General features: G+C 64.6%; 50 protein-coding genes and 1 tRNA gene (2 of these 51 only partly in view). 32 read left to right on the top strand and 19 right to left on the bottom strand.

The features are described from left to right. On the bottom strand, positions 1-844 hold the 5' portion of the coding sequence (gene tkt, locus BJL86_RS08410; RefSeq protein ID WP_067471085.1) for a transketolase. It extends 1274 nt beyond the left edge of the window; the window shows 844 of its 2118 coding nt (coding positions 1-844); the start codon lies at positions 842-844; the stop codon falls past the left edge of the window. Positions 845-1166: 322 nt separating this feature from the next. Here tkt and BJL86_RS08405 point away from each other — a divergent pair, with 322 nt between their 5' ends. After that, positions 1167-2207: a heme o synthase gene (locus tag BJL86_RS08405; RefSeq protein ID WP_082908279.1), complete on the top strand. Its 1041-nt coding sequence runs from the start codon at positions 1167-1169 to the stop codon at positions 2205-2207. A 76-nt stretch (positions 2208-2283) separates the two neighbouring features. On the opposite strand, the gene BJL86_RS08400 is transcribed toward BJL86_RS08405, so the two are convergent. Beyond that, positions 2284-3252: a quinone oxidoreductase family protein gene (locus BJL86_RS08400; RefSeq protein ID WP_067471089.1), complete on the bottom strand. Its 969-nt coding sequence runs from the start codon at positions 3250-3252 to the stop codon at positions 2284-2286. 60 nt (positions 3253-3312) lie between these two features. Between BJL86_RS08400 and BJL86_RS17585 the strand changes: the two genes are divergently transcribed. Further along, complete coding sequence (locus BJL86_RS17585) at positions 3313-4941, top strand: hypothetical protein (RefSeq protein ID WP_067471091.1); 1629 nt, start codon at positions 3313-3315, stop codon at positions 4939-4941. Between the two features lie 95 nt (positions 4942-5036). Here BJL86_RS17585 and BJL86_RS08390 read toward each other — a convergent pair whose 3' ends face one another. The 4 genes from BJL86_RS08390 to mptB all read right to left on the bottom strand — a co-directional run bounded on the left by BJL86_RS08390 (position 5037) and on the right by mptB (position 9556). Beyond that, entirely contained in the window at positions 5037-6044 is a 1008-nt protein-coding gene (locus BJL86_RS08390; protein ID WP_331710363.1) for a COX15/CtaA family protein, read from the bottom strand. A 106-nt stretch (positions 6045-6150) separates the two neighbouring features. Then, positions 6151-6924, bottom strand: a complete 774-nt coding sequence (locus BJL86_RS08385) for an ABC transporter permease (RefSeq protein WP_067471095.1) — start codon at positions 6922-6924, stop codon at positions 6151-6153. After that, positions 6921-7877: an ABC transporter ATP-binding protein gene (locus tag BJL86_RS08380; protein WP_414836050.1), complete on the bottom strand. Its 957-nt coding sequence runs from the start codon at positions 7875-7877 to the stop codon at positions 6921-6923. The genes BJL86_RS08385 and BJL86_RS08380 overlap by 4 nt, the downstream gene beginning before the upstream one ends. Continuing rightward, positions 7865-9556, bottom strand: a complete 1692-nt coding sequence (mptB, locus tag BJL86_RS08375) for a polyprenol phosphomannose-dependent alpha 1,6 mannosyltransferase MptB (RefSeq protein ID WP_067471100.1) — start codon at positions 9554-9556, stop codon at positions 7865-7867. Before mptB ends, BJL86_RS08380 begins: the two co-directional genes overlap by 13 nt. A gap of 311 nt (positions 9557-9867) precedes the next feature. Between mptB and BJL86_RS08370 the strand changes: the two genes are divergently transcribed. The 7 genes from BJL86_RS08370 (at position 9868) to BJL86_RS08340 (ending at position 16403) form a co-directional block, all read left to right on the top strand. After that, positions 9868-10575 (top strand): helix-turn-helix transcriptional regulator, encoded by a 708-nt coding sequence (locus tag BJL86_RS08370; RefSeq protein ID WP_067471102.1) that lies wholly within the window; start codon positions 9868-9870, stop codon positions 10573-10575. Between the two features lie 114 nt (positions 10576-10689). Continuing rightward, complete coding sequence (gene sufB / locus BJL86_RS08365; RefSeq protein ID WP_067471104.1) at positions 10690-12147, top strand: Fe-S cluster assembly protein SufB; 1458 nt, start codon at positions 10690-10692, stop codon at positions 12145-12147. Between the two features lie 3 nt (positions 12148-12150). Then, positions 12151-13380, top strand: a complete 1230-nt coding sequence (gene sufD, locus BJL86_RS08360; protein ID WP_082908280.1) for a Fe-S cluster assembly protein SufD — start codon at positions 12151-12153, stop codon at positions 13378-13380. 82 nt (positions 13381-13462) lie between these two features. Beyond that, a complete protein-coding gene (gene sufC / locus BJL86_RS08355; protein WP_067471106.1) occupies positions 13463-14233 on the top strand; it encodes a Fe-S cluster assembly ATPase SufC in 771 nt (256 codons plus the stop codon). 8 nt (positions 14234-14241) lie between these two features. After that, positions 14242-15489, top strand: coding sequence for a cysteine desulfurase (locus tag BJL86_RS08350; RefSeq protein ID WP_067471108.1), 1248 nt, complete (start codon positions 14242-14244; stop codon positions 15487-15489). A gap of 5 nt (positions 15490-15494) precedes the next feature. Next, positions 15495-15935: a Fe-S cluster assembly sulfur transfer protein SufU gene (gene sufU, locus BJL86_RS08345; RefSeq protein ID WP_067471110.1), complete on the top strand. Its 441-nt coding sequence runs from the start codon at positions 15495-15497 to the stop codon at positions 15933-15935. Between the two features lie 93 nt (positions 15936-16028). Continuing rightward, positions 16029-16403, top strand: a complete 375-nt coding sequence (locus BJL86_RS08340) for a metal-sulfur cluster assembly factor (protein ID WP_231887091.1) — start codon at positions 16029-16031, stop codon at positions 16401-16403. Positions 16404-16451: 48 nt separating this feature from the next. Here BJL86_RS08340 and BJL86_RS08335 read toward each other — a convergent pair whose 3' ends face one another. Next, a complete protein-coding gene (locus BJL86_RS08335) occupies positions 16452-17648 on the bottom strand; it encodes a lycopene cyclase family protein (RefSeq protein ID WP_156515173.1) in 1197 nt (398 codons plus the stop codon). A gap of 119 nt (positions 17649-17767) precedes the next feature. Between BJL86_RS08335 and BJL86_RS08330 the strand changes: the two genes are divergently transcribed. After that, entirely contained in the window at positions 17768-19399 is a 1632-nt protein-coding gene (locus BJL86_RS08330; protein WP_067471116.1) for an ABC-F family ATP-binding cassette domain-containing protein, read from the top strand. A gap of 57 nt (positions 19400-19456) precedes the next feature. On the opposite strand, the gene BJL86_RS08325 is transcribed toward BJL86_RS08330, so the two are convergent. Both BJL86_RS08325 and acnA read right to left on the bottom strand, forming a co-directional pair. Beyond that, positions 19457-20023, bottom strand: coding sequence for a TetR/AcrR family transcriptional regulator (locus BJL86_RS08325; RefSeq protein ID WP_067471118.1), 567 nt, complete (start codon positions 20021-20023; stop codon positions 19457-19459). Positions 20024-20208: 185 nt separating this feature from the next. Beyond that, positions 20209-23016 carry an aconitate hydratase AcnA gene (gene acnA / locus BJL86_RS08320; RefSeq protein ID WP_067471120.1) on the bottom strand — a complete coding sequence of 936 codons (2808 nt, stop codon included), beginning with the start codon at positions 23014-23016 and terminating at the stop codon, positions 20209-20211. A gap of 277 nt (positions 23017-23293) precedes the next feature. Here acnA and BJL86_RS08315 point away from each other — a divergent pair, with 277 nt between their 5' ends. The 7 genes from BJL86_RS08315 to BJL86_RS08285 all read left to right on the top strand — a co-directional run bounded on the left by BJL86_RS08315 (position 23294) and on the right by BJL86_RS08285 (position 30000). After that, positions 23294-23818, top strand: a complete 525-nt coding sequence (locus BJL86_RS08315) for an Rv1476 family membrane protein (protein ID WP_156515174.1) — start codon at positions 23294-23296, stop codon at positions 23816-23818. Between the two features lie 52 nt (positions 23819-23870). Further along, the gene (locus tag BJL86_RS08310) at positions 23871-25079 is read left to right on the top strand and encodes an AAA family ATPase (protein ID WP_075844916.1); all 1209 of its coding nucleotides are present in this window, start codon (positions 23871-23873) and stop codon (positions 25077-25079) included. A gap of 6 nt (positions 25080-25085) precedes the next feature. Next, positions 25086-26255: a DUF58 domain-containing protein gene (locus BJL86_RS17580; protein ID WP_083657630.1), complete on the top strand. Its 1170-nt coding sequence runs from the start codon at positions 25086-25088 to the stop codon at positions 26253-26255. A gap of 2 nt (positions 26256-26257) precedes the next feature. Beyond that, positions 26258-27238: a VWA domain-containing protein gene (locus BJL86_RS08300; protein WP_067471355.1), complete on the top strand. Its 981-nt coding sequence runs from the start codon at positions 26258-26260 to the stop codon at positions 27236-27238. 65 nt (positions 27239-27303) lie between these two features. Continuing rightward, on the top strand, positions 27304-28050 hold the full coding sequence (gene fabG / locus BJL86_RS08295) for a 3-oxoacyl-ACP reductase FabG (RefSeq protein WP_067471126.1): 747 nt from the start codon (positions 27304-27306) through the stop codon (positions 28048-28050). A 53-nt stretch (positions 28051-28103) separates the two neighbouring features. After that, positions 28104-28898 (top strand): NADH-dependent enoyl-ACP reductase InhA, encoded by a 795-nt coding sequence (inhA, locus tag BJL86_RS08290; protein ID WP_067471128.1) that lies wholly within the window; start codon positions 28104-28106, stop codon positions 28896-28898. Then, positions 28885-30000 carry a ferrochelatase gene (locus tag BJL86_RS08285; RefSeq protein WP_075844915.1) on the top strand — a complete coding sequence of 372 codons (1116 nt, stop codon included), beginning with the start codon at positions 28885-28887 and terminating at the stop codon, positions 29998-30000. Before inhA ends, BJL86_RS08285 begins: the two co-directional genes overlap by 14 nt. On the opposite strand, the gene BJL86_RS08280 is transcribed toward BJL86_RS08285, so the two are convergent. Continuing rightward, the gene (locus tag BJL86_RS08280; protein WP_067471130.1) at positions 29997-30911 is read right to left on the bottom strand and encodes a hypothetical protein; all 915 of its coding nucleotides are present in this window, start codon (positions 30909-30911) and stop codon (positions 29997-29999) included. The two genes, BJL86_RS08285 and BJL86_RS08280, sit on opposite strands and share 4 nt — an antisense overlap. 71 nt (positions 30912-30982) lie before the next feature. Between BJL86_RS08280 and BJL86_RS08275 the strand changes: the two genes are divergently transcribed. After that, positions 30983-31792, top strand: a complete 810-nt coding sequence (locus BJL86_RS08275) for a DUF3097 domain-containing protein (RefSeq protein WP_067471132.1) — start codon at positions 30983-30985, stop codon at positions 31790-31792. 9 nt (positions 31793-31801) lie between these two features. On the opposite strand, the gene BJL86_RS08270 is transcribed toward BJL86_RS08275, so the two are convergent. Further along, positions 31802-32521 carry a TVP38/TMEM64 family protein gene (locus BJL86_RS08270; RefSeq protein ID WP_197487504.1) on the bottom strand — a complete coding sequence of 240 codons (720 nt, stop codon included), beginning with the start codon at positions 32519-32521 and terminating at the stop codon, positions 31802-31804. Between the two features lie 162 nt (positions 32522-32683). On the opposite strand from BJL86_RS08270, the gene BJL86_RS08265 reads away from it, so the two are divergent. The 5 genes from BJL86_RS08265 (at position 32684) to meaB (ending at position 39073) form a co-directional block, all read left to right on the top strand. Beyond that, complete coding sequence (locus BJL86_RS08265; protein WP_067471134.1) at positions 32684-33376, top strand: biliverdin-producing heme oxygenase; 693 nt, start codon at positions 32684-32686, stop codon at positions 33374-33376. Between the two features lie 45 nt (positions 33377-33421). Then, positions 33422-33805: a DedA family protein gene (locus tag BJL86_RS08260; protein WP_067471136.1), complete on the top strand. Its 384-nt coding sequence runs from the start codon at positions 33422-33424 to the stop codon at positions 33803-33805. 94 nt (positions 33806-33899) lie between these two features. Continuing rightward, a complete protein-coding gene (locus BJL86_RS08255; RefSeq protein WP_067471138.1) occupies positions 33900-35798 on the top strand; it encodes a methylmalonyl-CoA mutase family protein in 1899 nt (632 codons plus the stop codon). 2 nt (positions 35799-35800) lie between these two features. Beyond that, positions 35801-38041 (top strand): methylmalonyl-CoA mutase, encoded by a 2241-nt coding sequence (scpA, locus tag BJL86_RS08250; RefSeq protein ID WP_067471140.1) that lies wholly within the window; start codon positions 35801-35803, stop codon positions 38039-38041. 6 nt (positions 38042-38047) lie between these two features. Then, the gene (gene meaB, locus BJL86_RS08245; protein ID WP_067471142.1) at positions 38048-39073 is read left to right on the top strand and encodes a methylmalonyl Co-A mutase-associated GTPase MeaB; all 1026 of its coding nucleotides are present in this window, start codon (positions 38048-38050) and stop codon (positions 39071-39073) included. Here the strand turns inward: meaB and BJL86_RS08240 are convergent. From BJL86_RS08240 to BJL86_RS08230, 3 genes are all read right to left on the bottom strand, one after another. After that, entirely contained in the window at positions 39028-40677 is a 1650-nt protein-coding gene (locus BJL86_RS08240; RefSeq protein WP_067471144.1) for an MFS transporter, read from the bottom strand. The genes meaB and BJL86_RS08240 overlap by 46 nt on opposite strands. A 159-nt stretch (positions 40678-40836) precedes the next feature. Further along, positions 40837-41898 (bottom strand): nucleoside hydrolase, encoded by a 1062-nt coding sequence (locus BJL86_RS08235; protein ID WP_231887083.1) that lies wholly within the window; start codon positions 41896-41898, stop codon positions 40837-40839. Between the two features lie 4 nt (positions 41899-41902). Beyond that, complete coding sequence (locus tag BJL86_RS08230; RefSeq protein ID WP_067471146.1) at positions 41903-43369, bottom strand: SDR family NAD(P)-dependent oxidoreductase; 1467 nt, start codon at positions 43367-43369, stop codon at positions 41903-41905. Positions 43370-43622: 253 nt separating this feature from the next. Here BJL86_RS08230 and BJL86_RS08225 point away from each other — a divergent pair, with 253 nt between their 5' ends. Together BJL86_RS08225 and BJL86_RS08220 are read left to right on the top strand one after the other, a co-directional pair. Further along, a complete protein-coding gene (locus BJL86_RS08225; RefSeq protein WP_067471148.1) occupies positions 43623-44651 on the top strand; it encodes an FtsX-like permease family protein in 1029 nt (342 codons plus the stop codon). Positions 44652-44697: 46 nt separating this feature from the next. Continuing rightward, positions 44698-45453 (top strand): ABC transporter ATP-binding protein, encoded by a 756-nt coding sequence (locus BJL86_RS08220; protein ID WP_067471150.1) that lies wholly within the window; start codon positions 44698-44700, stop codon positions 45451-45453. A 76-nt stretch (positions 45454-45529) separates the two neighbouring features. Here BJL86_RS08220 and BJL86_RS08215 read toward each other — a convergent pair whose 3' ends face one another. Further along, positions 45530-46018 carry a DUF1648 domain-containing protein gene (locus BJL86_RS08215; protein ID WP_067471152.1) on the bottom strand — a complete coding sequence of 163 codons (489 nt, stop codon included), beginning with the start codon at positions 46016-46018 and terminating at the stop codon, positions 45530-45532. A gap of 72 nt (positions 46019-46090) precedes the next feature. Then, positions 46091-46176: transfer RNA gene (locus BJL86_RS08210), tRNA-Leu, on the bottom strand. Between the two features lie 142 nt (positions 46177-46318). Between BJL86_RS08210 and BJL86_RS08205 the strand changes: the two genes are divergently transcribed. Further along, positions 46319-46861, top strand: a complete 543-nt coding sequence (locus tag BJL86_RS08205) for a YbhB/YbcL family Raf kinase inhibitor-like protein (RefSeq protein WP_067471154.1) — start codon at positions 46319-46321, stop codon at positions 46859-46861. A gap of 142 nt (positions 46862-47003) precedes the next feature. Here BJL86_RS08205 and BJL86_RS08200 read toward each other — a convergent pair whose 3' ends face one another. Together BJL86_RS08200 and BJL86_RS08195 are read right to left on the bottom strand one after the other, a co-directional pair. Then, positions 47004-48077, bottom strand: coding sequence for a quinone-dependent dihydroorotate dehydrogenase (locus tag BJL86_RS08200; RefSeq protein WP_067471156.1), 1074 nt, complete (start codon positions 48075-48077; stop codon positions 47004-47006). 60 nt (positions 48078-48137) lie between these two features. Next, on the bottom strand, positions 48138-49175 hold the full coding sequence (locus BJL86_RS08195; RefSeq protein WP_067471158.1) for a YncE family protein: 1038 nt from the start codon (positions 49173-49175) through the stop codon (positions 48138-48140). A 244-nt stretch (positions 49176-49419) separates the two neighbouring features. On the opposite strand from BJL86_RS08195, the gene BJL86_RS08190 reads away from it, so the two are divergent. From BJL86_RS08190 to mshC, 5 genes are all read left to right on the top strand, one after another. After that, positions 49420-50292 (top strand): undecaprenyl-diphosphate phosphatase, encoded by an 873-nt coding sequence (locus BJL86_RS08190; protein ID WP_231887084.1) that lies wholly within the window; start codon positions 49420-49422, stop codon positions 50290-50292. 58 nt (positions 50293-50350) lie between these two features. After that, the gene (locus tag BJL86_RS08185) at positions 50351-51055 is read left to right on the top strand and encodes a histidine phosphatase family protein (RefSeq protein WP_067471160.1); all 705 of its coding nucleotides are present in this window, start codon (positions 50351-50353) and stop codon (positions 51053-51055) included. A gap of 87 nt (positions 51056-51142) precedes the next feature. Next, positions 51143-51733 carry a DUF3090 family protein gene (locus BJL86_RS08180; RefSeq protein WP_067471162.1) on the top strand — a complete coding sequence of 197 codons (591 nt, stop codon included), beginning with the start codon at positions 51143-51145 and terminating at the stop codon, positions 51731-51733. A 172-nt stretch (positions 51734-51905) separates the two neighbouring features. After that, the gene (locus tag BJL86_RS08175; protein WP_231887085.1) at positions 51906-52586 is read left to right on the top strand and encodes an SCO1664 family protein; all 681 of its coding nucleotides are present in this window, start codon (positions 51906-51908) and stop codon (positions 52584-52586) included. Positions 52587-52679: 93 nt separating this feature from the next. After that, positions 52680-53948, top strand: coding sequence for a cysteine--1-D-myo-inosityl 2-amino-2-deoxy-alpha-D-glucopyranoside ligase (mshC, locus tag BJL86_RS08170; RefSeq protein WP_067471167.1), 1269 nt, complete (start codon positions 52680-52682; stop codon positions 53946-53948). Here the strand turns inward: mshC and BJL86_RS08165 are convergent. Next, positions 53945-54925: a PAC2 family protein gene (locus tag BJL86_RS08165; RefSeq protein WP_082908284.1), complete on the bottom strand. Its 981-nt coding sequence runs from the start codon at positions 54923-54925 to the stop codon at positions 53945-53947. The genes mshC and BJL86_RS08165 overlap by 4 nt on opposite strands. Positions 54926-55139: 214 nt before the next feature. On the opposite strand from BJL86_RS08165, the gene metH reads away from it, so the two are divergent. Then, a protein-coding gene (gene metH / locus BJL86_RS08160) for a methionine synthase (RefSeq protein WP_067471170.1) crosses the window boundary here: on the top strand, positions 55140-57671 show its 5' portion. The gene runs 1050 nt beyond the window's last position; the window shows 2532 of its 3582 coding nt (coding positions 1-2532); it begins with the start codon at positions 55140-55142; its stop codon lies off the right edge, out of view.

Genomic DNA, 57671 nt, shown 5'->3' with positions numbered 1-57671 from the left:
AGGAGCCGGTGTTCATCTTCTTCGGGGCCGGGAAGCCGATCACCGAACGAAGGACGATGAGGGAGGGCTTGTCGGTGACCTGACGCGAGGTCTTCAGCGCGTCCTCGATCGCTTCGAGATTGTTCGCCCCGTCGACGTGCAGGACGTGCCAGCCGTAGGCCTCGTAGCGCGCCGCGACGTCCTCGGTGAAGGCGATGTCGGTGTCGTCCTCGATAGAAATGTTGTTCGCGTCGTACACGACGACGAGGTTGCCTAGCTGCTGCGTGCCCGCAAGTGAGGAAGCCTCGGAGGTCACGCCCTCCTGTACGTCGCCGTCGGAGGCGATGACGTAGATGAAGTGGTCGAAGGGGCTCTTGCCCTCGGGAGCCTCCGGATCGAACAGCCCACGCTCGAAGCGGCCCGCCATGGCCATGCCGACGGCCGTTGCCAGTCCCTGTCCGAGAGGCCCGGTGGTCGTTTCCACGCCCTTGGTGTGGTGGACCTCCGGGTGTCCCGGGGTCAGCGATCCCCACGTGCGCAGCTGCTTGAGGTCCTCGATCTCGAGGCCGTAGCCGGCGAGGTAGAGCTGGACGTACTGCAAGAGGCTGGCGTGTCCGGCGGAGAGCACGAAACGGTCCCGGCCGGTCCAGTCGGCATCCGCCGGATCGATCCGCATCACGCGCTGGTAGAGCGAGTAGGCGAGCGGAGCGAGGCTCATCGCGGTGCCGGGGTGTCCGCTACCGCAGTTCTCGACCGCATCGGCCGCGAGCATCCGTGCAGTCGCCACGGCCTTAGAATCCAGTTCGGTCCAGTTGGACGGATTGCTGTCTTTGGTGAGTTCGGCAACTTCCGAAGGACTGAACACTGTAGAGGCACTCCCATTTTGTCTATTAATTGCAAGGTCAATGGTTCACTTTGCCCGAAGGGTAAACGGCTGCGAGCGAGAACCGCCGACACGCGTACCCCTTCAGCCTAGTGACGACAACCCGAATGTGTCTGCTCGCCCACCATCCACCGACCATGATTGCGTCTTGCTTCGAGGCGCCACGTAGACTCATACAGCAGTTGGCACTCGGCACACCGGAGCTTCGGTGCGCGCCAGTTTGCCATAAAGCGATCGTCCATCCGCGCGGCGCCGTTAATCCAGTTCTTCGGAAAGCGGCGCACGGCGCGATCAGAGGAGAGCAGTGCACGAGTCCAGGCAAGGTCGGGGTGACGTTTCGGCGTCGGCAGATTCTCGGCAACCGGATGGGACCGGCGATACCGCCCCCGGTCCCGCTGCCCCCTCCTCTCCCTCGTTCGGTCGGCGCGTGCTCGACGTTCTCGGGGCCTACCTCGCGCTCACCAAGCCGCGTGTCATTGAGCTCCTCCTCGTCGCCGCCATCCCGGCGCTTCTCCAGGCGGACCGCGGCAACGTCCACCTCTCGCTCACGCTCCTCACGTTGGTCGGCGGTTGGATGGGCGCGGCCGGCGCCAACACGTACAACATGGTGGTCGACTACGACATCGACCAGGTGATGAAGCGCACGGAGAAGCGCCCACTGGCCCGCCACGCGGTGACACGCCGTGCGGCGTTCATCTTCGCGACAACCCTGACCGTCGGTTCGATGCTGTGGCTCGGGCTCCTCGCCAAGAGCTGGCTGGCGGCGGGATTCATCCTGGCCACGGTGCTGTTCTACGTCCTCGTCTACACGATGGTCCTCAAGCGACGCACCTGGCAGAACGTCGTGTGGGGAGGCGCGGCTGGATGCATGCCGGTGCTCGTGTCGTGGGCCGTGATCGCCGACAACCTTCCCGACGGCCAGGACGCCAACTGGTGGCAGGCGATCGTCCTGTTCCTCATCATCTTCTTCTGGACTCCGCCGCACACGTGGGCGCTGTCCATGCGGTACAAGGAGGACTACAAGGCTGCCGGTGTGCCGATGCTGCCCGTGGTCAAGACGCCGATCGAGGTCACCCGGCAGATCCTCATCTACACGTGGGTCACGGTGCTCGTCACGTTCCTGCTCATTCCCGCCGCCGGGTGGATCTATGCGGCAGGCGCGGTCGGCTTCGGCGCCTGGTTCATCATCATGGCCCACCGCCTCCATGCGGGCGTCAAACGCGGCGTCGAGGTAAAGCCGCTCGCACTGTTCATCCTCTCGAACAATTACCTCGCCGCCGTTTTCGTCGCGCTGTCCGTCGATGCGGTCCTCGGCCTCCAGACGGTCTCCGGGTACCTATCCTGACGTCGGATGTCCCGGCACCCATGGGTTCCGGGAGCTTCTGGTGCCGGAACCGGCTTGCCCGCCTCCCGTATTCGGGTCACGCCAGTGGGTCGAGGACGATCGACCCGGTCGTAGCGCGCGATTGCAGTGCCCGGTGCGCGCGGGCCGCTTCGGACAGCGGGAACGTCGCCCCCACGTCCAGCGTCAGTTCACCGCGAGCGAGAGCCCCAAGCACGTCGCCGGCACGGTCGAGGAATTCCTCGCGAGTCGAGATGAAGTGTGCCAGCGTCGGCCTCGTGAGCTGCAACGAACCTCCGGAATTGAGCCGCTGGATGTCGAATGGAGGCACCGGCCCCGAGGCCGCGCCGTAGAGAACCATCGTGCCCCGGGCGCGCAGGCTCGCGAGCGAGTTGTTGAACGTGCTGGCTCCGACGCCGTCGAAAACCGTCGCCACTCCGCCGTCAGACATCCGTTTGATGGTTTCCGGGCTCGCGTCCTCGTACCGCAGCACCGCTTGTGCGCCCCGAGCTCGCGCGATGTCGGCTTTGTCCTCGGTGGAGGTCGTAGCAATGACCTTGAATCCGTTGTGCACGCACATCTGGATCAATAGCTGCCCGACGCCACCTGCTCCGGCGTGGACGAGCACGTAGTCCCCGGGGACCGCGCGGTGGGTGTCGTTCACAAGATAGTGCGCCGTCATTCCCTGCAAGAGCGCGGAGGCGGCGACCTCGTCGGACAGTTCGTCGGGAACCCTGACGGCGTGAGCCGCCGGGACCCGCACGTATTGCGCATAGCTCGACTCCGCGCGGCACCAGGCGACACGGTCGCCGGGCGCGAACTCGGACACGCCGGTACCCACGGTCACCACGACGCCGGCACCCTCATCGCCGGGGATGTACGGGGTCTCGCGCGGGTAGAGGCCTTCGCGAAAATACGTGTCGATGTAATTGACTCCGATGCGTACGGGGCGCACGAGAAGCTCGCCGATTCCCGGCTCGGGATCCTTGACTTCCGCGTACTCGAGAACATCGGGTCCACCGTGGGAGAAAACGACTATTGCATGCATAGTTCAAGTATTGCCCGTGGCGAATCGGGTTTGCCACTACCGGCCGGTAAGATAGCCGCCATGACTTCCTCGCAGGGCAGCGGCAAACTGCAACTTCACTCGCGATATGGGCAGGGCCCGAAGGCAAGGGCCGAGGGCAACATTTCCTTGTCCGGTGGCACTTCCGGAGGTACGGACCCCGTCGAACAGGCGGCCGGCTCCGCCGACGATACGACGTTGTCGGTGGATGACGCCGGAGGCAGCACCTCCCACGACGACGCGGAAGGCGCCGCGCAGGACGAGCAGCCGGCCACCGACACGGGCACCACCGAGACAGCGGAGAGTTCCGCCGACACCACGGATTCGGGTAGCGAAGGCGGCGGGCTCAAGGTCGGTGCCCCGGCGTCTGAGTCTGCCGAGAGCGCGGGCGGCAAGCTGCAACTAGGCTCCTCGCGCGCCAAGGCGCCCGGCGGTGGGGCCAACACGCTCGCTCCCGCCGGCGGCGCGGGCGCCGCAAATAGGTCGGCCGCAGATGACGCGACCGCGACTTCTGCGGACGACGCGCCTGCAGCGGAGGCGCCGAATGAGCCGACGCCCGAGGAGCCGCAGGCCGGCGCGAAGGACGCACCCCGGGAGGAGAAGACTTCCGGCGCCCCGGCATCGGGCGGCGGTCTTTCACTTGGCGGCAGTTCCAAGGCAAAGGCGCCGGGCGGCGGCGCCAATAAGCTCGCGCTCGGAGGCGCTGCGGCCGCTGCTGGCGCAGGTGCCGCGGGAGCTGCGGCTGCCGCCTCCAGCTCGGCGAGCGACGGTTCCGAAGCTGATTCCGATGCGAAGGCCGCAGAGGCCGAATCGTCCGCCGCCGATTCTGCTGGCACTGGAGGACAGGCTGACACGACCGAGGAGAAGAAGACTTCGGGCGCCCCGGCCGCGGGAGGCGGGCTCAAGCTCGGTGGCGGCTCAAAGGCGAAAGCGCCCGGCGGCGGCTCGGGTGGCCTCAAGCTAGGCGGCGGTACTGCCGAAAAGTCTTCGCCCACCGAGGACGACGCGGCGAAAGAGGCGTCTGCGGATACCGAGAAGCCCGCTGCGGAAGAGCAGCAGAAGGTCGCACCGAAGAGCAGCGGCGGCTCGGGCGGCCTAAAGCTAGGCGGCGGTTCGAAGGCCGCTGCACCGGGCGGTGGCTCGGGCGGCTTGAGCCTCGGTGGCGGCACGTCCGAGGCGAGCGCGCCAGAGGACGAGGGCGACAAGCCCACCACGGACGCTACCGCGGAGGAGAAGGACGACAGCTCGGCGAAGACTGCAGCCGCTGCGACCGCGACCGGAGGCGCCGCCGCAGCCGCGGGCGCTGCCACAGCTTCCTCGTCTTCGGACAAGGAAAATACCGCGGAAAAGGAGCCTGAGGCGCCGGCCGAGCCCGAGGGACCGAAGGCGCCGGAGAAGACCGTGAAGAACGTCAAGAAGTTCATCCGTGCTCATGGGGATTCGGCCTTCGTCGTCATCCAGCCTGTCGGTCGACGAGGAGTACGCCTGTCCCTCGTCGGAGATGATGGCGTGCTCGGCGATCAGTTCGTCGACACCCTTGAGCAGGCCCACGCGGTCCTCGAAGCCGTACCGGCGCTCGAGGAGGACGATTGGTCGAAGAAGACGACGCTCAAGGTCGATGTTCCCGCGGGCCACTGGAAGAAGATGGCGGGTTCGTCCAAGCTCGTCTAGACGAACTGGACTCGCCCCAGCACAGGAAAATGGCCCGGCGCGCACGCCGGGCCTTTTCTGCTCTCAGTGGTGGAGTTCGGTCCTCCCCAGCGCGCTTATTCGACGGCCGAGAGCGCTGCGCTGCGCGAGCGACCCGAAGCCCACAACATGCCCGTCAACGCGGTGACAATACCTGCTCCGGCCACGTGCGCGACGACGAGCACCTCCGGCACGCCCATCCAGTACTGGACGATTCCGATGAGCCCCTGGCCGAGTACGCCGATGGCCAGATAGATGGCGCGGCGCTTGACGAGTCGCTCCGTGCCGACGGCGTAGAGCGCGAATATCAGCCCGATAACCAGCGCGAGGTACGCGAGCATGAGCTCGCCGTGGATATGGGCGAGCAGGTCGATGTCGATCTGGAGGCGTTCGTGCGCGCCGACCCGCACATCGCCGGCGTGAGGCCCCGCCCCGGTGACCAGCGTGCCTGTGACCAGTACGGCGGCGAGGGCGACGCCGGAGAGTAGCGTGAGGAGGCGCAGCGGCGTCCCCACGGTGCGCCGGACCGTTTCATCGTCGTCTTCGCGGATCCGGGCGAACAGAATCGACGCGAACCAGACCAACGCCAGCGACGGGATGAGGTGCAGGGCGACGGTCCACCACAGTAGACCGGCTAGCACGGTGATACCGCCGACGATGCCCTGGGCGAGAATGCCGAACGGCATGATCCAAGCGAGCAATCGCAGATGCTTGCGCCGTCCCGCGCGCAAGACGGCGAGTAGGAGAGCGATGGACACCGCCGTAAGCACGAAAGTAAGTGTCCGGTTGCCGAATTCGATGAGCTGGTGAATCCACGGCGCCGCGCCGGGCACCGGAACGAAGCTGTCTCCGTTGCATCGGGGCCACGTCTCGCAGCCGAGTCCGGATGCGGTCACTCGGACCGTGGCACCGGAGGCCATGATCCCGATCTGGCAGATCAGGTTGACCAGGGCCAGCCACCACTGGATTCGCAGACTCGGCTCGGGCAACCGCATCAGTAGCGAGCGGGCCTTACCCCCTGGGTCTCGCGCCTCGGCGGCGGAATCGGGGGAGGGTCTTGCGTCCGACTGGCTCGTGCTGCTCACGCCTACCAATTGTATTGCCGGGGCCGCCGATCCCAGCATTTGGGTGGAGCAACACTCCATTTATGACGTCGGAGGTGGAACCCTGGCGGACCTGCCGCGATTTCGCCTAGGTAAACGAGAAGAAGCGGGAGGCAGCCGTCACCCCGAGAAGCGACCACGCCGCCAGCACGATGAGCTCCATCGCCGGCATGCTCCCGGCAAGCGATTCGCCGATCCCCGCCGTCAGCGCATAAGAGGGGACGAGGAGCAGGACGTTGTGCACCGAATCGGATACCTCGACGATGCCGGTAGCGAGCCCGGCGAAGCCGAGGAGAACGAACCAGATGAGGTTCGCCAGGCCGAGGGTGATCTCGGCCTTGAGCGTGCCACCGAGCAGCAGCCCGAGGCTGCAGAACGCCGTGACACCGAGTATCACCGGGATGAGCGCGAGAAGCAGGCCGCCGAGCGAGGGGCGCCAGCCGAGAAGCGCGGCGATGATCCCGAGAATGACCAGTTGGCCGAGAACGATGACGAGGACGGCGGCGACCTTGCCGCCGACGATTATCGAACGGGGGAGAGGTGTGCCGCCGAGGCGTTTGAGCGCACCATAGCGGCGATCGAAGCCGACGGCGATGGCCTGCCCGGTGAAGGCGCTCGACATGATCGCCACGGCGAACACGGTCATCACAGCGTGGTCGACCCGCGGATCCGGGATGGCGTCGCCTCCGAACATCGTGAGCCCGAACAACAGGGCGGCCGGGATGAACAGGGCGAGGAGAAGTTGTTCGCCGTTGCGCACGAACAACGAGACTTCCATCTTGGTCTGGGAGCGCAGCATCGCTGCGCGGGTGGCCGGCGCCGAGGGGTTGGAGAATGTTCCGGCGGGGAATAGCTCGCTCATCGAAGATCCTTCCCGGTGAGCTCCAGGAAGACATCTTCCAGGGAGCGTTCGTGGCGCCCGATTCTCTCGATCGCCATATCGTTGGCGGCGAAATGCGCGCAGGCGGCGGCGAAGATCTCGGGGGAGGAAGCTCCATCGATGCTGATCTCGTTGGCCCTGTTCCCGCCACGTACGCGCACATCAAAGTTGCTCAGGGCATCGGCGAGGCGTTCCAGCTCGCTTGCAGCCACGTCGTCATGGAAGCTCGCCACCACGCCGTCGTTGAGCCCGAGCGACGAAATCTGTTCGGGCGATCCGGTGGCGACGACACTGCCGCGGTCGATGATGACGACAGAATCGGCAAGTTCGGCTGCCTCGTCCATGAGGTGCGTGGTGAGCAGTACCGCGACGCCGTCGCGCCTAAGCGCGCGAACGAGCTCCCACACGGCGATGCGCGACTGCGCGTCGAGCCCGGCCGTGGGCTCGTCGAGGAAGACCAATTCCGGTTTACCGACGATGGCGCAGGCGAGTGAGAGGCGTTGTTGTTGTCCGCCGGATAGCCGGCGATACGGGGTACGGCCATGTTCGCGCATGCCGAGTGTGTCGAGCAGCCAGTCGACGTCGATCGGGTCTGCGTAGAACGAGGCGATGAGCCGGAGCATCTCCTCCGTGCGGGAGGCCGAGTAGGCGCCGCCACCCTGCAGCATCATCCCGACCCGGGCGTGTACCCGTTCGCGGTTGGCGATGGGATCGAGACCGAAAATCGATATCGAGCCCTCGTCGGGGGCGATGAACCCCTCGCACATCTCCACTGTCGAGGTCTTTCCTGCGCCGTTCGGCCCCAGGAGCGCCATTACCTCTCCGCGGTGGAGATCCAGATCGATTCCATCTACCGCAGTGGTCTCGCCGAATCGGCGAACCAGCCCGCGGGCACGCAATGCGAGAGTCTCGTCGGCCTTGGTCACGCTGTCGATGGTATGTCCTCGCGTGCGCGAGCCGAGCCACCGCCCTGCGCGATCCGGTCCAGGCGGAGATAGCCCGGTCGCCAGGCGCAAAGAAGAATTCCGATGGCGAGCACGATCACCGTGGCGACCCAGGCGCCAATCGTCACCGCCGGAGGCGGACCGTATCCGGGCGGGAGCACGAAGCACGCGAGCAACGCGGAATACGCGATGACGAGAAGGCGGAATCGCCACGCCGAAACCCACGCCGCGAGCGGGACCATTGCCCATAGCGCGTACCAGGGCTGGACGACGGGGAACATGAGGACGATCCCGAGCAACGCCAGACCCATCCCGCCGAGGGGGTGGAGATGCCCCTTCCACACGACCCAGAGAAGCCATAGCGTCCATAGTCCGGCGACAAGCATCCCGCCGGTCTGCGTGATTGCCAGTACCTGCTCGGTGTGGTCGCCGAGGCCGAGTATCTGCCCCAGCGCGCCGACGATGACTCCGAACGCCGTGGGTAGCGAAAGCCAGGACCGCACGGCAGTGGCCGCGCCGAGCTTGGTCAGCCAACCGAAGCCCGAATCGGTCACAGCCATCGCAATGAGGGTCGTCGCGATCGACAGGACCGCCATGACCCCCACCGCACGAAGGAACGCGCCCCAACTCGTACCAAGACGGCGGGCGAGAGCGATACCGACGAACCCGAGGGCGACGGCGACCGGCAGCTTGACCATCGCCGCCGCCGTCACCAGCACGGTTCCGGCGACGAACAATGCATACTCGCGTGCGCCCCACGGGCCGAGGTGATCGGTGGCGCGCAGAACCGCGACGAGACCGACGCCGAGGAACCCGAGCATCACCGATTCGCTATGGATACCGCTGACGAGATGGAAGAGCACCAGCGGATTGCCGACACCAAGCCACAGCGCGGCGACGTCGGACACCCCGCAGCGGCGCGCGAGTCTCGGGATAGCCCAGGCCATCGCAATAATTCCGAGCACCGCGAAGATTCGGTGAATCGCCAGGCCCGCAACGACATTGTCGCCGGTGATCTCGAAGACGAAGCGTTCGATCGCAAGGAAGGCGGGGCCGTATTGGTTGGCCGTCTCCCGCCACATGGTCGGGACGTTGATCGTGAGCGGGTGGTCGACTCCGAGCGCCGCCACCGGCCCCAGCGAATACGGGTCACCCAGCACTTCCGCCATCGCCCCGTGGGCGAGATAACTGTAGACGTCCTTGGAGAACATCGGGGGAGCGACGGCCAGGGGGATGGCCCACGTGGCGATGATCCGGTCGAGTTCGAGCCTCCGGAGCGTGGGGAGCGGCCTTCCGCGGAACGAGCGCCCCAGCGCGTAATAGCCAAGCGCAAGCCAGCACAACGTGAGCGCGACCATGCCGATCATCGCGATTGTCATCGAACCTTGCTGAACCCGTAGCAGGAATCCGACGACGCGTTCTCCCTGCGCCGGGTTCTGCAACACCGGCAATGCTCCGGCGCCCACCGCTCCGAAGGCCATGAGCATCGATGCCGCAGTGCCCAGCAGCCGGAGCCTCGCTACTCGGATGGCGCGGATTTCGTCGAGTGGTTGATGAGCGTGCTCGGACGTCGCAATTCGCGAGGTTGCCGCGCCGAAGGTCGCCGAGGCGTGCCCGATCCTCTCGCCCCACCGAGTGGCGATGCTCCGCCTTCCTGGGTGGGCGCTCATGGGGGTAACGCTCGGGGGTTCGCCCGATGCAGGCACCGCTGACGCGTGGATCGGCGGTTGTTTCTCCACGCGTCTACTCCTTCGCTACTTTCCGCACACCGCAGACACTCCGTGCCGCGACGATTGCCCACTACACGAGGGCGTTCGGTGACTCACTCCCGTACGTGTTCTCCGCTACAGCATAGTTTTCCGTATGACGTCGGAGCCCGGATTCGCTCGGCCCACGGCGCCGAGCGTCTCCTTTTCCGGGGTGGAATTATTTACGAAACACATGTGTTGCGTAATGTAGAGAGGCGTGAGGAGGTGAGTTGATGTCTGTCGCACCTATTGCACCCGAAAGTAAACCCGATTCGTCATCGAGCGGGGACGCCGGGGCGGGTACTCGAGAGAAAATTCTCGGACATCTGCTTCGGCATCCGGATTCGACGGCTGCGGAAGTTGCCCAGACGCTGTCCCTCACTCCGACGGCGGTTCGCCGCCACCTGGAGAATCTCGCAGAGGAGTCGTTGGTAGAAACGATTCGTCGGCCTGCGGGAGGACGTGGGCGCCCGGCGCGAGCCTGGCGGATCACCGCTCGGGGCCGTGGCCTGCGTGGCGATTCCAATGGGCAACTCGCTCTCGGTGCCATCGAGGCGCTCCGCGAGGCGGGTGGCTCGGAAGCGGTATACACGTTTGCTTCACGTCGTTTCGAGGCTCTGGTCGCCGAGGTCGAGCCGGCCTCGGGCCCCGACGATGTCGAACGAGCGGCGAGAGATCTCGCGACTGCATTGTCGGAGGCGGGCTACGAGGCGACGGTGGACGAGTCCATTGCCGGGGTGCAGCTTTGTCAGCACCATTGCCCGGTCTGGGATGTCGCATCGCACTGCCCGGAGTTATGCGCCGCAGAGCAGGACGTGCTCGAGGTCAAGCTCGGTACACACATCCAACGTCTCGCGACATTGGCCGTGGGTAACTGTGCGTGCACCACGAACATCCCCGTCGCAGACGTCCGACCGGAGGAGGACCGCGATGGGCGCTAGCCTCCCGAATTGGACGTTCTGACCACAAACCTGCACGATTTCCCTGATTGACCAACGTCGGTGGCGCGACTGCCCTTGCACCTACTGACGTAATAACCGAAAGGACGAGGTCGAATGACTCTCAGCCAGGACCAAGTGTCGGCCGAGACAACAGAGCGCGAATTGACCACAGACGAGGAAATCATCGATTCGATCGGTGCTTACCAGTTTGGCTGGCACGACAGTGACGCCGCCGGCGCCGCCGCCCAGCGTGGCCTCTCGCAGCATGTTGTTCGCGATATCTCGGACAAGAAGTCCGAGCCCGAGTGGATGCTCGAGGCTCGCCTCAAGGCGCTCCGAATCTTCGAGAAGAAGCCGATGCCCACCTGGTCGGCCGACCTCTCCGGTATCGATTTCGACAACATCAAGTACTTCGTCCGGTCCACGGAGAAGCAGGCCACGAGTTGGGAAGAGCTCCCCGAGGACATCAAGGCCACGTACGACAAGCTCGGCATCCCGGAGGCGGAGAAGCAGCGCCTCGTCGCCGGTGTCGCCGCACAGTACGAGTCCGAGGTCGTCTACCACCAGATCCGCGAGGACCTGGAGAGCCAGGGCGTTATCTTCGTCGACACCGACTCGGGCCTGCGCGAACACCCCGAGCTGTTCAAGGAGTACTTCGGTTCGGTGATCCCGGCCGGTGACAACAAGTTCTCCGCGCTCAACACCGCGGTGTGGTCCGGCGGTTCCTTCATCTACGTCCCACCGGGCGTCCACGTGGACATCCCGCTGCAGGCCTACTTCCGCATCAATACCGAGAACATGGGCCAGTTCGAGCGCACGCTCATCATCGTCGACGAAGGTGCTTACGTGCACTACGTCGAAGGGTGCACCGCTCCGATCTACAAGTCCGACTCTCTGCACTCGGCGGTCGTCGAGATCATCGTGAAGAAGGGCGGCCGCTGCCGCTACACGACGATCCAGAACTGGTCGAACAACGTGTACAACCTCGTCACCAAGCGTGCACGCGCCGAAGAGGGCGCAACGATGGAATGGATCGATGGCAACATCGGTTCCAAGGTCACGATGAAGTACCCGGCGGTGTGGATGACCGGCGAACACGCCAAGGGAGAGGTCCTTTCCGTGGCGTTCGCCGGTGAGGGACAGCACCAGGACACCGGTTCGAAGATGGTGCACCTCGCGCCCAACACCTCGTCCTCGATCGTCGCCAAGTCCGTCGCCCGTGGCGGTGGACGCTCGGCGTATCGCGGCCTGATCCAGGTCAACCCGGGCGCCAAGGGCAGCAAGTCCACGGTCAAGTGTGATGCTTTGCTGGTCGACAACGTCTCCCGGTCGGACACCTATCCGTACGTCGATATCCGCGAGGACGACGTGACGATGGGTCACGAGGCGACGGTGTCCAAGGTCTCCGACGACCAGTTGTTCTACCTCATGAGCCGCGGGATGGACGAAGACGAGGCTATGGCCATGATCGTCCGCGGTTTCGTCGAGCCGATCGCGAAGGAACTCCCGATGGAGTACGCACTTGAGCTCAACCGTCTGATCGAACTGCAAATGGAAGGATCGGTGGGTTAATCCATGGCAACGACTGAACAGGCCACCGATCTCGTGCCGGGTAAGGTCAACGGCGCCACCGCAGGGAAGGAATTCGACGCATCGCTCACCAAGGGCGACGTGTTCACCTCCCGCGACGTCGACGCCTTCGAGGTGCCTTCCTTCAAGGACGAAATCTGGCGCTTCACCCCGCTCAAGCGACTTCGCGGTCTCCACGACGGCAAGGGCGTCGAGGTCACCGGCTCGGTCGGACTCACGGTGGCCGACAACGACGGCAACCCGGTCGACGGCGTCAGCGTCGAGAACGTCACCACCGATGATCCCCGCATCGGGGAGGCCGGCGAGCCCCGCGATCGCGTGCAGGCCCAGGCCTTCACCTCGACCGACACCGCGACGATCGTGACCGTCGCCAAAGAGCGCGAGCTCGAGACGCCGGTCGTCGTGAAGATGACGGGCCCGGGCGAGGACAAGGTCGCCTTCGCCCACACCCAGATCCGAGTCGAGCGATTCGCCCGCGCGATCGTGGTTCTCGACCAGGTCGGCAGCGGAACGATCGGGGAGAACGTCGAATTCATCGTCGAGGACGGCGGCTACCTAGAGGTCATCACCGTGCAGGACTGGGAGGACGATGCCGCCCACCTCGCCGGTCATCACCTCAAGGTCGGTCGGGACGCCCGCGTGCGCTACACCGCCGCATCTTTCGGCGGCGAGCTGATTCGCGTATCCGCCGACGGCCACTTCACCGCCCCCGGCGGAGAGATCGAGATGTTCGGCCTCTACTTCGCCGACGATGGGCAGCACATCGAACACCGCCTACTCGTCGATCACGACACCCCGAACTGTCGCTCGAACATCATGTACAAGGGCGCACTTCAGGGCGATAAGGCGTCGAAGCTTCCCGATGCCCATGCGGTCTGGGTTGGCGACGTGCTCATTCGCGCGGCTGCCACCGGCACCGACACATACGAGCTGAACCGTAACCTCATCCTCACCGACGGCGCTCGTGCAGACTCCATCCCCAACCTGGAGATCGAGACGGGTGAGATCGAGGGCGCGGGCCATGCGAGTGCAACCGGTCGATTCGATGACGACCAGCTGTTCTACTTCCAGGCCCGCGGCATCCCCGAAGACGTCGCGCGCCGACTCGTCGTGCGCGGCTTCTTCGGCGAGGTGATCGCAAAGATCTCCGTCAAGGATGTTCGTGAGCGTCTCGCGGAATACGTCGAGGACGAGCTCGCGCTCGTCGGAGTCTAGGCAGCACCTCTATTTAGCGGCCCCCGCCGATAGTTGTCGGCGAGGGGCGCCACGAAACTACTTATCGAAAGCGATTGATCTCATGTCTACATTGGAAATCCGCGGGCTGACCGCGCGAGTGGCAGCTACCGACGAGAACGAGGAAGCGAAGGAAATCCTCAAGGGCGTCGACCTGACCATCAACTCCGGCGAGACCCACGCAGTGATGGGCCCGAACGGTTCCGGCAAGTCCACGCTGTCCTACGTCATCGCCGGCCATCCCAAGTACGAGGTCACCGGCGGCACGATCACCCTCGACGGTGAAGACGTGTTGTCGATGAGCGTTGACGAGCGTGCGCGCGCCGGGCTCTTCCTCGCGATGCAGTACCCCGTCGAGGTTCCCGGCGTGTCGATGTCGAACTTCCTGCGCACTGCCGCGACAGCTGTCCGCGGCGAGGCGCCGAAGCTGCGCCACTGGGTCAAGGAAGTCAAGTCCGCCATGAACGACCTGAAGATCGACCCGAACTTTGCCGAGCGTTCGGTGAACGAGGGGTTCTCCGGCGGCGAGAAGAAGCGCCACGAGATTCTCCAGCTCGACCTTCTCAAGCCGAAGATTGCTGTGCTTGACGAGACCGACTCCGGGCTCGACGTGGATGCGCTTCGGGTCGTCTCCGATGGCGTCAACCGCTACAAGGAGGGTGAGAACGGCGGCATCCTGCTGATTACGCACTACACTCGCATCCTCCGCTACATCAAGCCCGACACCGTCCACGTGTTCGCCGATGGCCGCATCGTCACCTCCGGCGGTCCCGAGCTCGCCGACGAGCTCGAAGAGCACGGCTACGAGCGCTACACCGACGAGGCGAAGGCATAGGTACGACGTTGTCCTCAGCACTGGATATCACCAAGATCCGCGAGGACTTTCCGATACTGTCGCGCACGGTGCGCGATGGAAAGCCCTTGATCTACCTGGACTCGGGCGCCACATCGCAGCGCCCGCGGCAGGTGCTCGACGCCGAGTACGAATTCCTCACGACCTCGAATGCGGCGGTCCACCGAGGCGCGCACCAGCTCGCCGAGGAGGCGACCGACGCCTACGAGGATGCGCGTGAGGCGCTCGCCGGCTTCGTCGGCGCCGATGCCGATGAGCTCGTGTTCACCAAGAATGCGACCGAGGCTCTCAACCTCGTGGCGTTCGTCCTCGGCGACGACCGCTTCGAGGGGCACCACGTCGGCGAGGGCGACGAGATCGTCATCTCCGAACTCGAGCATCACGCCAACCTCGTGCCGTGGCAGGAGCTCGCCCGCCGCACGGGCGCGACTCTCAAATGGTTCGGGCTCACCGAGGACGGTCGCATCGACCTCGATTCGCTAGAGCTCACCGAGCGCACGAAGGTCGTCGCGTTGACGCACCAGTCGAACGTCACCGGCGCGGTTCTCGATGTGGCCCGTGTCGTCGACATGGCACAGGCCGTCGGGGCGCTCACGGTGCTCGACGCCTGCCAGTCGGTTCCCCACATGCCGGTCGACTTCCACGCGCTCGGTGTCGACTACGCCGCTTTCTCCGGGCACAAGATGCTCGGCCCCTCCGGCGTAGGCGTCCTCTACGGCCGTCGTGAGCTGCTCGCGCAGATGCCGCCGTTCCTCACAGGCGGATCGATGATCGAGACGGTGACGATGGAGGGTACGACATTCGCCGCACCGCCACAGCGGTTCGAGGCGGGAGTGCCCATGACGTCGCAGGCCGTCGGTCTCGGGGCAGCAGTGCGCTATTTCGAGCGCATCGGAATGGATGCGGTCGCGGCGCACGAGGCCGAGCTCACGGCGCGGGCCCTCGAAAAGGTGTCCGCCATCGACGGTGTGCGCATCGTCGGGCCGACGGACACCACCGCTCGTGGGGGCGCCGTGTCGTTCGTCGTCGACGGTGTCCACGCCCACGACGTCAGCCAGGTGCTCGACGACCGCGGCATCGCGGTGCGAGTCGGACACCATTGCGCGTGGCCACTGCATCGCGCCTATGGAATAAGTTCGACCGTCAGAGCGTCATTCGCGGTGTACAACACACTTGACGAGGCTGATGCGCTGGCAGAAGCTGTAGTCGCGGCGCAAGACTTCTTTGCAGTGAGGTAGGGGATATGAAGCTCGAGCAGATGTATCAGGAAGTGATCCTCGATCACTACCGCAACCCGCAGCTTTCCGGCCTCCGCGAACCCTTTGGCGCAGAAGTCCACCACGTCAATCCGACGTGCGGGGACGAGCTCACGCTTCGCCTGGAGCTCGGCCCGGACGGGCAGACCGTCGAGGATATCTCCTATGAAGCGCAGGGCTGCTCCATCTCCCAGGCATCGACGTCGATGATGGCAAGCCTCCTCGTGGGCAAGCCCGTCGACGAGGCGCTGGAGATTTTCGACGGCTTCCACGAGATGATTTCCTCCCGCGGAAAAGTCGACGGCGACGAGGACCTGCTCGACGATGCCGTCGCCCTCCAAGGGGTGTCCCAGTACCCGGCGCGCGTCAAGTGCGCACTGCTGGGTTGGATGGCCTTCAAAGACGCACTTGTCCAGCAGCAACAGTAGTCACCACAGGAGTGATCGAAAATGACTGACGCCACGCAGCAACAGTCCGGTGAGGACGTCGCTACCGACGCCGAGACCGCGCAGGACGACACGATGTCCTACAACGGCGAGTTCCGACCCGCAGCCGACCGCACCGAGCAGAGCCCCGAGGACCTCGAGCTCGCCGCGGATGTCGAGGAGGCGATGCGCGACGTCGTCGACCCCGAGCTCGGCATCAACGTGGTCGATCTCGGCCTCGTGTATGACATATGGATTCACGACGGCAAGACCGCCCGTGTCGACATGACGCTCACCTCGGCCGCGTGCCCGCTCACGGACATGATCGAGGATCAGGCGCACAGCGCGGTCGTCGACGACGGGCCGTGCGATGAGCTCGAGCTCAATTGGGTATGGATGCCGCCGTGGGGTCCGGAGAAGATTACCGACGACGGACGCGAGCAGCTCCGCGCGCTCGGCTTCACGATCTGATCCCACTCAGATCGACTCGGGGACTCGTCTTCCCGGAACCTCGGGAAGCTACCGCCCGAGAAGCGCCGCGCGTGCCACCGCCGCACGCGTGGCGTTTGTCGTATTCCACCACTGCGACGCCATGGCCATACCGGTCGGTAGCGCCTTCGAGCTCCGGTCCAGAAACGCGAGTTGACGCCGCACGTCCAACGCGGCGAAGCCAGCGAACATTTCCTGTAGCGCCGGACCTTCGAGCGCCAGGAGGGCACGCAATCCCAGGCGATGCAACGCCCTCGTCCCCACTCCCGTAGAGGCGGGGATGGGGCGTCCGGCCGCGAGCGCATCAGCTGCACTCTCCGCGCTCCGCAAGATTTCCCCGACGCTGTACCCTGTGGCCGGGTGCCCAGCCGTGCCCGCCGTGCCAAAAGTCTCCAATCCGGCAGGCCGAACCGCGGGCAACACGGGGAATCGCACCTTCTCGGTGGCTAGCACGCCACGGGACCGCTCGATCTCGTCCGGATCAGCAAAGCCTTCTGCTCTGCCCGCAGTTCCGGGTTCCGGCGAGGCCCAGCCGAGCCGCTGGTGGAGGCGCTCGCGCAATCGTGCGATGGTCAGTGCCGGCGCTCCCACGAGGTCGGTTTCCTCGAGCAGCATCCTGTCGCCGGGCAGGTTAACGGCGTAGAGAAAGCTGGGCTTGGCGGGCGACCCAAACGCGTCGGTGCGCCAATCCATGAGGCACCCGGCGCCGCCAGGCAGATACTCGCGAGCGTGCTGTGCCGGCAGGACGACGCCGTAGGCGGTCTGGCACGCGGCTGCCGCGGGGTCGGCACGCAGGTCGGGCGGGACGGCCCCCCGGCAGTCGATGACGCGTGTGCCCTGCGCTGCGAGGGCGCCCAGGTCGGCGGTCGCGAGTACCTCCTCCGACGTCATACGGGGAGGGCAGACTGCAGCGAGGGCGCACTGTAAGGCAGCAGTGTCGACGACGACGTAATCGGCGGCGATGAGCCCGAATTGCGGCGAGGCTCCGGATCGGCGCGGCGCAATGAGGCGCGGGCGAGGCGTCGTGGAGAAGGGGACGCCGGAGAGCTCGGGAAATGCGGCGCAGGCGCGTTCCCACTGGTGGTGCCACATGCCGTAGGTCGCCGACCACGTCCGCCCGGGATGCGCCTCCACGGTGCGCACGGCGAGGCCGCGGCGAGAACATGCCGCCGCGAGGGCAAGGCCTGCGGGACCGAGGCCGGCGATGAGGATGTCGGGAGTGGACATATCGCCCACCACAGTAGCCGGGCGATCGGGCGGGTTTCTCAGTTCGCCTCGCGGGCAAAGCGGCCGGTAAGGTGGCCCGTTGGCCTATCGGCTCGATTTGAAGGGGACGGCGCTTTCACGTGATCACCATCGACGATCTTGAGGTACGCGCAGGTGTGCGCACCCTGCTGCACATGGACGGCCAGACGCTGCGTGTGCAACCGGGGGACCGCATCGGGCTCGTCGGTCGCAATGGTGCCGGTAAGACCACCACCATGCGCATCATCGCCGGCGAGGGGGAACCCTACGGCGGCGAGGTCACGTCGACGAGTGAAATCGGCTATCTCCCGCAGGACCCGCGCGAGGGCAACATGGACCAGACGGCGAAGAACCGCGTGCTCTCCGCGCGCGGCCTCGACGACCTGATGGCCAGGATGTCTCTCGAGCAGGAACGGATGGCAGACGAGTCCGATCCGAAGCGGCAAGAGAAGGCTGTTCGCCGTTTCGGCAGGTACGAGGAGGAGTTCTCTGCACGCGGAGGCTACGAGGCCGAGAGCGAAGCCGCCCGAATCTGCGCCTCGCTGGGGCTTGAGGACCGCATCCTCGAGCAAAAGATGGGCACCCTCTCCGGCGGACAGCGTCGCCGCGTCGAACTCGCGCGCATCCTGTTCGCCGCGTCCGAAGGTGGCGGCAAATCGGCGACGACGCTCCTTCTCGACGAACCGACGAACCACCTCGACGCCGATTCGATCAACTGGCTACGCGATTTTCTCGCCAAGCACGAGGGCGGACTCATCATCATCTCCCACGATGTCGAGCTGCTCGAGGACGTCGTGAACAAGGTGTGGTTCCTCGACGCCGTTCGCGGCGAGGTCGATGCCTACAATCTCGGCTGGAAGAAGTACCTTGAGCAGCGCGCCACCGACGAGGCACGGCGCCGTCGCGAACGCGCGAATGCTGAGAAGAAGGCCGCGACACTGCGAACACAGGCCGCCAAACTCGGCGCGAAGGCGACGAAGGCCGCCGCCGCCAAGCAGATGCTCCGGCGTGCGGATTCGATGATCGATAACCTCGAGGAGGAGACGGTCGCCGACCGCACCGCGCGCATCGCATTCCCGAAGCCGGCGGCGTGTGGCAAGACTCCGCTCTTCGCGAAGGGCCTGACCAAGATGTACGGCTCGCTCGAGGTGTTCGCCGGCGTGGACCTCGCGATCGACAAGGGATCGCGGGTCGTCGTGCTCGGCTTCAACGGTGCGGGCAAAACGACACTGCTCAAGCTGTTGGCCGGGGTCGAGCGCACCGACGGAGAAGGCGGCATCGTCTCGGGGCACGGGCTGCGTATCGGTTACTTCGCGCAGGAGCACGACACTCTCGATATGGACGCCACGGTGTGGGACAACATCCGGCACCTCGCTCCGGATGCCGGCGAGCAAGACCTGCGCGGCCTTCTTGGCGCATTCATGTTCTCCGGCCCGCAACTCGATCAGCCGACCGGTACCTTGTCCGGCGGCGAGCGCACGCGTCTGGCCCTCGCCGGTCTCGTCTCGTCAGCGGCGAATGTGCTGCTGCTCGACGAGCCGACGAATAACCTCGACCCGATCTCCCGTGAGCAGGTGCTCGACGCCCTGCGCACCTACGAGGGCGCCGTAGTCCTCGTCACCCACGACCCGGGCGCTGTGCGAGCGCTGGAGCCGGAGCGGGTCATCGTCTTGCCCGATGGCACCGAGGATCTGTGGAACGACGAATACATGGAGATCGTCGAACTCGCCTGACTCTGTTCGCCCCGGGTATGACGCCGGACGCGCCGATACTGCGCGCCGGCCGGCGCCTTATTCGGAGGTTCGCACCGATTGTTCGACGAGGTCGAGGACCTCTTCGGCGATCTCCACGTCGCCGCCCGAAGCAAGGTGCGAGATCAGGCCGTCGAGCACCATGTCGAGGTAGGTGAACATCACTTTGTCGGACACGTCTGTGCGAACGCGTCCCGATTCCTTCTGCGTGACCAGACGCGCGGTGGCCGCTTCGTCGATGAGCTTCTGGTGATCGGCCCATTTCGCGCGGAAGTCATTGTCCGTACGGACGCGGCGCGCGACCTCGAGTCGCGTGCCGAGCCACGAATAGTCCTCCGGGGAAGCGAGCAGATTTCGCATCACCTGTACGAGCCCGTCTTCAGCAATGGTGTCGCGCATGGATTCGGTGTCACGGCGCGCCAGTTCGAGAAAGAGCGCGTCTTTATCTGCGAAGTGATGGAAGATCGCGCCACGAGAAAGTTCGATGGCCGCCTCCAGCCTGGAGACCGTCGCACCCTCGAAACCGTATTCGGCGAAGCACGTTCGGGCTCCTGCGAGTATTTGCTCTCGGCGGAGTTCCATGTGGTCGGGGGAAACCTTGGGCACGGTGGTCCTTTCCGGCAGCAGCAAAGTGACCGGACCTTGGTGTGGTGCGCCCGTGGGCGCGAGAAGGACTGAGATACCCCTGATACTCCACGGGCGGGCCGCATTGCGCGGCCCGCCCATGAAGTAGCAGCGGGGCGCGGGTACCGGGAGCGAACTACCCGGCACCTGCACCACGTTCGAGCGTGTTAGCTCTTGATCATGTTGCGCAGAACGAACTGCAGGATGCCGCCGTTGCGGTAGTAGTCGGCCTCACCGGGGGTGTCGATGCGCACGTCGGCGTCGAACTCCACGGTCTTGCCGTCTTCCTTGGTGGCAACGACCTTGACGGTCTTCGGCGTCGAGCCGTTGTTGAGCTCCTCGATACCGGTGATGTCGAAGGTCTCGGTGCCGTCCAGGCCGAGTGAGCCGTGGGACTCGCCCTCCGGGAACTGAAGCGGGATGACGCCCATGCCGATGAGGTTCGAGCGGTGGATGCGCTCGAAGGACTCGGCGATAACCGCCTGAACGCCGAGGAGGCGCGTGCCCTTGGCAGCCCAGTCGCGCGAAGAACCGGTTCCGTACTCCTTGCCACCGAGAACCACGAGCGGGATGTCCTTGGCCGCGTAGTTCTGCGCGGCGTCGTAAATGAACGCCTGCGGTGCTCCCTCTTCGGTGAAGTCGCGGGTGTAGCCGCCCGAGACGCCGTCCAGCAGCTGGTTCTGGAGACGAATATTGGCGAAAGTACCGCGAATCATGACCTCGTGGTTACCGCGACGGGAACCGAAGGAGTTGTAGTCGCGGCGCGCGACACCGTTGGCGTCGAGGTACTGCGCGGCAGGAGTGCCCGGCTTGATCGTCGAGGCGGGGGAGATGTGGTCGGTGGTGACCGAGTCGCCGAGCTTTGCGAGAACGCGAGCGCCCTTGACGTCGGAGACCGGAGTCGGCTCGAGCTCCATGCCATCGAAGTACGGCGCCTTGCGCACGTAGGTCGACTTATCGTCCCACTCGAAGATCTTGCCCTCGGGGATCGGCAGATTGCGCCAGCGATCATCGCCGGCGAACACGTCTGCGTACTTCTCGGTGTACTCCTTACGGGAGATCGACGCCTGAATCGTGGTCTCGATCTCTTCGGTGGAGGGCCATATGTCCTTGAGGAAGACGTCGTTGCCGTCGGAGTCCTTGCCGAGCGAATCGGACTCGAAGTCGAAGTCCATGGTGCCCGCGATCGCATAGGCGATGACGAGCGGCGGCGACGCGAGGTAGTTCATCTTCACGTCCGGGTTGATGCGCCCCTCGAAGTTGCGGTTACCGGAGAGAACGGCGGTCGCGGTGAGGTCGTTGTCCTGGATGGCCTTGGAGATGTCCTCGGGCAGCGGTCCGGAGTTGCCGATGCAGGTGGTGCAGCCGTAGCCGACCAGGTAGAAACCGAGGGCCTCGAGGTCCGGCCAGAGACCGGCGCGCTCGTAGTACTCGGTGACGACCTGGGAACCCGGGGCCATGGAGGTCTTGACCCATGGCTTGGCTTTGAGGCCCTTCTCGGCGGCCTTACGGGCGAGCAGGCCCGCGCCGATCATCACCGACGGGTTCGAGGTGTTCGTGCACGAGGTGATCGAGGCGATCGTGACGATGCCGTGGTCGAGGACGACGTTCTCGCCGTCGTGCTCGAGCGCGGTCGGATTCGACGGGCGCCCCTCGGCGCCGACGGAAGCGTCGGCGACGATCGCATCACCCTCGGAGAACGAGAGCTTCGCAGCGACCGGGTTGCTCTCCGGCTCCCCGCCCTCGGCGGCCATCTTCGCCTTCGCGGCGTCGGCATCCTCGGTGTCGGAGACGTAATTGTGGATGTCCTTGCGGAAGGTCGCCTTCGAATCGGACAGCTCGATGCGGTCCTGCGGGCGCTTCGGGCCGGCGATCGAGGGGACAACCGTGGACAGGTCGAGCTCGAGGTACTCGGAGTACTTCGGCTCCTCGGACTCGGGATCGAGCCACATGCCCTGTTCCTTGGCGTAGGCCTCGACGAGCGCGAGCTGGCTCTCGTCGCGACCGGTCAGGCGAAGGTAATCGATGGTGACGTCGTCGATCGGGAAGATCGCGCAGGTCGAACCGAACTCCGGCGACATGTTGCCGATAGTGGCGCGGTTGGCCAGCGGCACGGCGGCAACGCCGGCGCCGTAGAACTCGACGAACTTGCCGACGACGCCGTGCTGGCGGAGCATTTCGGTGATCGTGAGCACGACGTCCGTCGCCGTCACGCCCGGCTGGATCTCGCCGGAGAGCTTGAAGCCGACGACGCGCGGGATGAGCATCGAAATGGGCTGGCCAAGCATCGCGGCCTCGGCCTCGATTCCGCCGACGCCCCAGCCGAGCACGCCGAGGCCGTTCTCCATGGTCGTGTGCGAGTCGGTACCGACACACGTGTCGGGGTACGCCTTCCCGTCGCGGACCATGATCGAACGAGCGAGGTACTCGATGTTGACCTGGTGGACGATACCGGTGCCCGGGGGGACGACCTTGAAGTCATCGAACGCGCCCTGACCCCAGCGCAGGAACTGGTAACGCTCGCCGTTGCGCTGGTACTCGATCTCGACGTTGCGCTCGAAGGAGTCGCTGGCGCCGAAGGCCTCGATGATGACCGAGTGGTCGATGACCATCTCGGCCGGCGCGAGGGGGTTGACCTTGTCCGGGTCGCCACCGAGGTTCTTCACGGCCTCACGCATCGTGGCGAGGTCCACGATGCAGGGCACGCCGGTGAAGTCCTGCATGATGACGCGGGCGGGCGTGAACTGGATCTCGGTGTCCGGGTTCGCGCTCGGATCCCAATTCGCCAAGGCGTTGATGTGGTCGGAGGTGACGTTCGCGCCGTCCTCGGTGCGAAGCAGGTTTTCGGCGAGGACCTTCAGGGAATAGGGAAGCGATTCCGTTCCCGGTACGGCCGAAAGGCGGTAGATCTCGTAGCTGTCGTCGCCAACCTCTAGGGTTCCGCGAGCGTCGAAGCTGTTCTGGCTAGCAGTCACGTCGGCTCCACTCGTTGTTCGATTAGTTTCGTGTGCATCTCCCGGGCAGGGAAGACGCGGAGGCAAAGCCGCCACCTTCGGCGAGGGCCGAAGAGGCGTTCGCAAGCACCAATACTATTGTGTACCCACTTACCTCACGCTGCCGCCCAACCTACCAGTACGGCCGTTATATTTAAAGTCGTCGGCGCCGGCGTGTCGGGCGTGCGCGACCGATCATCGACGTCATCGACGGCGCGCCGAACCTTCCAACGCGGCAACGTCGTGGCACGATACGGGCGTGGCAGATTTAGAAAATATCCCCAAGGCGGACCGCCCCCCGATGCCGCTGCTCGGCGACGATTGGATGGAGTGGGCGCAGTTCGATGAGGTTAATGCGGATTTGTCTGCCGGAAACATCTCGGCCCCCGACGAGTTGGTCGAGGGGCTGGAGCCGATCGTCGACCACGCCGCGAGCAATGGGGTGGACCTCAACATCGTCATCACCGACCAGGAGGTCGGGGTCTATTCGCAGGCTCGCGACATGGCGACTCGTCTGTCCAACGACCACGAGGGCACGATCGTCGTGTTCACCCCCGATTACGTGGGATCTCATTCGGATTCGATTTCGCGCTCCGTCCTCGAGTCGGCGCAGGACGATGCCTATCGGGAGGACCATCCCATCGAGGCGGCAGCCGTTTTCGAAGCACGGATCACCCAGCCGGCTCCGCCTTGGGGACTCTACGCGACCGGGACGGTAGTACTCATCATCGTGCTCATCGTCGTATTCGTGCTGGCGATCAAGCGACGCGCCCAAGGCCAGTAGCCTGGCCGGTAGGGTGGCGCAAGACCGCGAAGAACTAAGGAGCACTCGTTTCGTGACAGACATATCTTCAAGCTCGTCCAGCTCACGTTCCTCCGGCGAGGATGACGCCAAGGTCCTGGAGCAGTTGCTCTATCAGGTCAAGAAGGTCATCGTCGGCCAGGACGCGATGCTCGAGATGGTTCTCGCGGGATTGCTCGCTCGCGGTCACGTTCTTCTCGAGGGCGTGCCCGGTGTGGCCAAGACCCTGACGGTCGAGACGTTTGCGAAAGTCATCGGCGGATCGTTCTCCCGTCTGCAGTTCACGCCCGACCTGGTGCCCTCCGACATCGTCGGCACGCGCATCTATCGCCAGGGGAGTGAGACCTTCGACGTCGAACTCGGACCGGTGATGGCGAATTTCGTGCTCGCGGACGAGATCAACCGCGCTCCGGCGAAGGTGCAATCGGCGCTCCTGGAGGTGATGGCAGAAGGGCATGTCTCCGTCGGCGGTAACACCTTCGACGTGCCCAAACCCTTCCTCGTGCTCGCGACCCAGAATCCGATCGAAAACGAGGGCGTGTACCCGCTTCCCGAAGCACAGCGTGACCGCTTCCTCTTCAAGCTTGTCGTCGACTATCCCTCCGCCGAGGAGGAGCGCGAGATCGTCTACCGGATGGGTAGCACGCCGCCGGAGGCCTCCCAACTTCTCGATACCGTACAACTCGGCGCGATGCAGGCTCGCGTGCGTGAGGTCTTCGTCCACCATTCCTTGATCGATTACGTCGTGCGCGTCGTCGAGGCGACGCGCACGCCCGAGCAGTTCGGGCTGAATGATGTATCACGGTGGCTGTCCTATGGAGCTTCTCCTCGTGCCACCCTCGGCGCTATCAGCGCAGCTCGTGCAATCGCGCTCATCCGCGGCCGCGATTACGTGGTTCCTCAGGACGTGGTTGACGTCTTGCCGGCCGTGCTTCGCCACCGTCTCGTACTCACCTATGACGCACTCGCGGACGAGGTCGATGCCGAGTCGATCATCGGCCATGTCCTCTCCTCGGTTCCGCTCCCACAGGTGTCGGCCTCGGGCGGGCCGAATCCGGTCCAACCCCAAGCGCCCGCCGCGCCTGTGGGTGGACCCGGGCAATCCGTGCCCGGTCCAGGATATTCGCCGCAACCCGGAACCGCCCCCGCGGCTCCTCGCCCTGAGTCGGGCCCGCAGCACGCCGCCCACAACCGCCCGAACACCTGGGGACAGCAGGGCCCGCAGCAGAATTCGCAGGACTAGGGCTTCATGCGTTCGACTCATTCCGAGGAAGACCGGGAAACGCCACCGCACGGTCGAGACAAGGTATTGACCTCGGCGAGCACCCGGGCTCGCATAGCCCGGCTCGAACTGACGGTGTTGCGCAAGATCGACGGTGTCCTGCTCGGTAACTACCAGGGTTTGATTCCCGGACCCGGATCGGAGCCCGGGGAGAGTCGGGAATATCAGGTAGGTGACGATGTCCGCCTCATGGACTGGTCGGTCACCGCGCGCACCACGGTTCCTCACGTGCACCAGACCATTGCCGATCGGGAATTGGAGACCTGGCTTCTCGTCGATCTGTCCCCATCCATCGACGCGGGAAGCCATGTCGACGAGAACGGCGAGGTCGTCACCAAGCGCGACCTCGCGCTCGCCTCGGCCGCGACGTTCGGACTGCTGGCTTCTACCGCGGGCAACCGCGTCGGCGTGGTGATCGTCGGTGGCGCGGACCCCGTGATCGTCCCCCCTTCGGCCGGCAAGGAACACGTCCGCAGCATTCTGGAGCTCGTTGCGACGACGCCGTCCGCCGTCACAAACGACGACGATACGGACGATGAGGACGCAGCACAGGCTGCGCGAGGCTCGAGCCAGAATTCCGGACGCGGCACCGACAACCGGGCTCAGTCCGGCGGTATTCGCGCGAGGGCGGCGCGCGCCTGGAAAAGGATTCGGCCGCCCAAGACCGACCGCCAGGCACCGCACAAGGACTCCGCGCTCGAACGCGGTGCAACGGCGCTTCGCGGTCTCGCGCGCCGGCGAGGTCTCATCGTCGTGATCTCCGATTTCCTCGGAGAAATGGACTGGGAGCGCTCGCTGCGGGTACTGGCGACCCGCCAACAGATAGTCTCGGCGCGGCTCACCGATCCGCTTGACGTCGCACTGCCGCAAATCGGAAACGTCTCGCTGCGCGATCCGGTCAGCGGGGAAGTGCTCGACGTGGATGTCACCGCAGAGCAGGCCGCGAACTACCAGTTCGCGGCGAGGCGCCATCGCCGGGAGGTCGTCACCGCTCTGCGACACTGCGGTGCACCGATCCTCGCGCTGCGCACCGACCGTGATTGGGTTCGCGACGTCATCGAATTTGCCGAGATGCGCAGGCGTGGCGCCTTCCCCGACGGCGAACGTACGCTCGCCGATCTGGAGATGAGCCGATGAAGCTGAGCGTGACCGACTTCCAGCACCCATGGTGGCTTGTGCTCATCGTCGTGCCCATCGCGCTCGCGGCGGGGTACGTGATTGCCCAGCGATCCAAGCGCAGGCGCAGCATCCGGTTCGGCAACATGCCGGCACTACGGGCGAGCCGCACCGACCGGCGAAACTGGCTTGTGCACGTGCCCGCGGTGGCGCTCGTCCTGGGTTTGGTTGCTCTCGTCATTGCCCTCGGAGCGCCGCAGGCCGAGCAGCGCGAGGAACGAAATAGGGCGACTGTCATGCTCGTCATGGACGTGTCGCTGTCGATGGAGGCAACCGATGTCGCGCCTTCGCGGCTGCAGGCGGCGCAGATCGCTGCGAAGGACTTCGCCAACAACCTCACCGCCGGGGTCAACCTCGGTCTGGTGAGTTTCGCCGGCACATCGAATCTGCTGGTAGCCCCGACCACTGATCGGGGCCCGGTCGAGCGTGCCGTCGATGGGCTGGAACTCGATCAGCGCACGGCGACCGGCGAGGCCATCTATTCCGCGACACAGGCGGTCGAATCATTCTCGGCGAGCCTCGGCGGGCCCGACGCCGCGCCGCCGGCGCGCATCGTGCTCCTGTCCGACGGCAAGGAAACGATTCCGCAGGATCCCAACGCCGAACGCGGCGCGTTCAGCGCCGCTCGCGCCGCCAAAGAGAAGGAGATCCCGGTGTCGACGATCTCCTTCGGCACAATCGACGGGTACGTCGATATCGAGGGCACCCAGCAGACCGTTCCGGTGGACGACGCCTCGCTTGAAGAAATCGCGGACCTTTCCGGCGGCGAGGCCTACACTGCATCGAGCCTGGAAGAGCTCGACCAGGTGTACTCGACGCTCGAGGAACAGATCGGCTACGAATACCGCCTGTCGGACGCGAGCCGGCCCTGGTTGATCGTGGGCTCGATTCTCGCCTTCGTCTCCGCGGGTCTTTCACTCAGCACGAGCCAGCGACTTCCGTAGAGGCAACCGGGGACAACAGCCCCGCAGATGGCACGGGCTCTCTACTCGTGCGTTAGGTTGGAGCCATGGCAGACACTGCACAAGACCCCTCAGGCTTCGTCGCTCGATCCGTTCTCGTGACCGGCGGGAATCGCGGAATCGGCCGCGCCATCGCCGAGCGACTACTCGCCGACGGGCACAAGGTCGCGGTCACCACCCGCGCCACCTCGTCCGGATCGGCGCCCGAGGGCGCGCTCGTCGTCGAGTGCGACATCACCGACTCCGACTCGATCGACGCCGCCTTCTCGACTGTCGAGGACGCGAACGGTCCTGTCGAGGTGCTCGTCGCCAACGCCGGCACCAACAAAGACACTCTGCTCATGAGGATGAACGAGGCGGACTTCGCGGGGGTCGTCGACGCAAATCTCACGGGCGCATTCCGGCTGGCCAAGCGCGCCAACCGAGCCATGCTTCGCGCCCGTTTCGGTCGCGTCATCTTCATCGGCTCCGTCGTGGGGCTCGCCGGTACGGCAGGCCAGGCGAACTACGCCGCGTCGAAGGCCGGCCTCGTCGGCCTCGCCCGTTCGATCACACGTGAGGTCGGTTCGCGGTCCATCACTGCCAACGTCGTCACCCCGGGCTTCATCGACACGGATATGACGGCGCAGATGCCGGAAAACGTTCGGGAGCAGGCTCTCGCAGCTATCCCGATGGCTCGATACGGCCGGCCGGAGGACGTCGCGGGTGTCGTGTCGTGGCTCGCCGGCGAGGACTCCGCTTACGTCAACGGCGCAGTAATCCCCGTCGACGGCGGACTCGGAATGGGCCACTAGGCCAGCCGCATTCGCGCACGGCACTCACACACGCAAAACCACTAGGGGAGAACATGGGCTCGGTACTCGAAGGCAAGACGATTCTCATCACCGGAGTCATCACCGACGCGTCGATCGCGTTCAGCGTCGCCAAGAAGGCACAGGAGGAGGGCGCGAACGTCATCCTCACCGGTTTCGGCCGCGTCTCGCTGGTCAAGGCCATCGCCAAGCGCCTTCCGGAGACCCCACCGGTCGTCGAGCTCGACGTGCAGAATGAAGAGCACCTGTCCACGCTCGCCGAACGGCTGCGCGAACACACCGACCGGATTGACGGCGTGGTGCACTCGATCGGCTTTGCCCCGCCGAGCGCGATGGGTGACGGTTTCCTCGAGACCCCATACGCCGACGTCTCCACGGCGATCGAGATCTCCTCGTATTCCTACGCAGCTCTCGCCAAGGCCGTGCAGCCGCTCATGACGACCGGGGGATCGATCGTGGGGATGAACTTCGACCCCCGCACCGCGATGCCGTTCTACAACTGGATGTCGGTGGCTAAGAATGCTCTCGAGTCCATCAACCGCTACGTCGCGCGAGAACTAGGCTCGAAGGGTATCCGCTCGAACCTCGTGGCAGCAGGTCCTATCAAGACGCTCGCAGCGAAGTCCATCGCCGGCTCCGCCATCGGCGACGGAAACGAGCTCGACCAATTGCAGACCGAATGGGCCAACCGAGCTCCACTCGGCTGGGATGTCAACGATGCCGCTCCGGTCGCGGCGACCGTCGTCGCAGCGCTCTCTGATCTCATGCCCGCGACCACCGGAACGGTGATCTACGCCGACGGAGGCTTCGGTTCCGTTGCCTTCGCCTGAGAACTCCGCGCCCGGCCCCGTCGACACGACACCGGTCCTCACACCATCGGCGGCCGGGTCCGGCCGCGTAGACGCCCTGGTTCTACTGTCTTTCGGAGGGCCTGAGTCGCCGGACGACGTCATGCCCTTTCTCGAGAACGTGACCCGCGGGCGCGGGATTCCCCGCGAGCGTCTCGAGGAAGTCGCCGAGCACTACTACCACCTCGGAGGCAAGAGCCCGCTCAATTCGCTCAACCTCCAGATCATCGATAACCTACGCGCGGAGTTAGCGGCCAGCGGACGTGAGCTCCCGGTATTCTTCGCCAATCGCAACTGGGCTCCGTATGTCGAGGACGTCACCGCAGAACTGGCCGAGCAAAAGATAGCCAGAGCTGCGGTATTTGCCACGTCCGCATGGGGCGGATACTCCGGTTGCGGCCAGTACCACGAGGACATCGCCCGCGCCCGCGCCGCCGTCGGCGACGCGGCACCCGAGATGATCAAACTAGGTCAGTTCTTCTCGACCGAACGCTTCATCTCCACATTCGCCGCCGCGACGAGAACGCAACTCGATGCCGCCATTGAGGCCGGCGAGCGGCCACGACTCGTTTTCACCGCACATTCCATTCCCATTTCGGCAGACAAGGCCGCTGGGCCGGACGAGGAGAGCCGCGGACTCTACAGCCGTCAAGTCCGATCTGCGGCCGAACTCGTCGCCGCCGAGGCGGGAGTGGATGATTTCGATCTCGTCTGGCAATCCCGCTCGGGGCCGCCGCAGGTTCCGTGGCTCGAACCGGACATCGTCGACCACGCGACCTCGCTCGCCGAGGCAGGGGAGACCTCGCTCGTCGTATGCCCCATAGGGTTCATCTCCGACCACGTCGAGGTCGTGTGGGACCTCGACAATGAGCTCGCCGAGGAGTGTGAGTCGCTCGGCGTCACGCTCAGGCGCGCCGCCACTCCCGGTGACACGACCGAGTTCGCTCGCATGGTGCTAGACCTTCTTGCCGAGGTAGAGACCGGCGAGAGCCCCGCACGGCTCGGAGAGGTTCCGTCTTACGGTTGCCGCGCGAACGGCGTGGCATGCGGGACCGCGTGCTGCGCCCTTTTCGGAAGGGGCTAGTTCGCCCAGGACTGGGCGTTCGGATCCTGGAACGCCGTGGGATCCGCCGCGCCGGAACGAGACCGGAACACCTCGAGCTGATCGGCCGCGAATCCGGACACCGCGGCCCTTCGGGCAAGGTTGACGGCGGACTGCAGCTTCCACAAAACCGGCTGCTGCTCCGTGGGCGCACCTCGCCGCGATTCCGCTGCGTTGGCCATCATCCTGATGTTCTCGATGGTGTCGGCGCGCTCGATCAATTGCGCCGCGCGCCCGCCGATGGCCGAAGGTAAGTCGGTGGGCATGCTCTCCGGCATCGCCGGAGCGGCGCCGTCGCGTGCGTTGAAGACCCCGGAGGATGCGGCGATTATCTCCGCGGCACCATGGACCGAATCGGTGAGCTCGGCTGTGGCGTGCGAGATCGAGGGTGCCTGAGGCGCCATCGGCACCTCAGAGAACAGCCGCACGTTCCAGGTGCGCTCGGTACGGGCCGGGGGAATCGTCACGACCGCCGTCACACCCGAACGGGGTTCGCGCAGGATGACGGCGCCGCCCTGAGACATGGCATAGGCCGAGAGCTCGGGGTGCGGGGGCAGAGCCGACAGGTCCCCGGAGGTCGCAGGGGCAAGGCTGAGCACCTCGGCGGCTTCTGCCGATGTATCCGTGGCCGCGACCGCGCGGAGCAGGAGGACCGACTCGGTATACAGCTTTCCGACATCCAGCATCGCCGTGCCATTGACCGCGAAGAGTTCTGCGCGGAAGCGCTCCCAGTGCGCGCCGACGGCAGACAGGTCGCCGCCGAACGCATCATCAAGTGCGACCTTCGCGAGCGGGGCCGAACCGAGGAGGGCATGAATTCCGGAATCGATCGCCGCACCTCCCCAGGCTGCGGCTGGCAGGTGCGTGGCGAAAGTGGGCAAACAGGTGTGCATCGGCGACAACGGTACGCCTGTCGCGTGTCATCACGCAGCTTGGAAGCGGCACCGTCGTAATATCTGGTGCCATGGCTGATCGATACGGACGTGACGTTCTTTCCACCCCGCGACGGTCGAAACGCGATTTCAGGGTCGTCGCCGCCGAGAAGGATCTCGTCGTCGAGGATGCGCTCAGCGGTTTTTGTGGAGCGATCGTCGGGGTGACTCGCAACCCCGATGGAGAGTTCGCTCAGCTAGAAGATCGCCACGGGCTGATCAGGCTGTTCAAGATGCGTCCGGGCGGGTTCCTCATCGACGGGGAGACCGTGACTCTGGAGAAGCCGAAGCCGGCGAAGCAAGGTCCGGTGCGCACTGCCTCGGGTTCGCGCCGCGTCGAGGGACTTCGAGCAAGGACGGCCCGAGCAGGACGGATTTGGGTCGAGGGACTCCACGACGCCGCGCTGGTGGAAAAGATCTGGGGACACGATCTGCGGGTCGAGGGCGTCGTGGTCGAGCCCCTCGGTGGAATCGACGATCTGGGACCGAAGATCGCCGAGTTCGGACCGAACGACGACGCGCGACTCGGGGTGCTGGTCGATCACCTGGTCCAGGGAACGAAGGAATCGCGTCTGGTTCAGAATGTCGGCCAATATGTGCTGGTCACCGGCCACCCGTACGTCGACATCTGGCAGGCCGTGAAGCCGAGCGTGGTAGGAATCGACGCCTGGCCCGAGGTGCCCATGGGGGAGGACTGGAAGACCGGCGTGTGCAAGCGTGTGGGCTGGACGGATCCGCGCGACGCGTGGGCGCACATCCTGTCTTCTGTGTCCTCGTTCCGGGATATCGAACCGGCCCTCCTCGGCGCCGTAGAACAACTCGTCGACTTCGTGACCGAGTAGCTCAGCCTTCTACCGCACCTCGGTGTCCGGGGCGTCTCCACGTTCGGCTTTCGGCGGGCGAGTGGGCACGCGGGAGTCGATGAACAGACCGATGAGGCCGAGACCCGCGATGACTACTGTCGCCACCAGTGCCTTCTCGCCTGCACCGGTCGTGAGCGAATTGCCGAACACGATCGCCGCCGCCGTTCCCGGGATACTTCCCACCATCGTCGCCACCAGGAACGATTTCCACCCCATCGGAGTGAGAGCCGCCGCGTAATTGAGCACGGAGAACGGCACGGCGGGCACCATGCGCAGGCTGAGAACCGCTGCCCATCCGCGCCTGGCCAGGTGGGTATTGATCCCGTCCAGGCGAGGGTGGCTTCGCAGCGGCGCCGCGACGTCGTAACCGAAGCGACGGATTCCGTAGAACGCCGCGCCGGCGGAGATCGCGCTGGCGCCGAGGCAAACCGCGAGCGCCGTGCCGGGCGCGAAGAGCACGCTCGCGGCGTAGGTAAAGGTCGACCGCGGGATGGGCAGAATGCACGCCGCCGCGTGAACGACGAAGAACGCCACCACGAACCAGGGACCGAGTTCGACGGACCACACACGGATGTCCGCCAGCTCCGGCAGAGGCAGCAATGCCGCCGCGACGAACAACGCCACAAGCGCGAGAACGAAGACCGCGACGCGCATTACAGGTACATGGCCACCCTTGCCGTCTTCGGCAGGTTCGTTGTCCTTCGTCATTCTGCAAGGGTAGTACGACCCCATTTCGTCGCGATTACCAGCGCCGTCAGCCGAAGATCGGACGGGAACTCATACTTTTGGTTGATGTCCGATAGGGGTCGATGAAATATCTTCGTGGTTATTAGCCCACCCTTATGTCCTACAGAAAGTCTGCGATACAACATGACCGCAACAGAGGTTTCCGACGCGACAACGTTCTCTGTCGAACTCAAGAACGCAACCGCAAGAGTCCACGAGGAAGCCGAGCACAGCACCTTCATGGACACCCTGTTGCGCGGCGATCTGGACGCGAAGGCGGGCACGGCCGCGCTCGCCGCTCTCCATGCGCAGTATCTCCACGTCTACGAAGCACTCGAAGACGCGATCAGAGCACACGCGGACTCCGCGTTCCTTTCCCCCTTGCACGATGCACGGCTAGAGCGGACCGCCGCGCTGCGGGCGGACCTCGATGCACTCACAACCGCCGGCGTCGTGTTCGAGCGCGAACCGAGCGCTCCCACCCAGGCATATGTTTCCGAGCTCCGAGAACTCGGTGCCTCCAGTTCTCGCGAAGCCGCCGCTACTCTCGCAGGACACCACTACGTCCGATACCTCGGAGATCTGTCGGGCGGACAAGTTGTGTCCCGCCTTGTGTCGAGGGCGTACTCGATACCGTCGGAGTCGCTGAGTTTCTACTCCTTCGACATCGACAAGCCGAAGCTCTTCAAGGATTCCTACCGTACGGCGCTCGACGAGCTCCCGCTTGACGACGCCACGCGCGCTCATGCGCTCGAAGGTGCGTCGAACGCCTTCGCCCACAACACGGCGCTCTTCCGCGCGCTCGAACCAGTGGTGGCCGGATCGTCGGACGAGTAGAAAAGAGTCATCGGCGCCACCTCGACCCGTGACGCCCGAAATTATATGGAAGCAATCCGTGACTTACCGTTCGCGCTGGCGTTCGGCATCCTGTTCGTGATCGTCATGCTGCGCGCCAACGCCACCTATTGGCTCGGACGCGCGGCCGACAGCGGTGGCCGCAGGTCCCGGCGCCTGCAAGAGCGCCTCGAGGGAAAGGCGATGGATCGCGCCCGCGACATCATGGCGACATGGGGCGTGGCGGCGGTCCCGTTATCCTTTCTCACCATCGGCCTGCAGACAGCGATCAATTTCTCTGCCGGCGCGATGCGTATGCCGATTCGCCGTTACCTCCCTGCGGTGACGGTCGGCTCCATCATCTGGGCCACCATCTACGCCACCGCGGGAACAGTGCTCTTCACTGTGATTTGGAACGCAATCAATGCTTAGCTTTCATTGCTACAACCCGTCGATTATAAATTGAAACACGTTCGACTAAGGTTGCTCGGTAGACGAAATCCACATCCAACAGGAGGCATCAGGCGTGGTTTCACCTGATCAACGGCACGGCAGTTCCGGCGATTCGCAGCTTGCCGAAGGCTTTTCCACCTGGGAAAAGGACGTCGTCAAAGTCCTGGCGAAGTCGGCCCGGAAGGAACCGGGCGAGATGCCGAGCGACGCTTGGCGCTCGTTGATCCACACCACACCGGATGGAATAGCGGTCAACCCGCTGTACACGGGACTCGACGACATTCCCGAGCACCCTGCACCCGGCCAATTCCCCTTCGTCCGTGGCGGCAAACGCGAAGGTCTGCCAGACGGCGCCTGGCATGTCACCGAACATTTCACCGCCGGAAGCGACCCCAAGTCCGCGAACGAACTCCTTGTGGATTCCCTCGGACACGGCACGTCCGCGGTGTCACTCGACGCCTCCGCCGCGGATATTCCTGCCCTACTCGAAGGGGTGTTTCTCGAGCTCGCGCCCGTAATCGTTGACGCCGGAGGCCACACTCCCGAAACCACCGCGGCGCTCTTCTCGCTTATCGACTCCGCCGCCGAGGCCGGTGATTTGACCGGCGAGCGGAAGGACATCAGGGTCCTCGCTGCGTGCGCCCCAGGGACCGCCGCCGTCTTCGGCTACGAATCGGCGAGCACGGACGACGCGGTCAGCACGGCGGTCGCCGCCGCGGGTCGGGGAGAGGCCATCCGATCCCTGCTCGCCGATGGAGCGAGCGCACATGAACGGGGCGCCACCGACGGGCAGGAGCTCGGGATCGCCCTAGCCGCGGCCGTCGAGTACGTCCGAGCTCTGGCGAACGCCGGGCTAAGCACCGCGCAGGCTCTCGACCAGATCTGGTTTCGCTTCTCGGCGACACCGGATCAGTTTGCAACCATCATCAAAATGCGCGCCGCGCGCACACTTTGGGCACGGGTTTGCGAAGTACTCGGCGAGCCCGAACATGGGGATGCTCCGCAGCACGCGGTCACTTCTCTCGCCGCCTCGACGAGGCGTGACCCCTACGTCAACATGCTTCGTTCCACAGTGGCCGCTTTCGCCGCGGGACTTGGCGGCGCCGAATACGTCACCGTCAATGCTTTCGATGCCACATTGGACGGCGGTCTCTCCGGCACGTCTCGCTCTTTCGCCAGCCGCATGGCTCGAAATACCCAGCTCCTGCTCATCGAGGAGTCCCATCTCGGTCATGTCGTCGATCCTGCAGGTGGTTCGTGGTACGTCGAATCGCGTACTGCAGAATTGGCCGAGACGGCCTGGACTTATTTTCAGGAGATCGAATCGGCGGGAGGCCTGTTCGCCTCGTCCGACAAGGTCAGCTCCGACCTCGTCGCGGCACGCGCAGCTCGTACCGCTCTCGTCGCTAATCGGAAGCACCCGCTCACCGGGCTAAGCGAATTTCCCAATCTTGCGGAGAAACCCCTCCCCAAGGAGCAACGTGCGCCGCAACGGTACTTCTACGGCGAGGCGTACGAATCGTTGCGAGACCGCTCCGACGACTTCCTCGACCGGACCGGCCAGCGCCCCACCGTCGCGTTCTTCGGGTTGGGGAAAGTCGCCGAAAGAAGCGCGCGCAACACGTTCGTGGTCAATCTCTTCGCCGCCGGCGGAATCGTCGCTCATGACGTAGAGGTGACGGCGATCGACGATTACGCCAAGGCAGCGAAGGACTTCGTCACTTCTCCGGTGGGCGCTGCGCAAGCATCATTTATCGCGGTGCTCTGTGGTGCCGACATTCGTTATTCGGAGGCCGGGGCCGATGCGGTCGCCGCGCTGCGTGACGCGGGCGCGGACATTGTGTACGTCGCTGGTTCGGCCAAGCCTTTTGCGGAAGCGGAAGGCAATGGTAGGCCGGACGAGTTTCTTTCCATGGGGGTGGATGTCATCGAAACCATGTCGAGCGTCGCTTCGCAGTTGGGAGTTAAGTAGCCATGACCATCCCTGACTTTTCTTCCATCCCATTCCGGGGTGAAGGCACTCCCGCCGACTCCGACGAGGAAGCCACGCCGACCGGCGTGTGGGAAACGCCCGAGGGAATCTCGGTCAAGCGTGTCTATACCAAACAGGACCGCGACCAGCTCGCGAATCCGAGCGGAAACGCAACTGCTTACCCTGTGGACACGTTCCCCGGTCGTGCGCCCTTCCTCCGCGGCCCGTATCCGACGATGTACGTAAACCAGCCGTGGACCATCCGCCAGTACGCGGGATTCTCGACTGCCGCTGAATCCAATGCCTTCTATCGTCGTAACCTCGCAGCCGGGCAGAAGGGACTTTCGGTCGCCTTTGACCTCGCGACGCACCGCGGGTACGACTCGGACCACCCGCGGGTCGCCGGCGACGTGGGTATGGCCGGTGTCGCGATCGACTCCATCCTCGATATGCGAGAGCTTTTCGACGGCATCGACCTGTCGCAGGTCTCGGTCTCAATGACGATGAATGGCGCAGTTCTCCCGATTCTGGCGCTGTATATCATCGCGGCCGAGGAACAGGGAGTCGGTCCCGAGCAGCTCGCGGGAACGATCCAGAACGACATCCTCAAAGAGTTCATGGTGCGGAATACCTATATCTACCCGCCTGAACCATCGATGCGAATCATCTCGGATATCTTCTCCTACACCTCGCAGAAGATGCCTCGATTCAATTCGATCTCGATCTCCGGCTATCACATCCAGGAAGCGGGAGCCACCGCCGATCTCGAGCTGGCCTACACACTGGCCGACGGCGTCGAATACATTCGCGCAGGCTTGGCCGCCGGACTCGATATCGACGCGTTCGCGCCTCGCCTGTCGTTCTTCTGGGCGATCGGGATGAACTTCTCCATGGAGGTCGCCAAGCTTCGGGCCGGTAGGTTGCTCTGGAGCGAGCTCGTGGAGGAATTCTCCCCGAAGAACCCGAAATCGCGCTCGCTGCGTACGCACTCCCAGACTTCGGGATGGTCGCTCACCGCCCAGGACCCATTCAACAACGTGGCGCGCACGTGCATCGAGGCGATGGCTGCAACCCAGGGTCACACCCAGTCGCTTCACACCAACGCGTTGGACGAAGCCCTCGCTTTGCCGACGGACTTCTCTGCTCGCATCGCGCGAAACACCCAGCTACTACTGCAACAGGAGTCCGGTAACGTTCGCCCCATCGATCCCTGGGCCGGCTCGTACTACATCGAGTCCCTTACCGCGCAGCTTGCCGATAAGGCGCGCGAGAACATCCGCGAGATCGAAGAGGCCGGGGGCATGGCCAAGGCCATCGGGGAGGGGATCCCCAAGCTTCGTATCGAAGAGGCCGCCGCCCGCACGCAAGCACGGATCGATTCGGGCCGTCAGCCGGTCATCGGAATCAACAAGTACGTCGTCCCCGAGGACCAGGAGATCGAGGTCCTCAAGGTCGAGAATTCTCGGGTTCGCGCCGAGCAGATCGAGAAGCTCAAGAGGCTACGGGCGGAGCGCGACGAGAACGCCTGTCAGGCCGCGCTGGATCGGCTCACGGAAGCGGCACGGCAACCTGCCGGATCCTCGCTCGATCACAATTTGCTCGCACTGGCCGTTGACGCGGCCCGCGCCCATGCCAGCGGTGGGGAAATCTCCGACGCACTGGAAAAGGTCTACGGTCGACACAAGGCGGAGATCAAAACGCTTTCAGGTGTCTACCGGCAGGAAGTCGTAAAGGAGGGCGCCGTGAATAACGTCGACCGAGCGGTCGAGCTCGCCGACACCTTCGCCAGGGAGGAGGGGCGCCGCCCCCGTATTCTCATCGCGAAGATGGGTCAGGACGGCCACGATCGCGGCCAGAAGGTCGTCGGTACCGCCTTCGCCGACTTGGGTTTCGATGTCGATATGGGTCCGCTGTTCCAGACCCCGGAAGAAGTGGCGCGCCAGGCTGCGGACAACGACGTCCACGCCATCGGCGTCTCGTCGCTTGCCGCCGGCCATCTCACGCTTGTCCCCGCCCTTCGACAGGCACTCGCGGATGTGGGTCGCGAAGATATTCTCGTGACCGTGGGCGGCGTCATCCCTCCGGGAGACTTCGACGAGCTCCGCGAGGCGGGCGCCGCCGCGATCTTCCCGCCTGGCACCGTCATCGCGGAGTCGGCGATCGAGCTCATCGGCCTTCTGGCCTCCGACCTCGGCATCGATCTTCCCGATTCCCCGGAAGTGACGCACGGCAAGGGAGCGTGATCTCCCGTGGCACAAGAACGCCCGTCGATCGATGTCGCCGCATTGGCCGCGAACGTTCGCAAGGACGATCGTTCCCAGGTGGCACGGGCCATCACGCTCGTCGAGTCCTCGGCACGGCGCCACCGTTCCAGCGCGCAGGCTCTTCTCATGGAGTTGTTGCCGCACGCGGGTAATGCCTTACGCGTCGGGATTACCGGTGTGCCCGGCGTCGGCAAGTCAACCTTCATCGAATCGCTCGGGATGAAGCTCATCGACGAGGGCCACAAGGTCGCCGTGCTCGCCGTCGACCCATCTTCTACGCGTACCCGTGGCTCGATTCTCGGCGACAAGACCCGGATGGCGAACCTGTCGGTCAACGACAAGGCCTACATTCGGCCATCGCCGACCTCAGGGACGCTGGGCGGCGTGGCAAGAGCGACGCGGGAAGCGATCATCGTCCTCGAGGCAGCGGGCTTCGACGTCATACTCGTGGAAACGGTGGGCGTGGGGCAATCAGAGGTCACGGTCGCCCAAATGACCGACATTTTCACGTTCCTCACCCTCGCACGCACCGGTGACCAGCTCCAGGGCATCAAGAAGGGCGTATTGGAGATCGCGGAGCTGATCGCGGTGAACAAGGCCGATGGCGACCATGTGCGGGATGCCAAGCGCGCTGCACGGGAACTCGGTTCGGCGTTGCGCATGATTCAGCCGCACGACGCCATCTGGACCACACCGGTCCTGACGATGTCCGGTCTCTCCGGAAACGGGGTGGACGAGTTCTGGACGGAGGTCCAGCGGCACCATGAGACGATGGTCTCCAAGGGTGAGTTCGACCGTCGGCGCGCCGATCAGCAGGCGGAGTGGACGTGGTCGATGGTGCGTGAAGAGCTCCTAGCCCGGCTCACCGAGCGTGAGACTGTGGCCGGGGTGGCGAAAGAAGTAATCGCCGAGGTCAAGGAGGGCTCGCTCACGGCGACGCTGGCGGCGCAACAGATCCTCGACGCCTACGATGATTCCACCGACGAATACTCGGCCGCTCGCTTGACCTGAACGGCGCCGATCAACCCGAGAACCAGGAACGCGCCCGCGCAAAGGAGGGCGATTTGAGTCGCCTGACCCATTCCCACGCTCAAGGCATGCACCACTTCCTCGCTTTGGCTACCGAACTGGCTTGCGGATCCTTGTTCGCGTAGTGCCGCGATCGCAGATCCCGCCGATTGCCTGGTCGCCTCCGCGTACTGGCTCGCACTCGCGCCGGAGAACCCGGCCGAGGCCAATGCGGAGGGAAGTGTAGAGGCCAATGCGATAGACATCGCCGCCCCCGCGAACGCGGTCCCCAGAGCCGTACCGATCTGGCGCACGGTGCTCTGCGTCGCTGAAGCCTGTCCCGAGACTTCGACGGGGACGTCCTGCAAAACGGTGCCCGTCAATTGCGCAGAGGCGAGTCCGAGACCGAGCCCGTAGACGATGAGAGGCAGCGCGACGGCCCACGCGGACTCGCTGACTCCCACAAAGACGATCAAGCCCAGTACGCCGGCGAGCTCAAGCGACAGTCCGAAGATCACCGTGCCCGGCGAACCTACCCTTGCCGCGAGATGACGCGCCATCGCCCCCGAGAAAAAGGCGCCGATGGCCATGGCTGCAAGGACCACACCTGAGGCGATGAAGCTCAGACCCAATGCGTTTACGAGATTGAGGGGTAGGACGAAAATGATCGCGAACTCACCGACAGCGACCATTCCGGCCGTGATGTTGCCCCACGAGAACGTCCGCAGGTCGAACAGCGTGACATCGAGGAGCGCGGAGCGTCGAACGCGATCGCGATGAATCTCCCAGCGCACGAAAAGAACAAGCGAAACCACGGCTATACAGAGCGCCACGGGCACCGGGGAAACTGCCGCGTTCACGGACCATTCGAAGCCGAAGAATGCGAAGCTTTCCTTCGGTGTCCACCACCCGAGGTCCGGGCCCTCGATTACTCCGAACACGAGCATGCCGAATCCGATCGCGCTCAACAAGGCGCCATCGACATCGGCGCCGGGACGAGAACGTACGCCTGAAGTTTCGGGGACCGTGGCGAGCGCAGCGACGATGACTGCCGCACCGACGGCAACGTTGACGAGAAAGATCCAATGCCAGCTCGCCCATTGGGTGAGCGCTCCACCTGCGAGCGGACCGACAGCGGCCGCCCCCGAGATCACTGCGCCCCACACACCGAAAGCGGCCGCGCGATAACGACCACGGAACACTGCGTTCACCGTGGACAAGGTCGAGGGCATGATCATCGCCGCGCCCAGCGCCTGCACGGCGCGAGCGGCGATGAGCATTGACGCCCCCTCCGACATCGCCGCGAGCACGCTGCCGCCCATGAACACGGCAAGCCCCGCGACGAACAACCGCTTGCGGCCGACGGCGTCGGCGAGCTTGCCTGTGGACAGCAGGAGCGCTGCGAGGACTACGGCGTAGAGGCTGTTGACCCACTGCGCCTCGGCGAACTCGAGACTGAGATCGGCGATAATATCCGGTAAGGCAACCCCGACGATGGTTCCGTCGAGCACGATCAGCCCCAGGCCGATCGACAAGACGGCGAGTGCAAGCCAGTCCCGGCGTGAAGGCGGCTTCACGTCGCTTTCGGGAGCAACTTCGGTGTTCATTTCTTCTCCAGCACGATGATTCCCGGCGCCCGCCGGTCGGATTCTTTTACACCGACGATTACATCGCTTCCGAAGAGCATCCACATCGGCCACTCAGCCGGAATTCAGGTCATCCTTTCGGCTGATTTGTTGGGGGCAAACGGCCACCCTGCCAGCAACTCAGCCGCAGACCCAACGGATATGTCGAGCCTTCCAGTGGGCGATGATTTCGTCGATCCCACCCGCCCCAGGCATTCCGGGGATATCCACCAGAACATCGGCATTACGCGGGCCGCTTCCGTACACACCGCCGAACCAGCGCTCGGGTCGAAACTCGGCGATCGATTGTCCGCGGGTAAGAGGATCGGCAGTGGAGACGTCGATCCGAGCCGGCCTCCAACGCCCCGCCGCGGGCTCGAGCGCGAGTGCGGCGGCGATCGGGTCGTGAACCTTCGCGCCGTATCCCTCGCCGACGCTGTCGTGAAATTCGAAATAGAACCGAAGTGCCGCCGCCAGAGCGCGGGTCACCGGGGCGCCCCTGGTCGCCGAGAGGACCTCGGTGATATCGGCGGGCGTAAAGACGGCGAAATCGGTGACGTTCTGCCCGCACCACCGCGGCACCACGGCACGCCCGGCAAAGCGCTCGCAAACGCGCTGAGCGGCCTCCGGGTCGAAGTGGGAGTTCCATTCCGCTACAGATGTAGTGTTGCCGGGATGGCCGCAGAAGCTCCCGCCCATGATCGTCAGGCTCGCCAATCTGTCGGCGATGCCCTCATCGAGTTCCAGAGCCGCGGCAAGCGTGCTCAATGGACCAATCACCACGGCGTGCAGCTCGCCCTCGAAGCGGCGGCTCACTTCGCTCCATGCGCGCGCACCACCAATCGATGACGCCGGTCGTGCCGCCCGCACCAGAGGAGCGTATCCACGCCCGTGCTCACCATGGGTTTCCGGAGTAAAGGCATGCTCGACCTCGATCGGTCCCGACGCGCCCGCGAAGACAGGTATCCGGTCGGTGCCGCGCCGTTCTTGCTCCCGATCGGTTCGCTCGCCGAGCTCGAGCCACGACAGGGCCGAAGCAACACAGTCCTCGACGCTCGCATTCCCGGCGGTGGCGACGATCCCTGCGATGTCGATCTCACCGAACGATCTCCTGGCGAGAAGATCCACGATCGCCATCGCATCATCGATTCCCGGATCGCAATCGAGGAGAACGGTTTTAGGTCGCGGGTCCAGTGTGCTCACGCCTTCACCACGGATACGACTCGAAATCCTTGAGGAAGACACCGTAGACATCCTCGCCGGCCTCACCGCGCACGATCGGGTCGACGACGCGCGCGGCACCATCCACGAGATCGAGAGGAGCTCGAAAGCCTTCCGAGGCGAGACGGGTCTTGGTCGAATGCGGACGCTCGTCGGTGATCCACCCGGTGTCCACCGCGGTCATGAGAATTCCGCGCTCATAGAGTTCGGCAGCGCTCGTCCGGGTCAGCATGTTCAGGCCCGCCTTCGCCATGTTGGTGTGAGGGTGTCCCGAGCCCTTGTATCGCCGCGAGAAGACCCCCTCCATCGCCGATACGTTGACGACGTACTTGCGCCTGGCTTTTGATGCTTCGAGGGCAGGCCGCAGTCGCGACAGTAGAATGAATGGTGCCACGGCGTTGCATAGTTGGACCTCGAGCATCTCTAGCGGGGCGATCTGCTCGACCGTCTGGACCCATGAATTCGAATCCACGAGGTCGGGGATCAGGCCGCCGGCGTCGACCGCGGTGCCGGCGGCAATGCGTTCGAGTGATGCCGAACCCGCCTGCAGAGCATCGACGGCGACTCGCTGCGCGTTCGCAGACGCAAGGGGCGAAGTATTTTCCAACGTCGATAACGTCTCTCCGGCCGCCGCCAGCGAGGCAGGATGAGCCTGGCTCGTCCGTCCCATCGACACCATCGCCACGCTCTCGGCTTTGCCGGATAGAGGGACGGACTCTCCGTCTACGAGGCCCGAGTAGGCGCCGGGGGAGCGGCGGACAGTTTGTGCCGCGTTATTGATGAGTATGTCGAGGGGGCCGGACGCCGCCACTTCGTCGGCGACCGCCGTCACCTGTGCCGGGTCGCGAAGGTCGACGCCCACGACGGTGAGTCGATCGCCCCAGTCGTCGTAGTCGTCCATCAAAGAAAACCGGCGCGCAGCGTCCCGTGGAAAGCGGGTCGTTATTGTCAGCGCCGCGCCCGCGCGAAGGAGCATCAACGCAATGTACATGCCGATCTTCGCGCGTCCGCCCGTGAGCAGTGCTCGTTTCCCGCGTAGGTCCATGTCCGGGTCCCGCCTCGCCCGATTGAGCGCGGCGCACCGCGGGCATAACTGATGATAGAACGCGTCTACCTGCGTATACGGATCTTTACAAATGTAGCAATCTTGCGGACGTTGCAGGTGTCCCGCGATTTCGCCAGGAACGTCGGACACGAGACGGATTCCGGCGGTCTCGTCGTCGATACGCCCAGCGGACCCAGTCGCGGTCCTCTCGAGAACTGCTTGGTCGGCCTGTTGGCGACTCTGGCGGGCGGCAGCGCGGCGCTGCCTCTTTACTTCCTTGAAAAGGTGGCCGACGGCGCGTTGGAGGGCCACGGAATCGGGATGATCGGCCGGCAGACGGCCGCCTTCGTCCAGAACTCGGAGGCACGTGGCCAATTCCTCTGGATCGATGCCCGTTTCCGCTGTCATTGCTCCCTTTCTACGGCGCCCTTTCCCGTACTCGCCAGAGTCCAAGTGTATGCATTCGCCCGTGCGCTCCCCAATCCCAACATTCCTGCATGAATGTCCCCGATTCGAGACGTCGGTGTATGAGATCCCGGCACGACTTCCGGCTATCTGCGCTCATCCGAACGATTGATGTCGGGACAGACCTCATGCCGATGTGAAACCGCTGGCTGACGACTTGACTGGAAGTCAGCGAGATAACGAAGGGATTCACATCATGTTCGTAGGAATTCGAGAGCTGCGATCGGCGAAGGGCCGGTTCGCGCTCATCACCGTCACGGTCGCTCTCGTGGCACTACTCGTGAGCTTCCTCTCCGGTCTCACCGGTGGACTGGAGCACCGCAATATCGCCGCCCTCGACACGCTCGGCGGAACCAGCGCCGTGGTCTCCGGAACCGGCGATCCGAGCCTTGACCGCTCGGCACTCACCGAAGAGCAAATCGGCGCGATCGCAGAGAAGGGGCCCTTCACCTCGGTGGCCTTCAGTCGTTCGACGGTAGGCGAGGAGCCGGTCTCCGTCGCGGCAGTATCTGGAGATCGACCCGAGGTGCCGTCGCCGGCGCCTGGCGAGGTCATCGTCTCGTCGGCGCTCGCAGAGACCGCGGGCATCACTACCGGCGACAGCGTAGACCTGTGGGGAGGGACCAAGACCGTCGCCGGGGTCTCCGGCGACGATTGGTACAGCCACCAGCCGCTCATGTGGGCCAACGGCGCCGAATGGGCTGCTCAGCCCCAAGCCGCCGGACAGGGAGCCGCCACTACCGTCATCGCCGACGCCCCAGCAGACGCGCTTGAGGGAGCGGCCGCCGGCACGACGGTCGTCGCCGCCTCGGATCTGCCCGAGACCATGTCCGCGTACAAGGCCGAGAACACCACGTTGACCACAATCAACTGGATGCTCATGGCGATCGCCGCGCTGGTGACCGGAGCGTTCTTCACCGTGTGGACCGTGCAGCGCATTCCCGACATCGCGACCCTCAAGGCACTTGGTGCGACAACAGCGTCTCTCATGCGTGACGCTCTCGGCCAGGCGTTCGTTGTGCTCGTCATCGGTGTGGGAGTCGGACTCGCCATCACCGTCGCCGCGGCCACCGCGATCGGTTCGGGCCTCCCATTCGTCCTCACTGCGGGGACAACTGTGTTCCCGGCGATCATCCTCCTCGCCCTCGGCTTGGCGGGGGCCGGCGCCGCCATGATGTTCATCCGCAGTGCATCGCCCCTCTCCGCCCTCGGCGGAGCCCGCTGACCACCGCCACGACCTTTCACTACTCGTCCAAGGAGTCACCTTTCCCATGAATACCGCGATCCAGCACGAAGTACGTCCCTCCGCAGGGCACCACGATGGCCCCGCGTTGAACATGTCCGGCGTCACCCTCACCTTTCCCGACGGCGCGTCCCTGGTGACGGCGGTCGACAACGTCAACCTGTCGGTCGATCGTGGCGAGCTCGTCGCACTTACGGGTGCCTCCGGCTCCGGCAAGTCCTCGCTGATGGCGGTGGCGGCGACGTTGATCCGCCCCGATTCCGGGCTCGTCCAGGTCGGGGGAACGGAACTGACCGAGCTTTCTGACGGCGAGCAGGCGAAGATGCGCCGCGAGAATATCGGAATCGTCTTCCAGCAGTCGAACCTCGTCTCATCCCTCACAGCTCTCGAGCAGCTCACTGCCATGGACCGTCTGCACAATCCACTCGCCGGTTTCACCGCGGCCGGTCGTCGCCGGCGCCGCGAGACCGAGGAGCGGGCGCGTCATCTGCTCGAGCGGATGGGTTTGGAATCGTCGATGAACCGGAAGGCTGGCGCGCTTTCGGGCGGTCAGCGCCAGCGGGTCAACCTGGCTCGTGCGCTCATGGCGTCGCCGGAGCTGCTGCTCGTCGACGAGCCGACTTCGGCCCTCGATTCGGTGCGGACCGCCGCCGTCATGGACCTGCTTCTCGATGTCGTGAGGGAACAAGGCGTCGCCACGCTGCTCATCACCCACGACCGCGATGCCGCCGATCGCGCCGATAGGGAGGTCACCATGGACGACGGGCGCCTTTACATCGTCTAGAAACGAGTGCACAGGGCCGGGGCATCACCGAAACGATGCCCCGGCCCTTCGCTGTCAGGCAACTATCAATTGCGTACTAATCGACGGCGAGAAGACGAACCAAGCCCCCAACGACCGCACCGAGCATGCCGACGATCCCCATGGCAACAAAGATGGTCCCATTCCACCCAATGGTCGAGGCCGCAACTCCCACATACAGCATCACGAGAGCGACCTCCGTCCACACCATCATCCGTTCGCCCTCGCGATAGGCGGACTGGGCATTCGATTCGGTGATTCCCATCGGGTAGTTGAAGTACTGGGGACGTTTGGAGATCCACGCCACCGCGATCGCCAGCCCGCCGAACACGGCGATCAGCGGAAAAAGCATCCACCGCGGACCCCAGTCGTCCGCTTGCCCGGTGAGCGAGAAGTGAGTGGGAATTGTCGCGGGCAGGTACGGAAATCGCGCAAGCAGGAAGGCGGTCAGCACAACGGTGGCGGCCAGCGCCACCCGTCGCAACCATGACGTGACCTGTCCGGTCTCGTACGTTCTCTCCGGACGTTTCGCGCGAATTTTTGCCACCTGCCTTCGCCCTTACCAACGAAGAAACCCCCGACCGGGGAAATAATTCCCAGGTCAGGGGCTTTTCTTCAGTGCGCGAGGGGGGACTTGAACCCCCACGTCCGTTAATAGGACACTAGCACCTCAAGCTAGCGCGTCTGCCATTCCGCCACTCGCGCGTGGTTGTCTCCCGCCGAGATGTTCTCTCGTGCGAGCCGAGAAGAAACTCTATCCCATTAGCCGTCCACCGCAAAATCCGGCTCTGCATGCGAGCCCGGACCGCTGGTAGTACTGGAGGTACGCCGCACACAGGAGGTAGATATGAGCCAATTCCGTACCCCGAATCCCTACGACGCGCTCCCGGAACTTCCCACCCTCAAGGTCAGTTCCGAGACCTTCACCGAAGGCCAGACCCTTCCGACCGCTCAGACGTCCGGAAAGATGGGTGTTGACGGTGGCGAAGACCAGTCCCCTCAGCTGAGCTGGGAGGCGGGCCCGGAGGGCACGCGCAGCTACGTCGTCACATGCTTCGACCCGGATGCGCCCACCGCCTCGGGATTCTGGCACTGGGCCGTGGCGAACATCCCGGCAGGCACGACCTCGCTGCCCGTCGGCGCAGGCACCCCGGATTCCGGTGATCTACCGCAGGGAGCCATCACGCTGCGCAACGACGCGTCGTTCAAGGGATTCGTCGGTGCCGCTCCGCCCGAAGGCCACGGCCCGCACCGCTACATCTTCGCCGTGCACGCGATCAGCGAGGATTCCCTACCGATGGAGGACGATTCCTCGGTCGCGTTCCTCGGATTCAACATGTTCTTCAAGGCCATCGCCCGCGGCACACTCACCGGGCTCTACGAAGCCTAGGAACCACAAGACGCGTCTGCGCGATTCGGCCGCGCCCGGCGAGATTCCGGGCGCGGCCGAACTCTTGTCTCCGCCTAGCACGATCGGCATGCTCGCCGTCATACATTGTTGGCCACGTGGGAGCCGAATGTGTTCCGGGGTGTTATCCGGCGGTGACGGCGGAGCCGACGGCCTCCGAGAGCGAAGAGAATCCGCCGTCACGTAGCCGCTTAGCGATGCCGCGGTTGATCCGGGTCATCCACAATGGCCCGCCGTAGATGAACCCGGTGTATCCCTGGATAAGTGTCGCGCCGTGGGTGATGCGCTCCCACGCTTGCTCCTCGGTTTCGATTCCGCCCACGGAGACGAGCACGAGCTGGTCGCCGGCGCGTGCGTATAGGCGGTCGAGGACCTCGAGCGAACGCCGGGCGACCGGAGCGCCGGAGATTCCGCCGGCTCCCATCGATTCGACTTCGCGCGCCGGAGTGGCGAGATTCTCGCGCGAGACCGTTGTGTTCGTGGCGACGATACCGGCAAGGCCCAGCTCGATGGCGAGGTCAGCGACCGCGTCGATATCGGCATCGGCGAGATCGGGGGCGATCTTCACCAACACCGGAATGCTCGAGACCTCTTGCACGGCGGCGAGGATCGGGCGCAGCGAATCGACGGCCTGCAGATCGCGCAGCCCCGGTGTGTTGGGAGAAGAGACATTGACAACCAGGTAGTCGGCCAACCCGTGGAGGATGTGCGCGCTCGAGACGTAGTCGGTGACGGCTTTTTCCGGCTCGACGACTTTGGTCTTGCCGATATTGATGCCGACCGGGTCCTGAGAGCGACGGCGGCGCAGGTTGTTCGCCGCGTTTCCGGCGCCGTGATTGTTGAAGCCCATGCGGTTGAGGAGACCGCGGTCGGGGATGAGGCGGAACAGGCGCGGCGTTGGGTTCCCCGGCTGCGGAGCAGCGGTGACCGTACCCATCTCCGAGTACCCGAAGCCGATCGCCCCCCAGGAGTCCGGGGCGGCGGCGTTCTTGTCGAATCCGGCGGCGAGCCCGAGTGGACCGGGGAACGAGCGTCCGAAGACGTCTTGGGTGAGGATCGGATCCTTGACGCCCAGGAAGCGACGAAGGAGTGAGCCAAGTGGTGGGACGAGGGTGAGTAGCTTGAGGGCACCGAACGTCACATGGTGGATGCGCTCCGACGGGAAGCGGAACAACACGAACTGTAGAACCTTGTACATTGACCAATCCTCGGTTGGGCTCGAATGGCCGGCGCCGCTGGCGCAGGCCACCACATGACTCTAGGGCAGTCGCTGCTCTTCGGGCGAGATGATTTGCACTCCCGAGCCGTCCGCGGATCCGACGACCAGGGCACCGTCTTCTGCGACGCTCAGGGAATGAGGAGCGGACACGGTGTCGAACGCGGCGACCTCACGGCCCTGCCCGGACGAGATGTCGATGGCTACTACGCGGTTCTCGCCGCTGAGTGCCACCCACACGACCGAGGTTCCAGGCACCGCCGCGACCGCCCAAGGGGCTTTGCCGACCGGGAACATCTGGTGCAGGCGCAAAGGATCGGCGTCGAAAATCATCAGGGCGTTTCCAGTGGTGTCGCTCACCGCGGCCCAGCCGTCTTCGGTGGTGGCGGCAACGCCTGCGGCCTTACCCGGCCGGAGAACCGGTCCGATCTCGTTGGAGTCGGGATAGACGTTGGCCACGGTGGTGTCCGCGCGCGACACTGCGAAACCGACGTTCCCGGACGCTGCGAGCTGATCGATCCCCTCGAGTGATTCGAGGCGGGCGTTCTCCCCACCGTCGGCGCTGCGTACAGCGACGGTGCCGTCCTTGTGCCCCGTGAGAATTCGACCGTCCTCCAGCTCGGCGACCGCCGTGACCGGCCCGGTATCACCGATCGGCTCGTATCCTCCGTCCACTGTGGCCCTGCCGATTCCCTCTGCGCCGCCCACGAGAACCCCGTCGGAAGAAGGGACTACGGGGAGTGAGTCGTCGGGGAGCTCGACCCTCTCATCAGAGACGAACTCGCCGCCGGAAATGTGTCCGAATTCCACGCGGCCTGGATCGTCGAGCTGCAACGCAACGCCGCCGTCATCCAGTGACACTGCGGCGACCACCGGGGATTCCAGATCGGTGACCTGCCCGGCCGGATCGGTTTCTGTGGGCAGGATCTCTGGAGTGGCATTGCCCATCTCGACCGAGTTGAACTCCTCAAGGTGCGAAGTAGCGCACCCGGACGCCCCGAGCACAACGGCTCCGGCGACGGCGACGAGGCCCGACACCCTGCGGCGCCGGTGTCCATGTACAGCTCGATTTATCCGCATGATTGCTTCTCGAATTCCTTTCTTCGCCCATGAAAGGCGGTGCGGAAGAGGCATTGGACCCGTCCTCGGCTGGTGTGGTGGCCCGGTCGCCGCATCCCATTGTGGGTTCCATTGTGTCGAAAGGGCCAGATAGTCTTGCGCGGGGCTACCCTGGTGCGGGTTCGACGCGACGAAATTTCCCCGATTCCCGCGCGTCCTCATGACTGTTGTCCGCGCCGGGCGTGGAGGAAGGACCGATATTCACATGGTCGTTGAAGAGTCGATGTCGTGGCTACAGGTAGTGGTGTTGTCTCTACTCCAGGGACTCACCGAATTCCTGCCGGTCTCCTCGTCGGGGCACCTATCCATTTTCTCGAAGATCTTCTTCGGCCACGATGCCGGCGCGTCCTTCACCGCGGTCGTGCAGCTCGGCACCGAGGCCGCGGTGGTCGTCTACTTCGCGAAAGACATCTACCGCATCGCCATGGCCTGGTTCCGGGGTATCGCCAACGCGGACGCGCGCGGCGACGAATATCGGCTCGGCTGGATGGTGATCATCGGCACCATCCCGATCGGCATCATCGGGTTCTTGTTCAAGGACGTGATCAGAGAAAGCGCCCGCAACCTGTGGATCACCGCGATCGTGTTGATCCTGTTCTCCTTTGTGTTTCTTGCCGCGGAGCGTTGGGGCAAGCAGAACCGTGACGTCGACCCGAAGACGCTCAAGGGGATGGATATGAAGACGACGCTCGCGATGGCCTTCGGCCAATGCCTGGCCCTGATTCCCGGCGTGAGCCGGTCGGGCGCGACGATGTCTGCCGGCATGTTCATGAACCTCTCGCGTGAGGCGGCAGCGCGCTACTCGTTCCTGCTGGCGATCCCGGCAGTCCTTGCCTCCGGCCTGTTCAGCCTGCCGGACGTTTTCGATCCGCAGGCCGGGCAGTCCGCCACTGGCATCCAGATCGTGATCGGCGTGGCTATCGCGTTCGCCGTGGGGTACGCATCGATCGCGTGGCTGCTGCGCTTCGTGCAGAATCACTCGCTCGCGTGGTTCGCCGGTTACCGGATTATCCTCGGGCTCGTCGTCATCGGTCTCCTCACTGCCGGGGTCATCACACCTACCCTGACCTCGGCTTAAGCACCGAACCGGCGGTGGCACGGGCAGACCGCCGGGACGCGCAGCGTATGCTGGGCGCATGACGGTCCTGTTGATTCGGCACGGTGTATCGACCGCAAACCAGGCGCGCATCCTGGCCGGAAGGAAGCCGGGAGTGTCCCTCAACGAGGCGGGGGAGGAACAGGCCAGAAGCCTGGCGGATCGGCTTCAGGGCCTCGAGATCGCGAAGATTGTCCATTCCCCCCTTGAACGGTGTGGGCAAACGGTCGAGCCCCTGGCAGCCGCTCTCGGCGTAGTCACAATCGAGGACGAGCGGCTCGCGGAGGTCGACTATGGTTCGTGGACCGGGAGCAAACTGGGGGACCTCACCGACGAGCCGCTGTGGCAGACGGTGCAGAATCACCCTTCGGCGGCGGTGTTCCCCGGCGGGGAATCGCTGGTTCACATGGCCCTGCGAGTGGTTTCGGCGCTCCGCGAACGCGATGCCGCACTCGCCGAGGAGCACGGCCGGGACGTGTTGTGGATCGCATGCTCGCATGGTGACCCGATCAAGGCGGCTATCGCAGATGCCTGCGGAATGCACCTGGATGCTTTCCAGCGAATCGTCGTCGAGCCGGCTTCGGTGTCGGCGGTCAGATACACCGCGCACCGCCCCTTCGTGATGCGCCTCAACGACACCGGTTCGGATTTCGCGCTATTGTCGGCGTCTCTGGCTGCACCCATGGCGAAGGGAACCGAATCGTCCGACGAATCAAACGTTCCCCCGGGCGGATCCGTACGCTGACGATCCGTTCCGCAGGAGCGATATCGTCAGGGGATACAGGGTGGACGAGAAGAGCCGGACAGTCGACGGACGAGAGGATGAGCACATATGAGCAGGATCGTGCATGACTTTGTGGATCCGGACCGCTTTGTCCTGGGCACCGTCGGTCAACCCGGGGAACGAGCATTCTTCGTGCAGGCAAGCGACGGGCAACGGACCGTGTCGCTTTCGCTGGAGAAGCAGCACGCCAAGGTGCTCGGCGAGTCCATCGACAAAATGCTCAACGAGTTGGCCCAGAACAATCCGCAGCTCGAACTTCCGCCGTCGGCGCAGCAGCTCGAGGATGCCGAACCACTGACGATGCCGGTGGATCCGGAATTTCCGCTCGGTGCGATCGCGTTGAATTGGTCCCAGGAAGCCTCGTTCGTGGTTATCGACCTGGTGTCCGCGGAGAACGGGATGATCGCAGACGAGGAGATCCTCGACGACGAGAACCACGAGCACGACGTTGTGCGCATTCAGCTCACGCCATATTCAGCGCGCCAGTTCTCCCTGCGCTGCCAGAAAGTTGTCGACGCCGGGCGCGCCGAATGCCCTCTGTGTGGCGAACTGATGAGCAGCCAGGCACACCTGTGCGTCCGGCTCAACGGCTACCACAAACGCAGCCCCGCCGAGCTCGCGGCACTCCTGGAGAACTAGGCCGGGCGTGGAAGTCCGGATCATCGGCCGAATTCGCTCGGGTAGCAACGCCGTCTTCCTAACGGAGGAGGTCTCGCCTCTCGGCGCTTCGGACACCGAAAGCGCTCGAGCGTCACTGTGGGTCCACAAACCTGTGCGCGGAGAATCACCCCTGCACGATTTTCCGGCCGGCGTGCTCCCTCCGGAAGCGTCTGTCCCCGGCGCCAGCGTCGAATCCCAGCTCGCCGGCACCCTCGCAGCGCGCGAGATAGCGGCGTACCGCGTCTCTCGCGCGGCCGGCTGGGACGTAGTCCCGGAAACCTTGCCGATCATCTCGGCTGCCGGCCCGGGGATGATTCAACGATTCCTCGACATCCCCTCCGACGCGGACCCCGAACACGCGCCGGTTGATCTCTACTCCCCGGAACAGATGCCGCGCGACGTCATTGGTGTTATAGCGCTGGATACCGAGGACGGCGAGACCATGGTGCTCGGGCATCGCGCCTCTGCGCGCATCCGCACTATCGCTCTACTGGACGCAGTGATCAACAACTCCGATCGCAAGGGCGGACACGTCCTGCGAAGCTCTGACGGGACAGTGTGGGCGATCGATCACGGGCTCGCATTCCACACCGATCCCAAGGTGCGCAGCGTGCTGTGGGGATTCGCCGACGAACCATTGGACGACGTCGAGCTTGCCGCATTGCGTGCGCTCCGCGCCGGCTGCGCCACCGGCTCCCTCCGCCGGGAACTCGCCGCGCTTCTTGCCGCCGAAGAGCTCGACGCTTTCCGGGAACGCATCGATTCTCTGCTGGATGCGGGCACTTTCCCGCCTCCTCACGGCGGCTTCCCGCTGCCGTGGCCGCTCTTTTGATCGGGTCTCGAATCCCGGCAGTCCGCCTCTTCTGATCCCCTTGAAGTCGGAGGGTTTGCCGGGCGCGCGTGCGGGCGCTCTACACTGGCTCCTATGCGTTCATGGACCGGTCCTGCCCTTGACCCCGTCGCCGGATCCGCCCAGTCTCTGCGGCTGTACGACACCTCAACGAGAGTGCTGCGTCAGGTCCCCACAGGAGGCACGGTCGGCATCTACGTGTGTGGCATCACGCCGTACGACACCACTCATCTCGGCCACGCGGCGACTTATGTCACCTTCGACCTGATCATCCGTCTGCTCAACGACGCGGGGCAGCGAGTGCATTACGTGCAGAACATCACCGACGTCGACGACCCGCTGTTCGAACGTGCCGAGCGTGACGGCGTGGATTGGCGCGAACTCGGGTCCAGTGAGGTCGAGGCGTTCCGTCGCGACATGGAAGCGCTGTCCGTCCTTCCCCCGCAAGACTACGTCGGCGCGATCGAGTCGGTGGACGAGGTCATCGAGATGGTGGGGGAGCTCCTCGACGGCGGTAGCGCCTACCAGCTTGACGAGAACGAAAGCGGCGACGGTTACCGCGACGTGTACTTCCCGTTCAACGCATCGGGCAATTTCGGCTATGAGTCAAATTATTCACGCCCGGTCATGGACGACTTCTTCGCCGAGCGGGGAGGGGACCCGCACCGGCAGGGCAAGCGCAGCCCTCTCGATGCGTTGCTGTGGCGCGCCGCCCGCCCGGGCGAACCGAGCTGGCACGCCCCCTGGGGAGACGGGAGGCCTGGCTGGCACATCGAATGTTCGGCGATCGCCCGCAATCGTCTCGGAATGGGCTTCGCCATTCAGGGCGGAGGCGATGACCTCATCTTCCCGCACCACGAGTTCTCCGCGGCGCACGCCGAGGCAGCCTCCGGGGGAGGCCGATTCGCTCAGTTGTACGTGCACGCGGGGATGATCGGGCTCGATGGAGTCAAGATGAGCAAGTCTCTTGGCAACTTGGTGCGTGTCAGAGAGCTGGTACGCCAGGGTGTGGATCCCGCCGCGATAAGGCTCGGACTGTACGCCGGCCACTATCGGGAGGCCCGCTCCTGGTCGGCAACGGTGCTCAACGATGCCGAGGATCGGCTCCGCCTTTGGCGCGCGGCGATCTCAGCGGACGAACCGGCGTCCGCCGCGCCGGCCATCGTCAAGGTCCGAGAAGCGCTCTCGTTCGACCTCGACACGCCGCAGGCGCTGCGAATCATCGACGACTGGGCAACGAGTTGTCACGGGCCCAAGACCGGCGAACTGCGCGCGGAGCCTCAAACCGCCGACGGCGCCGAGATGGCCGGCGCCGTGCGCAACCTGCTCGGCGTCGACGTCTAACCGTCGTCGGACCTGCCCGGCGTTCCGCCGTCTGAGTCCGGGCCGAATTCGGTGGGAGGGCCGCCTCCACGACGTCCTTCGTCCTTCCCACCTGTCTGGAGGTAATGCTCGAACTCGGCCGCCAACTGGTCGCCGTCGACGAGCCGAATCCGTTCCTGTGGGGTGCGACGCACCTCGATACTCACGGAGGTGTCCTCGACGGAATCGAACTGTTCTTCCAGCTCGTGGACGTACCCCTGAAGGTCGTCGTCAGCTTCGGTCGCGCTGTCGACCTGCTGGCGCCATTCCTCGACCCGCCCCTCGAGCGCGAGGGTCGGCATGTCGAGCTCGGTCACCGACGACAACCACGTCAGTAAACGGAGCGTCGCTGCCGGTGCGGAATTGCCGGCCACGTAGTGGGGCACAGCGGCGAATGCCGTGGTCGCCGGCACGCCCTCCCGGGTAAACGCCTCTTGGAGAACCAGCGGCAGCCCGGCGGGACCATGGAAGTTGCCCGGTTCGAGGCCGACCTCCTGGAGCCGACGCTTCGAATACGAGGCACCACTGAGCGGGGTCTGCCGGGTGTGAGGAACATCAGCGCTGATCGAACCGAGAATGTAGACTTCGCGGACGCCAAACGTGTCTGCGAGCGTGAGCAGGTCCATCGTGAATGCCTGCCAATGTGAAGCAGGCTCCGGACCGAGAACGAGCAACACCTCGTTCTCGGAATCCGGGGGAGAGGCCGCGAAGATGTCGATGCTCGGAACAGAGAGCGACCGAACAACCCCGTCGACAAGCTCGACCGTCGGGCGGACCTGGCCGTAAGGGAAATAGACCTCGTCGGCGATCTTCGCGATCCCAGTGGTGTCCCATTCCAGCGCCAATTGTTCGAGGCCCTGCGTAGCGGCGTCGCCGGCGTCACTCCATCCTTCAAGCGCGATCACCATGATGGGAGCCGTGATCGACGGGGTTTCCTCGTCATTCCATGCCAAGCTCATTGTCCCAGGGTAAGTCCAAACGCAAGAAAGCACGAAGCGCCAACGCAAACGCCTGGGTTTCGATCGTTCCCGTGGACCCGCGCGGCCGTCTCGGTTCTTCCGAATGCCGCGATATCTAGGGAGGTCGGGTTCGCTTACAAGGCCAATGCGCAATTAATGCAGGACCGGACAGACCCGTTGGTGAACGATTTGCCATCGTCTCTAAACTGGGCATATGTCTAACTCTCGTGCCGCATCGGGTACCTCCTTCGATTCCCCGCTTTTCGACGCCATGGCGTCGCGAGTTCTCATCGGAGATGGTGCGATGGGCACGATGTTGCAGAACGTCGATCTCAGCGTCGAAGACGACTTCCAGGGCCTCGAGGGTTGCAACGAGATCCTCAATGTGACCCGTCCCGACGTCGTGGAGGATATCCACCGCGCATTCTTCTCGGCAGGCGCCGACATGGTCGAAACCAATACGTTCGGCTGCAACCTGTCCAATCTCGGCGACTATGACATCGCCGAGCGGATCGCCGAGCTCGCCGAAGCCGGTGCATCGATCGCCCGCAAGGTCGCCGACGAAGTGGGGCCGAGCGAGGACGGCGTGCCGCGCATGGTCCTCGGTTCGCTTGGACCGGGCACAAAGCTACCCTCCCTCGGACAGTCGACCTACGAGGAGATGCGCGATGCGTACGCCGAGGCCGGACGCGGGCTCGCCCTCGGTGGCATCGACGCGTTCCTGGTCGAGACTTCGCAGGATCTCCTTCAGGTCAAGGCGGCCGTCGTGGGCATCCAGCAGGGCATGGAGCAGGCCGGTCGCCGCATCCCGATCATCTCGCACGTCACTATCGAGACGACGGGCACCATGCTGCTCGGCTCGGAGATCGGCGCGGCCCTCAACGCACTCGAGCCTCTTGGTATCGACATGATCGGCCTCAACTGTGCCACGGGTCCGGCCGAAATGGTGGAACACTTGCGCTACCTGTCTCAGCACGCTCGGATCCCCGTGTCGGTCATGCCGAATGCCGGGCTTCCGGAACTGGGCAAAAATGGCGCGGTCTACCCGCTCGGGCCGGAGAAGTTCGCACCGGCGGTGGCCGATTTCGTTTCCGACTTCGGACTGTCCATGGTCGGTGGTTGCTGCGGCACCACACCTGAGCACATCACCCAACTTCGCGACGAGGTCTCGAAGCGGGAGAAGGCAACTCGCGAACCGGTCCTGGTCAACGGACTGTCGTCGCTGTATTCGGTCGAACCCTTCCGCCAGGATGCCGGCATCCTGATGATCGGCGAGCGGACCAATGCCAACGGCTCGAAACGTTTCCGCGATGCGATGCTCGATGCCGACTGGGGCACCTGCATGGATATCGCCAAGGAGCAGATCCGCGATGGCGCGCAGATGGTCGACCTCTGCGTCGACTACGTCGGTAGGGACGGCGCGCAGGACATGGCCGAGCTCGCAGGCCGGCTGGCCACCGCATCAACCCTGCCGATCATGATCGACTCCACGGAGCCTGCGGTCATCGAGGCGGGCCTGGAGCGTCTGGGCGGCCGTTGCGCGGTCAACTCCGTCAACTACGAGGACGGCGACGGCCCCGATTCCCGCTTCGTCAAAATCATGGAGCTTGTGAAGAAGCACGGCGCGGCCGTTGTCGGACTCACGATCGACGAGGAGGGCCAGGCGCGTACCGCCGAGCACAAGGTGCGAATCGCCGAGCGGATCATCACCGACCTCACCGAGAACTGGGGGATGGCCGAAGAGGACATCATCATCGACTGCCTCACGTTCCCGATTTCCACCGGTCAGGACGAAACCCGACGCGACGGCATCGAGACGATCGAGGCGATCCGCCGACTCACGGCGGCTCACCCCAAGGTGCACACCACGCTGGGACTATCCAACATCTCCTTCGGTCTCAACCCGGCCGCACGCCAGGTACTCAACTCGGTATTCCTCGCCGAGTGTGTTGAGGCAGGCCTGGACTCGGCGATCGCCCACTCGTCGAAGATCTTGCCGATGAGCAAGATCGACGAGCGTCCCCGCGAGGTCGCTCTCGATATGGTCTATAACCGGCGCTCGGAGGGTTACGATCCGCTATCGACCTTCATGGAGCTGTTCGAGGGCGTCTCCGCGGCCGGCGCGAAGGATGCCCGCGCCGCCGAGCTGGCCGCAATGCCGCTGTTCGATCGTCTTTCCGCGCGCATCGTCGATGGGGAGCGCAAGGGCCTCGAAGAGGACCTCGACGAGGCGATGAAGGAAATCCCTCCGCTGGAAATCATCAACACCCACCTGCTCGGCGGGATGAAGACGGTCGGCGAGCTCTTCGGCTCGGGTCAGATGCAGCTGCCGTTCGTACTGCAGTCCGCGGAGACGATGAAGGCGGCTGTCGCCCATCTCGAGCCGCATATGGAGGCCTCCGACGACGAGGGCAAGGGCAAGATCGTCCTCGCCACGGTCAAGGGCGATGTGCACGATATCGGTAAGAACCTCGTGGACATCATCTTGTCGAACAACGGTTATGACGTGGTCAACATCGGCATCAAGAAGCCGATCGCCGAGATCATCACCGCCGCCGAGGAAAACAAGGCCGACGTCATCGGCATGTCCGGGCTGCTCGTGAAGTCGACCGTGGTGATGAAGGACAACCTCTCGGAGATGAACTCCAAGGGTGTCGCCGGAAACTACCCGGTGCTACTCGGCGGCGCGGCCCTCACGCGCACCTATGTCGAGGGCGATCTGCAGGAGATGTATGACGGCGAGGTG

Source organism: Dietzia timorensis (genome assembly GCF_001659785.1).
Classification (GTDB): Bacteria; Actinomycetota; Actinomycetes; order Mycobacteriales; family Mycobacteriaceae; genus Dietzia; species Dietzia timorensis.
This window is presented reverse-complemented; position numbering and strand designations above follow the sequence as displayed.

What these genes read in the sequence shown, in the direction of transcription:
- BJL86_RS08200 (WP_067471156.1), bottom strand. Translation starts at nt 48,077, where the DNA reads ATGTACAAGGTTCTACAGTTCGTGTTGTTCCGCTTCCCGTCGGAGCGC.
- BJL86_RS08260 (WP_067471136.1), top strand. Translation starts at nt 33,422, where the DNA reads ATGGAAGCAATCCGTGACTTACCGTTCGCGCTGGCGTTCGGCATCCTG.
- BJL86_RS08340 (WP_231887091.1), top strand. Translation starts at nt 16,029, where the DNA reads ATGTCCTACAACGGCGAGTTCCGACCCGCAGCCGACCGCACCGAGCAG.
- inhA (WP_067471128.1), top strand. Translation starts at nt 28,104, where the DNA reads ATGGGCTCGGTACTCGAAGGCAAGACGATTCTCATCACCGGAGTCATC.
- BJL86_RS08185 (WP_067471160.1), top strand. Translation starts at nt 50,351, where the DNA reads ATGACGGTCCTGTTGATTCGGCACGGTGTATCGACCGCAAACCAGGCG.
- BJL86_RS08275 (WP_067471132.1), top strand. Translation starts at nt 30,983, where the DNA reads ATGGCTGATCGATACGGACGTGACGTTCTTTCCACCCCGCGACGGTCG.
- BJL86_RS08280 (WP_067471130.1), bottom strand. Translation starts at nt 30,911, where the DNA reads ATGCACACCTGTTTGCCCACTTTCGCCACGCACCTGCCAGCCGCAGCC.
- BJL86_RS08180 (WP_067471162.1), top strand. Translation starts at nt 51,143, where the DNA reads ATGAGCAGGATCGTGCATGACTTTGTGGATCCGGACCGCTTTGTCCTG.
- sufU (WP_067471110.1), top strand. Translation starts at nt 15,495, where the DNA reads ATGAAGCTCGAGCAGATGTATCAGGAAGTGATCCTCGATCACTACCGC.
- sufC (WP_067471106.1), top strand. Translation starts at nt 13,463, where the DNA reads ATGTCTACATTGGAAATCCGCGGGCTGACCGCGCGAGTGGCAGCTACC.
- BJL86_RS08195 (WP_067471158.1), bottom strand. Translation starts at nt 49,175, where the DNA reads ATGCGGATAAATCGAGCTGTACATGGACACCGGCGCCGCAGGGTGTCG.
- BJL86_RS08220 (WP_067471150.1), top strand. Translation starts at nt 44,698, where the DNA reads ATGAATACCGCGATCCAGCACGAAGTACGTCCCTCCGCAGGGCACCAC.
- BJL86_RS08205 (WP_067471154.1), top strand. Translation starts at nt 46,319, where the DNA reads ATGAGCCAATTCCGTACCCCGAATCCCTACGACGCGCTCCCGGAACTT.
- sufB (WP_067471104.1), top strand. Translation starts at nt 10,690, where the DNA reads ATGACTCTCAGCCAGGACCAAGTGTCGGCCGAGACAACAGAGCGCGAA.
- mshC (WP_067471167.1), top strand. Translation starts at nt 52,680, where the DNA reads ATGCGTTCATGGACCGGTCCTGCCCTTGACCCCGTCGCCGGATCCGCC.
- BJL86_RS08265 (WP_067471134.1), top strand. Translation starts at nt 32,684, where the DNA reads ATGACCGCAACAGAGGTTTCCGACGCGACAACGTTCTCTGTCGAACTC.
- BJL86_RS08335 (WP_156515173.1), bottom strand. Translation starts at nt 17,648, where the DNA reads ATGTCCACTCCCGACATCCTCATCGCCGGCCTCGGTCCCGCAGGCCTT.
- BJL86_RS08270 (WP_197487504.1), bottom strand. Translation starts at nt 32,521, where the DNA reads ATGACGAAGGACAACGAACCTGCCGAAGACGGCAAGGGTGGCCATGTA.
- BJL86_RS08165 (WP_082908284.1), bottom strand. Translation starts at nt 54,925, where the DNA reads ATGAGCTTGGCATGGAATGACGAGGAAACCCCGTCGATCACGGCTCCC.
- BJL86_RS08400 (WP_067471089.1), bottom strand. Translation starts at nt 3,252, where the DNA reads ATGCATGCAATAGTCGTTTTCTCCCACGGTGGACCCGATGTTCTCGAG.
- BJL86_RS08230 (WP_067471146.1), bottom strand. Translation starts at nt 43,369, where the DNA reads ATGACAGCGGAAACGGGCATCGATCCAGAGGAATTGGCCACGTGCCTC.
- sufD (WP_082908280.1), top strand. Translation starts at nt 12,151, where the DNA reads ATGGCAACGACTGAACAGGCCACCGATCTCGTGCCGGGTAAGGTCAAC.
- scpA (WP_067471140.1), top strand. Translation starts at nt 35,801, where the DNA reads ATGACCATCCCTGACTTTTCTTCCATCCCATTCCGGGGTGAAGGCACT.
- BJL86_RS17585 (WP_067471091.1), top strand. Translation starts at nt 3,313, where the DNA reads ATGACTTCCTCGCAGGGCAGCGGCAAACTGCAACTTCACTCGCGATAT.
- BJL86_RS08385 (WP_067471095.1), bottom strand. Translation starts at nt 6,924, where the DNA reads ATGAGCGAGCTATTCCCCGCCGGAACATTCTCCAACCCCTCGGCGCCG.
- BJL86_RS08240 (WP_067471144.1), bottom strand. Translation starts at nt 40,677, where the DNA reads ATGAACACCGAAGTTGCTCCCGAAAGCGACGTGAAGCCGCCTTCACGC.
- fabG (WP_067471126.1), top strand. Translation starts at nt 27,304, where the DNA reads ATGGCAGACACTGCACAAGACCCCTCAGGCTTCGTCGCTCGATCCGTT.
- BJL86_RS08190 (WP_231887084.1), top strand. Translation starts at nt 49,420, where the DNA reads ATGGTCGTTGAAGAGTCGATGTCGTGGCTACAGGTAGTGGTGTTGTCT.
- BJL86_RS08225 (WP_067471148.1), top strand. Translation starts at nt 43,623, where the DNA reads ATGTTCGTAGGAATTCGAGAGCTGCGATCGGCGAAGGGCCGGTTCGCG.
- mptB (WP_067471100.1), bottom strand. Translation starts at nt 9,556, where the DNA reads ATGAGCGCCCACCCAGGAAGGCGGAGCATCGCCACTCGGTGGGGCGAG.
- BJL86_RS08370 (WP_067471102.1), top strand. Translation starts at nt 9,868, where the DNA reads ATGTCTGTCGCACCTATTGCACCCGAAAGTAAACCCGATTCGTCATCG.
- BJL86_RS17580 (WP_083657630.1), top strand. Translation starts at nt 25,086, where the DNA reads ATGCGTTCGACTCATTCCGAGGAAGACCGGGAAACGCCACCGCACGGT.